The organism is Haladaptatus sp. CMSO5 (assembly GCF_036689885.1).
Lineage (GTDB): Archaea > Halobacteriota > Halobacteria > Halobacteriales > Halococcaceae > QDMS2.
This window is the reverse complement of the sequence record NZ_JBAHVW010000002.1, coordinates 1-57,671: the sequence shown is the minus strand read 5'-3', so window position 1 is coordinate 57,671 and position 57,671 is coordinate 1. Positions and strand designations below refer to the sequence as shown.

The following is a 57,671-nucleotide window of genomic DNA, read 5'->3' as shown; positions in this document are numbered from 1 at the left end:
CCGTGTCATAATCGTCGGGAACCGACCCTTCGTAAACCGGGTCGTGACCCCACGAGCGAACCAGCCCCGCGAGCATGGGTGAATCGAGGTCGGGCTGTCGGCCTTCGTGGAACTCCGTCCCGGTCGCAAGGATGCCAACGGAAAACCTTGTGTGCACGGTCACCGACTCATGGCCAAGGTCGCGGAGCAACAGCGCGTCCTTCGGGGAGAGGCGCTCGCCCGCCTGAAAGAGCACCTCGCCCGCTCTGACGTTGCTGCCGCGTGCGTAGGTGTAGGTCCCCGGTGATATCTCCGTGCCGCTAAGCAGCCCGTCTTCGACGGTCGCCTCTTCGACTTTCAACACCGCGTTCGCCCCGTCAGGAAGCGGCGCGCCGGTCGAAATCCGCATTGCCTCGCCGGATTCGAGTGTCGGTGGGCTATCCTCCGGGAAGATGCCACCTTCGCGCAGGCGGAGGGGATAGGCGTCGGTCGCGTCGAACGCAAACCCGTCCATTGTCGCCCGCGACAGCGGCGGTCGGTCTGCATCTGCAACGAGGTCGCTTGCGAGGGTTCTGCCGCCGATTTCTGCGAGCGGGACACGCTCCGTCTCTCGTGAAGACAGCATGTCGCGTCGGAGCGAGCCCACCGTCTTCGCCGCGTCGTCCCGACGCCACATATCGTGGTGTGTCATGATGGGTGTTCTGTGATACCACGACATAATTGTTCGCTCCGCGGATGATTTTGAGAATCGGTAGCCAAAAAATCGCGCACTTCGTCGTGGTCAGGAGTACTTGAGCTTGAGTTCAAGCTCGTTTGCCGCCCCGAGCAAGAGGTCTGGAATTTCGCGTTCGTACCGGTCACCTTTCATGCGGTGGGTCGGTCCGGAGACGCTGAGTGCGCCAACGACAGTGCCTTCGGGTCCGAACACTGGCGTCCCGACCGAGCGCAGACCTTTGACGTTTCCTTCGCGGTTGTACGCGACGCCGGTTTCGCGGACGGTTTCGAGTTCCGCGAGCAGCTCACTCTTGGTCACGACGGTGTCCTCGGTGAGTTGTGGAAGCCCCCACTGGTCGAGCACTTCGTCTACGCGCGCCGCTGGCAGGTGAGCGAGAATCGCTTTCCCCACGGAGGTCGAGTGCAAGAAGAGCCGCGAGCCAATCCGAGAGTTCGTCTCGACTGCGTGTGGCCCCGTCGCGACGTGGACGTAGACGCCCTGCCCATGTTCTTCAACGACGTACTGACAGCGTTCGTTCGTCTCTTGGGCTAACTCCTCTACCTTCGGCTTTGCGAGACGGTAGGCTTCCTTTCGGTTTCTGACGTACTCACCAAAGTTCAGAAACGAGAGGCCGATGTGGTAGGTGTCACCCTCTTTGGTGACGTGCCCGGCTTCGTGTAGCGTGGTCAGGTGGCGATGAATCGTGCTGTTCGCATAGCCAGTGTGTTCGCCCAACTCAATGATTCGCGCACCGTCGAGTTCTTTCAGCGCCGCAAGGATAACGAACGTCCGCTCAACCGACTTAACCCGGCTTTGGTGTTCGTTCATGCGTGAGTACTAGCGCGAGACCCTATATAGTATTCTGCATCGTGGAATCGACATCGCGACAGAGGGGAGAGCGGCGCGCTGCCGCATCGTTCGCAATGGCGAACTCTCAAAGCAGGGGCAAAAACGGTGTTTGTTTATGCGAGGCCGAGGTCGGAGAGAAGTTTGTCGAGTTCGGCGCGCGCTCCCTCCTTGACGTTGAGGCCGTGGGTCGTAAGCGCCACGTCGAAGTCGTAGTCTGCAAGGATTTTGATGTTCTCGAGGGCGAGGTCGTTATCCGCGTTCAGTGACGGCTTGATGGGCGCGAACGCACCCGACCACTCACCGGGTGCGGCCGCGAAGCTGTTGTGGTGGACGAAGGTGTCGCCGACGAACAGCGTGCCCGTCTCCTCGTGGAGGAACGACATGTTTCCGGGCGTGTGGCCGGGGATGTGAATCGTCCGAACGCCCCAGCGAACCTCGTCGTGGCCGAGTTCGACGTCTACCTTGATGCCCTTCTCGCGCAGCACGTCGGCTTCCTGTTTTGGGACAGCGACGATGGCATCGTACTCTTCGAGCAGGCGCGGCAGTGCGCCGTAGTGGTCGGGGTCTGTGTGTTCTACGACGATGACGTCCGGGCCGCCAAAGCCGTCGAGGAAGTCGATGAGTCGGTCAACGTCCGCCTCGAACCCGGTGCCGAACAACACCGTCTGCTCGCCTTCTAAGACGTGGACGGACACGGGTTCGTTCGTCATCGGGCGCGGTGGCTCTGGGAACATCGGCCGAAGCGTCTCGAACGAGTGAATGCCTTCTGGTAACATTACTCAACGATTGGGAGAGCGCTTCAAAAAGGTTTCTGATGTGGGAACTCGATTAGTCGTCCGCTGGTTTGCTATCAGCGAGTTTTCCCTGTGCATTTTCGAGTGCGCAGTGAATCGACTCGTAGCCCGTACACCGACAGAGGTTCTCGGACATGTAGTGTTTGAGCGTGTCCTTTTCTGGTTCTGGATGCTCTTCGAGCATCGCCTTCGACATCATGATCATGCCGGAGGTGCAGTAGCCACACTGGAAGCCCTCTTCTTCTAAGAACGCCTCTTGGACGGGGTCGAGTTCGTCGCCCGTGCCAAGCCCTTCGATGGTCTCTACTTCCTTGCCATCGACGTTGACCGCGAGTTCGAGACAGGAGTTGATCGGTTCGCCATCGACGTAGACGGTACAACAGCCACAGACGCCAACGCCACAGCCTTCGGTCGTGCCGGTCAGTTCGAGTTTGTCTCTCAGCAGTTCAACGAGCGTGACGTTCGGGGTGATGGCGAGTGATTCGTCATCTCCGTTTACCGTCACGTCAATATCGACGGATTGGTAGGTTTCGGTCATTGGTCTTCTGCCTCCTGAACCGCGTCAAGGACGCGCTCTGGGGTGTACGGAATCGCCTTTACGTCCGCACCGGTCGCGTTGAGGATTGCGTTTCCGATGGCTGGCGAAACCGCGAACGACCCGGTTTCACCGACCCCTTTCGCGCCGTACGGCCCGTCGGGGTGGTCCACCTCGACGATGTGGTTGCCAACCTTCTCGGGCATGTCCCGGAACGACGGCACCTTGTAGTCGAGAAGTTGCTGATTCGTCTGCTGGCCGTAATCGAACACCATCTCCTCGTGAAGCGACTGCCCGAGGGCATGGGCCGCCCCGCCGAGAATCTGCCCGCGGACGCGGTCAGGGTCAATCGCCTGCCCCACGTCTGCGGCATTCTGGAGTTCTCTCACGTACACTTTCCCGGTTTCTGTGTCCACGTCGACAACCGCACCGGTCGCGCCGAAGAACCAGAACACGGTCACCTTGTCGGCTTGGCCGGTTTCTGGGTCGTGGTGGCCGCCTTCGGTCGTGAAGTAACCTCGGCCGAGGAGCGTGCCACCGGCTTTCCCGAACTCGGCTTTCACCGCGTCACCGAGTGACATCTCATTGCCGGAGTCTGCGTGGCTGACGACGCCGTCTTCGACCGTAATCTCGTTCGCGGCGACGCCCCACGTCCGCGCGGCAATTCCGCGCATCTGGTCTTTCGCGTCATCGACCGCGCGCATGACGGCGTTGCCCATGTGGAACGTCGTCCGACTGCCCGCGGTGATGGTGTCGAACGGCGACGTTGCCGTGTCTGGTTGGGCCACATCGACGTAATCGATGTCGATACCGAAGCCCTCACAGACGAGCTGGGCGAGTGTGGTTTTCACGCCCTGCCCGATTTCGACGCTGCTCGAATGCACCGTCACCGAGCCGTCACCGCTCACGATGACGAGCGCCCCCGACGAGGAGGGCGTGATGCAGGCTTTGTAGCCACACGCAATTGCCCGTCCGCGTTTCAGCGCCGGGTCGTCTGGCTGTTCGAGCGGTTTGTCCCACTCCATTGCCTCTTCGACGGCTTCGATACACTCGACGAGGCCCACGGATTTGACCGGGACGCTCGTTGGGTGGGTCGAGCCTTCCTTGTAGCCGAGGCGCTTGCGGTACTCGGTCGGGTCGAGGCCGAGTTCGACCGCGATGGTCTCCATCTGCGCTTCGTAGGCCGTCACGAGCTGTGGCACCCCGAACCCACGGAACGCGCCGGCGGGCGGTTTGTTGGTGTACACACAGTGTGAGTCGATGCTCACGTTCTCGATTTCGTAGGGGCCGGCGGCGGTGTAGCCCGACTTCTTGGTGATGCGTGGCCCGATTTCTGCGTACGCACCCGTGTCGTAGTACACGTCACACTTGCGGCCGAGAATCGTCCCGTCGTCTGCGACGCCCGTCTTTAGGACAATTTTCGTCCCGTGGCGGGTGATGGTCGAGAACGACTCTTCGATGTCCATCTTGAGCTTCACCGTCTCGTCTGTGAGGTACGCACAGAGCGCGATAATCGGCTCCGTCTTCGCGTACAGCTTCATCCCGTAGGAGCCACCGACTTGGGGCACGCGGACGCGAACCTTCGACTGTGGCATATTGAACATCGACGCGATCTCGTTGCGCACGAAGTGCGGACTCTGATTCGGCGTCCAAATCTCCATCGTGCCGTCCTGGTTCGCCCGCGCGGTGGCGACGAACGGCTCGAACGGCATGTGCTGGACGGGTGGCGACCGATAGGTGTTCTCGAAGACGTGCGCTGCTTCTTCCAAGGCAGCGTCTACGTCGCCGTAGCGAAGGTTGAACTGGAACGCTTCGTTCGTGTCTCGGCCCCCTTCGACCTGTTCTAAGTCGGGGAAGGTGTCCGCGGCTTCGAACTCTTCGTGGATGATGGGCGCGTCGTCTGCGAGCGCGTCGTCTACGTCCTCACAGAAGTCCATCTCGTCGTAGGTCACGTCGATGAGGTCGATGGCTTCCTCTGCAATGTCGCGTTCGTCTGCGATGACGGCCGCGACGGGGTCGCCAATGTAGTGAACCTTATCGAGTGCGAGGACGGGCTGGTCTTTGATTGCCGGTCCGTAGTAGGGGTTGTACCCGATTTCGTCTTGGAGTTCGTAGATGTCTTTGCGTGTGATGACCCGCCGGACGCCGGGCAATTCGAGTGCGGCGCTCGGGTCTACGTCCACGAGTTTGCCGTGCGGGATGGTTGCCCGACAGAGCTTCACGTGTTTGACGTCGGGGAACACGAGGTCGTCACCGTATTCGACGGTGCCGTCGACCTTCTCTTTCCCGTCGATACGCTCTACGTGCTTCGAGACGCTCGAATACGCCTTCTTTCGCTCGCTCTGCTTTTGTAGACTCTTAGACATCCGCTCTCACCTTCCGGAGCGCGCGCTTCGTGAACACGCCCGCCATCTGTTCTTTGTAGTTCGCAGAGCCACGCAGGTCGCTCGACGGACTCGACTGGTCGCGTGCGAGGTCGGCAACGGCGTCAATATGCTCATCAGAGAGGTCGCCGTCTACCACGTCGTTGACGCCATCGAGGCGCAAGACGGGGTTGTGGCTGACTGAGTTCAACAACACTTCAACGTCTTCGAACTGGTCGCCGTTTGGCGTTGCGAACGCCGCAACGCCCACACACGGCCAGTCAACTTCGGAGAAGTATCGGTGTTTCACGTACGTCCCTCGTCGCCCGGCTTCGGGTTTCGGCAGGACGATTTCCGTGACGATTTCGTTTTCTTCGAGTGCTGTCTCGTAATAGCCCTTGAGGAAGTCCGTGAGCAGGAGTTGTCTGCTGTCGTCACCCGAACTCACCACAATCTCTGCGTCGTAGCCAGCGAGCACAGGTGGTAAATCGAGGTGAACGTCCGCGTGCGAGAGATGCCCGCCGAGGGTTGCGCTGTTTCGAACGCGAACCCCCGCAATCTCTTGGAGACACTGGACGACCGTCGGGAACTTGTCTTCGATGATGGCAGACCGCTCTACGTCGCGGAGTGTCGAGAGTGCACCGATGCGCACGCTGTCGCCGTCGTCTTCGATGAAGCGGAGGTCGTCTTCTAAGCCACGGAGGTTGATGAGCAGTTCGGGCGTATAGACGCCTTCTTTCATCACGACCGTAATCGCCGTCCCACCGGCGATGACCCGACTTCCGGGATGTTCTTCCAATTGTGTACAGGCTTCCCCCACCGTCTGGGGGAACGCCATATTGAAGCGCTTCATTCTGCGAGGGCTTGATTCTCTTCGAGTTCGGTTTTCATATTATCGATGAACCGGTCGGTCATCTCTTCGCACTTGTGGCGGAATGCGCTTTCGCCAAGCGAGCCAAGGCGGCCGCGGATGGCGAACTCGATACCGATTTCACCCACCGTTTCGTCCCCGTCGGCTTCGAGCGAGAGGTCGCCATCGACAGTTGCAGACCCCGGCATCCGCCCCGACGGCTCTGCTTTCGCCTCGACTTTCGCCGAATTTGGCGGCTGTTTGTCTGTGAGTTCGATTCGTGTATCAAACGTGAGGCTCGTGTACGCCACTTTAACCTCGATTTTTGCGTTGAATACGTCCTCCTCTAACTCCTCTACATCGACACAGCCCGGAACGCAGGGTGCGACGGTTTCAGGGGTGATAAAGAAGTTCCACGTGTCTTCCACGGGTCGTGCAACCCGGAATTCTCTGGTCACTTCTGCCATAATCGGTTGTCACTGTGTAACATGTCCACGTTGTCTAAATACTTTTCGAACACGTAAACACATACCACGCGCTGGTCGTAGCTACTTTTCGGTTCCAATCACTGATACAACTGGGAGCTCAGCATTGAGCAGAATCGACTGGGTAGTGCTTCCGAAGAGTGCTTTCCCCGTCGGTGAGCGCTTTCTCCCACCGATGACGAGATACCTGGCATCGCGTTCGGTTGCTTCTTCGAGCAACTCACTGACCACGACGCCCACTCGACCGACGATTTCGACCTCCGTTTCGTCACTTACGACACCCTCTGTCGCGGTCCGCGCAACCGTGGCGGCGTCTTCGACGGCGTCGTCCCTGTAGTACTCGTCGAACGACTCGCGGCGTGATTCGACGATGTCCTCGGGCGTGACGTGTACCACGATAAGTTGGTCATCGTACGCGCGGGCGAGGTCTTCGCCCACGGTGAGGATTCGAGTCGCACGGTCGCTTTCGTCGACTGCAACGATAATTGCCATATTACTCGTTGGCGTGAGGGTTTGATATAGTCATCCCACTCCAGCAAAACTCGTCTCGCAGGAACACTGAAGGTGACAGTCGAAAATGCAAGCGTATGGAGCAGAGAGAAATCACCACCGTCTCAGGCGAGACTGTGGCGATACCCGTAGAAGACCGACTGTACATCGATGGCACCTTCGTCGCAGGCGAGACAACGATTCCAACCACCAATCCGACCACCGGCGACCACCTCGCAGAGCTTCCCGTTGCGTCCACCGAACAAGTCGCCAAAGCCATGACCGCGGCTTCGTGGGCCGCCGAGGAGTGGCAGGCACTTTCGTTTGCCACCCGCGCAGCGCGCCTCGAACTGTTTGCAACGATTCTCGAAGCGAACGCAGACGACATCGCCGCCATCGACGCCGCGGACAACGGCAGCAGTTTCTCGAAGATGCGCGACGACGTAGAGAAATCCGTCCGGGCAATTCGCTACTACGCTGGCCTCGCGGGTGAGTTGAAAGGCGAGACCATTCCAACGCCGGGAGAGACCTTCGATTTCACTCTCAGAGAGCCACACGGTGCGGTGGTGAGCATTCTCCCCTTTAACCACCCGACGATGTTTCTTGCCCGAGACCTCGCCCCCGCGCTCATCGCCGGGAACGCCATCACCATCAAGCCCTCCGAGTACACGTCGCTCTCTGCGCTGTACGTCGCCCACCTCATCGACAACGCTGACTGCTTCCCCGACGGCCTCGTGAACATCCTCGCCGGCGAAGGTGCCGTCGGGGCGGCGCTCGTCGACCACGAGGAGACGGCCTTCGTTTCCTTCCGTGGAAGCGTCAAGACCGGCCGGAAGGTAATGGCTGCTGCGGGCGCGAATCTGATTCCCTCGATTGTCGAACTCGGCGGGAAGAATCCCGCGATTGTCTTTCCGGATGCCGACGTAGAACAGGTCAAAGACGGCGTGGTCTCCGGGATGTCACTCGCTTGGCAGGGCCAATCGTGTGCGAGCGGCTCGCGCCTGCTCGTCCACGAGGATGTCTACGACGAAGTCGTATCGGGCGTGGTAGAACGTTTTGCAAACACTGCGGTTGGCGACCCCTTTGACGAGGACGTGACCATGGGCGCAATCGTCTCCGAGCCACAGTACGAACAGGTGCTCGACTACATCGAGACGACGAAGGCAGAAGGGGCAACCTGCCTCACGGGTGGCGGCCCCGTTCCTGACCTCCCCGGCTTTTTCGTCCAGCCAACAGTGTTCGAAGTCACCCCCGAGATGACGATTGCGAGCGAGGAAATCTTCGGGCCAGTTCTCTCAGTGATGAAGTGGAGCGATTACGACGACGTCATCGATCTCGCAAACGCGGTCGATTTCGGCCTCACCGCGAGCATTTGGACGACCGACCTCAACACGGCGCACAAGACGGCCCAATCCCTCGATGCGGGGTATGTCTGGGTGAACCGCCACGGTGGGATCTACCTCCAGACGCCGTTTGGCGGGTTCAAAGACAGCGGCGTGGGCAAACACGGCGGTCTCGGCGGCCTGTTCGTCTACACGCGCGAGAAGAACGTCAACCTCGACCTGTCGGGGCCGCTCGCCTACGAATAATCCTTCTTTTTCGAGAAACCAGGGCGAGGTCGTCCATATTGTTATAACCTTCCACCCGTAACTTCTGTTATTGTGACGAAGCGAGTAATCATCGGGATGACGGGTGCGACGGGCCAAATCTACGGTATCCGTGCGCTCGAACTCCTCAGTGAGACCGATTTCGAGACACACCTCATCTATTCGAGCGCGTCGTTGCTGACGACGAAACAGGAAACTGACTACGACAAAGACGCGCTCGAAGCGCTCGCAGACGAGGTTCACAGCGTCAAAAATATCGGCGCGCCAACGGCAAGTGGGTCGTTCCAAACGGAGGGGATGCTCGTCACGCCGTGTTCGATGAAGACGCTCTCGAACATCGCCCACGGCAACTCAGGCAACCTCATCACGCGGTCTGCGGACGTCATCTTGAAAGAACGGCGTCGCCTCGTCGTCATGCCACGCGAAAAGCCGTTCAACCGTATTCACCTCAAAAATATGCTCGAAGTCACCGATGCGGGTGGCATCATCATGCCGCCGCTCCCGTCGTTCTACAACCACCCAGAGAGCATCGACGAGATGGTGACGAACACCGTCGCTCGGGCGCTCTCGTTGCTCAACGTCGACGTGTCGGTCCAAGAGTGGACTGGCCTGTCGTTCGACTAACGTCTCTGTTGTTTTCTGGAAGCTTGTTTATCGTGAGCACCGACGTTCGAGTGTAACCGGCCGAAAAAAGCTGGGAGTTATGCCGCGTTCGAGTCTGAACGCAGTCGCAGCAAGATGGGTGACAGCAGGAACGTCACCGACAACAGAATCAACAGGATGTCGATTGGCGAGGCGAAGAAGATGCCGTAGTCGCCACTCGAGATGAGGAGTGCTCGCTGGAAACCCCGTTCTGCGATGGGTGCGAGGATGAACCCAAGGATGAACGAGATGAGCGAGTAGCCCCGACGGGCGAGCAGGAACCCGAACAGCCCGAAGAACAGGGCCATTCCCACGTCGAGGATATTGTTACGCACGGTGAAACTGCCGATCAGTGCGAACACCACGATGCTGGTAAGGATGACGTCGTTTGGCAGGGAGGTCACGCGCGCGATGTACTTCGCGCCGAACAGGCCGACGAACAGCATGACGATGTCACCGAGCAGGATGGCGATGAACACCACGTACGGGAGCGTCGTCTCAAACACGTTCGGGCCGGGCGTGATGCCGTAGGTGAGCATCACACCGATGAACACCGCGGCCGCCGCCCCACCCGGGATGGCGAGTGCCATCGCCGGGATGAGCGCGCCCATCGCGCTGCCGTTGTTCGCGGACTCCGCTGCGACCACGCCTTTCGGCTCGCCCGTCCCGAACGTCTCTGGGTGCGACGAGAGGTTGACTGCCGTCAGGTACGACAGGAAGTTCGCCGCAGAGATGCCGAGGCCGGGAATCGCCCCGACGACCGTCCCGATGACCCCACCGCGAATCAGTCCGAACCAGTCGCTGATTGCGAGTTTAACGCCATCCCAGACGTTGCCCTGCATCTGGCTGCTCGCATCAGTGGCGTCTTCGTTCGATTCGAGGGCGAGTTCGATCGATTGTGAGATGGCGAACAGGCCAACGAGCAAGACGATGAGGTTGATGCCGCCTTGCAGGTAGAAGGTGTCGAAGACGAATCGCGGCTGTGCGCGAATCGGATCGACGCCGATGGTCGCAAAGAAGATACCAAGGCTCATCGCGGCGAGTGCTTTGAGCAGCGAATCGCCGCTCACCGCAGACACCGTCGAGAGGCCGAGGATGGCGAGCCAGAAGAACTCAGGCGGGCCAAACAGCAGCGAGATGTCCGCGAGAACCGGCGCGAAAAACGCGAGGAGAATCAGCCCGACGACAGCCCCACCGAACGAGGCCATCGTCGAAATGCCGATGGCGACGGCTCCCTGTCCCGCGCGCGTCATGGGATAGCCATCGAGCAGTGTGGCCGCAGAGCCGGGCGTTCCGGGCACGTTCACCAGGATTGCGGAGATAGACCCGCCGTAGGTGGCAGAACCATAGATGACAGCCATGATGACGAGGCCGGTCACCGGGTCTAAGGCGAACGTGAACGGGAAAAACAACGCCATCGCGAGCGTTGGGCCAACCCCGGGGAGCGCCCCGAGGATGATTCCGAGAATGCTGATGCCGAAGATGACGAGCAACAGCTGTGGGTTGAGTACGAGTCCGAGAGCTTCGATGATTGCGCCTGTTGTAACCATGATTAGCCAAAGATGAGTTCCAGCAACACGCCGTCCTGGATTGGAACGTTCATGAGCTCACCGAACACGGCGTACACAGACACCATCAAGAAGGCAGAGACGATGGCCGCTCTGCGGTAGTTTTTGGTGCCAACGAAGTGGACGGTCGCGAGGACGAACACGGGAATCGCAAACAGGAAGCTAATCAGATACGCCGCGACGCCAAAGCCGAGCATCAGCCCCAGTGTAATTGCAATCTTTCTGTCCTCAGAGCCGTCTGTTTCCGGTTCCGCGGCGACGGGCTCGCGTGTTTCTTCTTCGTCCTCACCCGCAGTGGCTTTCAGTTCCTCGCCCATGTCTGCGGCGAGGCCGGTGGTCATGCGCCGAAGCGGAGCTGAGTACTGTTGGGGCAACACGATGATGCCGAGTTCGAAGAGCAGTGCGATGAAGCCCACAGCGAGAAACACGAGTGGAAACTGCCGTGCGCTTTGTTCGTAAGAGGTGGCCGTGTACGCCAGATAGGCGAAGGCGACGAGGAAGAGCACCACCTCTCCGTGGTCGATGAGGAACCGTTTGAGTGAGGACTCCTCCGGTCCATCCTGTGTCTGTGGATTAGTGCTCATAAGAGGAAATGAGGTTCCAGTAACGTAACTGTTTACTGGGTCAGTTCTTTGTAGCGCTGTGCGGCTTCTTCGAGTTGGTCGATTTGGTCGCGCAGCTCTTGGGAGCCTGCGCCAACCACGGAGAGACCTTGGTCTTCTGCCCACGACTTGTACTCATCCGTCTGCGCCGCAGCGGTGAGCGCCTCTTCGAGCTTCGAAACTTTCGCATCTTCGATGCCCGGTGGGCCGAACACACCGAGTTGCAGTGCGATGACAGGAATGTCAGAGCCGGTTGCCTCACTCATCTCGGAGACGGTTGGTGCGTCTGGGAACAGCGGACTCGCCTCTGGGCGGTCGATGAACATCACGTCGAGACGGCCGTCTTCGACGAGGCCGGTCACACCGGTTTCGCCCGCCGTCCCGAAGTCGACGTCGCCACGGGCAACCGCGGTACCGACTTCGGCACCGGAGTCGTACGGAACTGATTCGACGGTGTTTGCCACGTCTACATTCATCGCGTCAAGCGTTGCGAGTGCACCGAAGTGGTTCGAACTGCCCTGTCCGACGGTGCCGACTTTGACGGAATCGGAGTTCTGGAGGAAGTCAACGAACGCTTCGAGTGACTCGAATCGCCCACTCTCGCTCACCCACGCGAAGTACTGCGCGGATGGAATCCCGATGGTGGTGATGTCCGACATCTTGTACTGCGTGTCGTAAATGGCCGCACCGAGAACACCCGTTGGGACGGAGATACAGCCGAGTGTGTAGCCGTCTGCATCCTGCTGGTACATGTAGTTCATGCCCTGTCGCCCACTCGCGCCGGGGCGGTTGTCGACGACGGTCTGGACGCCGAGTTCGTCCTCGAAGTACTGTTTGATACCACGGTACTGCGTGTCTGTCCCGCCACCCGCACCGAACGGAACTACCATCGTCACTTCACTCGAGGGGTATTCTTCGCCGTCGCCACCTCCGCCGCCCGTGCAGCCTGCGATGGCCATCGTTGCGCCGACTGCGCCGGTTGCTTTCAGGAATGTTCGTCGGTTGTAGCCCGAACTACGTGGTTTGGTTTCATCTCTCATGGTCGTCTATGGTAAAAGACCAAGCAATAGGTTATATATTTTGCTATTTGCGTAGTGTTTCCAACTGACGGAGTTGCCTTCTTCGCCTGTTTCTGTGAGAATATATATCGACGGCTGGGCGGTGTTTCACTCCGTGTTTTTCACCGCAGCCCGGCTCGTACTCCGCGTGACGTACTTCATCCCGGAGATGACGCCAATCGCGCTACTCAGCAAGAACAGCGCGCCAATCGCCGCAAACGCGAGTTTCGCATCCCAGAAGTCGATGACGACACCGAGGACCACCGGACTCACCATCGCCCCAAGCGGGAGGCCGGTGTAGACGAATCCGAAGCTCTGCCCGGTGGTGCTGTCGGTCGAAAACGAGTTGATAAGACGGTCGCGCGATGGGAGGGCAAGCCCGTAGAATAGGCCAACGACGGCGAACAGCGCGACTGCAACCTCGGCGGTCATCGGGAGGACGCCCGCGACTGTAGCGAACGTCGAAAGCCCGGCCAACACGAGCACGGTCGCAATCACGGTGGTCGCTCGATACCGGTCTGCGAGCGCGCCACCGACGAGGACGCCAATCGCCGTGAGCGTAAAGTAACTCGTGAGTGCAGCGTTTCCGACGAACTCATCGAGGCTGAACTCGCTCAGTAAGAACACGCCAGTGAACGTGTGGACGCCCTTGTTCGCCATGGTGACGGTGATGAAAAAGGCAAACAGGAGGAGGATCGGGAGTTTCGTCACGGCCGCAAACCGTGACTCGGTCGGACCGCTCGACTCCTGCTCCGCTTTTGCGCCTGCCATTCGCAGGCGATAGAGCGGGCGCATCGACAGCTGTGAGACAAGCGCGTAGACGACACCGACGGCGCCGACAATGAGCAACGCCGGTTGCCACCCGAGGGTGACGCCAAGCCCCCCGACGACGAACGGTGCCACCGCGAAGCCCGTGTAGCCAGAGAAGGTGTGGAAAGCGAAACTCTTGCCCTCTGCCGCCCCGGATGTCGCCGCGTCGAGGAGCGCGAAGTCTGCTGGGTGGAACGCAGACTGACCGATGCCGACGACGAACACCGCCGCGAGCAAGTACAGGTACGACCCTGCCAGTCCCGCGAGCATTGTTCCGCCGCCCACAAGCACGAGCCCCACGATGAACACGCGCTTCGCGCCGACTCTGTCTACGAGTACGCCAACGGGAATCTGGAGGATGAACGTCGAAAGTGCCATCACCGACATCAACAGCCCGAGTTCGGTGTTCGAAAGCGCAAATTCGTCGATAAGCAGTGGAAACAGTGGTGGAAACGCGAGGGCGTAGAAGTGCGCAAGAAAGTGTCCACCGCTCACCAGCCCGATGACGAGGCGGTCTGGCCCGCCTTGCAGAGAGGAATCTTCACGTTGCACGTATCGAGCGATGCGAACAACAACGATAAAAGAATCGGCGCTTACAAATTCGGTAGGGTTGTCTGTCGAAGGTATCTCCTCTTTTGAGGAGGCAGTTCGTTACGAAGTCGGGTTTCGCCAACGTCGGGTGAACCTAAAAAATAGGTGTTCAGTGGCTCGCAGATTGTGAGTCCTCGGCCCACGGGAAGATGCGATTTTGCAGGCGTTGGAGCGTAATGCGCATCCCGTAGCCGAATATCATGATGGTCAAGATGAGCGCCAGGATGGGTGCCGTGTCTGCGGTGGCGAGTGAGTACTCATGAATCATGCCGCCGTAGCCAAAGGCGATGAACGTCTCTGCGAGGATGATGCCCCGCAGCGCGTGAATCAGCCCCATCCGCAGTCCCGTAAAGATATACGGGAGCGTCTCCGGAAGAACGATGTCTTTCATCACCTTCAGCCGCGAGGCGTTGAACGAGTTGCCTACGTCGATGAAGTCTAAGTTCACGCCCTTGGCGCCGTGGTAGGCGTTCAGGAGGATGAACCAGACCGACGAGATGAACACAATCGCTAAACGGAACGTGAGGTCGATGCCGAAGAAGATGATGAACAGCGGGAGCAACGACGCCGTCGCCGTGACGAACATTGCGCTGACCCACGGGTTCAACAACTGCTCTACGGTGCGTACTCGACCCATCACGAGGCCGACGGGGATGCCAACGGCAACCGCGAGGGCGTAGGCAATAAGCATCTCCTTGATGCTGTTTATCAGCGTTTGGAACATCTCGCCGTTCAGGGCAAGGTCGATGTACGCGACCACCACGTCAGAGAACGGCGCGAAGAAGATGTTTCCGAGAATCCGCCCAACTCCTTCCCAGACCAAGAGTACAACGACGAGCGAGATAATTCGGATAATCCACTTTTGTTGTCCCTCATCGAGGCTCGTAAACCGGTCACTGAGCGACTGTGAACTCGTCGCCATCTCAGGCACCCCGCTGTTCGCCGTGGGAGTCCCACGGCGCGACAAGTTTTCTCACTTCAGCCACGATCTGCTGGAGGAAGATTCCCAGGATTGCGATAGTGATGACGACGGCGAACTGTATCGAGGTGTTGAGCACGGCATTCGACGATTGGAGCAGTTGTCCGAGGTTGACCAGCCGCAGGAACAACTCTGCGACGATGACCCCGCGGACGGCCCGTCCAATCCCGAGGCGAAGGCCCGTGAAGATGAACGGAATCGAGGCGGGGAAAATCACTCGTGACTGGGTTTGCCACCAGGACGCGCCGAACGATTGCGCCGTGATCAGATGGTCGTCTTTGACCGTGGTGATACCTTGGTATGTGTTCAACAGAATCTCGAAAAACGAGAAGATGAACACGAAGAACACCCGTGCTTCGAAGCCCAGTCCGAACCAGACGACGACGAGCGGGAGATACACGATTGGTGGTGCCGTGTACACCGCGTCGATGTACGGGTCAAGCGCCCAGAGGACGTACTTAGATTGCGCGATGAGAAAGCCAAGCGGGATGGCGATGAACGCCGCAATCAAGTAACCCACCACGAGCGCCTGTAACGACCCGAAGATTGCCATCGGCAGGGCAAGTGAGACCATCAATTCGATAAACGATTCTGCGACGCTTGAGGGGGGTGCTAGGATAACGACACCGAACGCTCGTGCTGCGGCCTCCCATAGGATTACACCACCGATGATGGACAGGATGTTCAGAATCCTGCCCGAGCTAATCCGTGAGTTTCCAGCCAGCAATCCGCCGACCCGCTCTGACAAATCACTGAACAGTGTACTTGTTGACATTTATTGTTGCTATCTGCTCATGTTCGTTGCACTACCCACCACCGAAAAATCCGAAATCGAAGACCTGTCTCGCCATCGTTACAGATTCGCTATTGCGTTTGCGTAGATTTCTGTGTCGACGAGCGCGTCGATATCGACTTTCTCTCTGTCTTCTTTGCTCAAGACGCCCGCACCGACGAGCACGGTTAATTGTTTCTCGTAGTCCTCTTTCGTGAAGTCAGATTCCTTGTACGGCCACGCGTTGAGGACGTTCGCGTTCAGTTCCCACGTCTCCTTTGCGTCCTCTTCTGGAAGGGTCTCTGACTGGTATTTTTGGGTCTTCTCGTACAGCCAGCCGAAGTCCTCGGTCGCCCGTTTGTTCGCTTTCACGAACTCCGTCATGTACGCCTCGATGTGGGCACGCTTTGCTTCGTCTTCGAGGTACGCTCCGGGAACCGTAATCGTGTGGTTGATGAAGTTCGGGAAGTACTCGCGAACCTCGAACAAGCTCTTGCCTTCGAACCCTTCGTTTTGGATCTGTGCGAACTGGTCTAAGTGGATGATCGTCGCGTCGATTTTTCCGGATGCAACCGCCGCTGTCCGGGTGCTCGACCCGCCGAGTTGTTGGATGTTGACTTCGGTATCGGGGTCGTAGCCTTCTTCTAAGAAGATGCCAGCGACCTGCATATGGGACGCCCCGCCGAGCCCGGCAATACCGACCGACCGGCCTTCTTCGACGATTTGGTCGATGCTGTTGATGTCCGGCTGCACGGCAAAGACGTAGTCAGAGCCTTTTACCTTGGTCGCAATAACGCGCAGGTCGTTCCCGGCGAGCTGTGCTTGGACGACGTTACCCGGGCTCAGCGCGTAATAGTCGACCGACCCGGAGACCATCGCCTGAATCGCGAGGGTCGAACCCGAGAACGTTCTGACAGAGCCGGTAAATCGGTCGTCACTCGCGGCAGGGAGCATCTCGCGCATCGCGGTGACGCTTGGAATCTGGCTCATCTCCATCGCGACGATTGCCATGGTCGCGTCGAACGAGAGTTCTGATTCCATGCCTCCGCCTGACCCGCCTTCGGTGTTGGTCGAACCGCCACCGCTTTCCGTGGTGTCACCAGACCCATCGCCACCGCTACCGCCGGTACAGCCAGCGAGCGCGCCAGCGACACTTAATCCGCCAATCGTTTTCAGTACATTTCTTCGACTACCACTGGGTGCCTTGTGGGATGCCATCTATTGACATATACCCTATCCCCGTTATAATTGTATGGGTTTGTACGTCACGAATGTTCGTGCATTTTTATGGTTCGTGCTAAATTCTCCATCTTCTTGTCGGATGATATTCGGGATTAGCGGTTCTAAGACGGCCGAGGAGCGGTGTGGGCGGCGAAAGCATTTTATCAACAGCCTTTGTGTCTTTCTGCTATGCCGACCGAAATGCTAACAACACTCACTGGCAGGAGTATCTCCCTCGAAATCGAGCCCCGAATGTACGTAGATGGGGCGTTCGTCGAAGGCAACGAAACGTTTCGCACCGTCCATCCACCGACGGAAACCAAACTCGCAGACGTTCCCATTGCCACGAAGGTGCAGGTCGATGCGGCCGTCGCAGCCGCGAATCGGGCGAGCGACGAGTGGATGGCGCTCTCACAGGACGAACGTCGCCGCCGGGTCGAGGCGTTCGCTGATATTTGTGAGGAACACGAGACACAGATTACGAACCTCGATGTCGCAGACAACGGCAGTTCCATCTCGCGGCTCAGCCGCGATGCGAGTTCGGGAGCAAATTCTATCCGCTACTACGCCGGACTTGCCCCCGAACTCAAAGGCGAGACGATTCCGACCGACGACGACACGCTCGATTTCACGCGGCACGAACCGTACGGGGCCGTCGCCGCCATCTTACCCTTTAACCATCCCGTTCTCTTCTGTCTCCAACTCATCGCCACCGCCGTCGTCGCGGGCAACGGCATCGTCATCAAACCCTCTGAGTACACCTCGCTCTCGTCACTGTATGTGGCACGCCTCGTTGACGAATCAGACCTGTTCCCACCGGGGCTCATCAACATCGTGACCGGCGGCGGAGCCGTCGGCGCGCGCATGACCGAACACCCTGACGTTGGGATGGTGACGTTCATCGGCTCCGCAGAAACCGGCTCGAAGGTCATGCAGGGGGCCGCAACCCACATCGCTCCCGTGATGCTCGGTACCGGCGGGAAGAACCCCGTCATCGTCTTCCCCGACGTCGACCCCGAAGAGGCCGCAGAAGGAGCGGTTGGCGCGATGGCACTCGCGTGGCAAGGCCAGTCGTGTGGGAGTGGGTCGCGACTGCTCGTACACGAGGACGTCTACGACGAGGTCGTTTCGCGCGTCGTGGCCGGCTTCGAAGACGCCACCGTTGGCGACCCCTTCGACGAGGACGTGACTATGGGTTCGATTGTCTCAGAACAGCAGTACGAGCAGGTGCTCGAATTCATCGACATCGCAAAAGACGAAGGGGCGACCCTACTCACGGGCGGCAAGCCCGTCGATGAGTACGAAACGGGCTACTTCATCGAACCGACCGTGTTCGAAGTCACCCCCGACATGACCATCGCCCGAGAGGAAATCTTCGGACCCGTCCTCTCGGTCATGAAGTGGAGCGACTACGGCGATGTTATCGACCTCGCCAACTCGACGCGCTACGGCCTGTCTGCAAGCGTGTGGACGAACGACCTCGACACCGCGCTCACCACGGTCGAAGACCTCGAAGCCGGGTACGTCTGGGTGAACCAACACGGCCCGCACTTCGCTGGCGCGCCGTTTGGCGGGTTCAAACAGAGCGGTATCGGGAAAAAAGACAGCATCAAACTGCTCCGCGACCACACGCAGGTGAAAAACGTCGCCATCTCGCTGCGAGACCGCGACCCACTCGCCTGAGGGTCCGATTTTTTAACTCCCGATGTACGGGTCGACGTGCACATCGAGGAGCCCCGGCCCATCGACGGCGAGCAATCGTTCGACCGCAGCGTCAACATCGGAATCCGTTTCGACGGGCTCACCGAACATCCCGAACTCGCGAGCGATAGCGTCGAACGCCGGATTCGTGTACTTCGTCCCGACGTATCGGCCGCCGTAGTGTTCCTCTTGGCGAACCGCGTGGGACATGTAGGCGTCGTTGTTGAGGATGATGATTTTGAGGGGGATGTCTTCGCGGACGGCCGTCTCTAAGTCCTGCATCACCATTGCGAACCCGCCGTCGCCCTCGAAGGTGATGACCTGTCGGTCGAGCGCGAGCTGCGCGCCGAGGCCAAGCGGGAGGCCCTGACTCATGCCGGTGAAGTTGCGCGTCCCGAAATACCCACGGAGGTCGTCTACGGGTAACAGTCGCGGGAAGGTGTTGTGGACGCCGCCGCCGGTCGTGTACGCGAAGTCGTCTGCGTGTTTCTCGACTGCGGCAATCACGCGTCGTGGGTCAACCCGGTCGGGGAGTTCGGGACCGGGTTCGAGGAGGTCGCGTCTCGCTTCGTCGAACGCGACGCACGCTGCATTCGCCTCGCTTGCGAAGCGTACGTCGTCTTCTGCGACAGCATCGAGAACATCAGCGCAGAACGACCCGGGGTCTGCAAGGGTGGTCACGTCAGCGACGTAGTGGCGGTCGAGTTCTCGCGCCCGGAGGGTCGCGTGCACAATCACCGCGTCTGCTGCGATGAGCTGCCAGTCGTCAGTCGTGAGGTCTGAGAAGCGCGCCCCGATAGAGATGACGAGGTCTGCACTCTTCGCATACTCGTTGCCTGCGTCGATACTGCCGTGGGCAACCGGCCCGAGCGACAGTTCGTGGGACTCGGGGAACGCACCACGGGCGCTCTGGCTGGTGGCGACTGGAATCTGGAGGCGTTCTGCAAACTCCCTGAGTGCCGGTGCGCTCTCAGTCCACCGCACGTCCGTTCCGGCGATGATAAGCGGTCGCTCTGCGTCGATAAGGTGGTCTCGCACGGCGGCGACGGATGCGCTATCGGGTCGTGCACGGGTTGGGGTGGCGTGGAAGTCGCGTTCGCGCAACATCGTGCGGCTGCGTTCGTCGAGCGGCGACACCTCGGCGTCGGACACGTCCTTTGGGACGTCGATGTGCACGGGGCCGGGCATTCCGGAGACCGCTTGGAGCAGCGCCATTCGCGCCTGCCGGCCGAACTGGGCTTCGGTGAGTTGGACGCCGTGTTTGGTGAACTCCTCGAACACACCCATCACGTCCCACTCGTGGTTGTAGTCCGTGCCGAGTACGGTACTCGGTTCGTTCCCGGTGATGCTGACGACGGGTATTTCGTCGCGGAAGGCTGCGGCGACGCCAATCACTTGGTTTGCCGCGCCGGGACCGACGTGAGAAATGGAGACCGTCGGTTCCCGCGTCGCCATCGCATAGGCCGCCGCCATCCCCGCAGCCGTTTGTTCGTGTCGTGTCGAGACGTAGGAGACCTCGCTGTCCGCCATTTTATCGAGAATGCTGAGAACTGTGGTGCCCACCACGCCAAATGCCTGGGATACGCCTGCACGTTCCAGCGTCTCTACGAGTACGCTTGCTCCGTCCATGCAACGGGTTATCGTGACCCACACATAAAATGGTCGGTTCGCGGAAATCAGGAGAAGACCGCGCTGTACTGCCGGTTTAGAGTTTCGCGGTCGCTTCCTGCGTCTCGAAGAGGTTGTCCCAAATCTCGTTGTGGAGGCGATTGAATTCGGGATTCTCACGGACGTTGCGTTCGTAGCGTGGGCGCTCGAACGGCACGTCGATGATGGTTTTGATGCGGCCGGGGCGCGCACTCAAGACGATGACCCGGTCTGAGAGGTAGACGGCTTCGTCGATGTCATGGGTGATGAACACACACGTCTTCTGGTCTTGTGACCAAATCTTGAGGAGTTCGGTCTGCATCAACTCACGCGTCTGGGCGTCGAGTGCGCCGAACGGTTCGTCCATCAGGAGAATGTCCGGGTCGATTGCGAGCGCCCGGGCAAGCCCGACACGCTGTTGCATCCCGCCGGAGAGTTCGTACGGGTAGGAGTCTTCGAAGCCTTTGAGACCGACGCGCTCTACGTACTTTTCTGCGATGCCTCGGCGCTCTCCTTTCGGCGTCCCCCCACATTCGAGACCGAACTCAACGTTTTCGACCACAGACCGCCACGGAAAGAGGTTGAACGACTGGAACACCATGCCGCGGTCTTGCCCGGAGCCGCTCACGGGGTTGCCGTTAATCGTAATCTCTCCTTCGGTCGGTTCGATGAGTCCGTCGAGAATTCGAAGGAACGTCGTCTTCCCGCAGCCTGAGGGTCCGACGATGGTCGTAAACTCGCTGTCGCCAACGTCGATAGAGAGGTTGTCGAGTGCCTTTACCGCCTTCTCCCCGGTTCCGTAGATCTTGGTGATATTCTTCGCTTCCAGTGTGGCCATGCTGTGTAGGAGTGCGGGCTTCTCGTATATAAGTTTGCCACATGTTCACATATTACGTCCGTCATGAGCGCCAGCGCGGGCGTCTCTCGGGACACGTGGGCAGGACCGGTGGAACAAAGATTTTTATATTGGTTCAATCTACTGGTAGTCGCCCTTGGCAACTCATGTGGTAGCACACTGCCTTCACAGCACGGGTACGTGTTGATACACCAGATGAATTATTGTCAGGCACCCTGTCAAGAGGCACCGCTGTATCATGTGACTCGCATCCGGTTGGGGCCACGATGGTGAGCTCGTCGCGGCTCCGCTCGATGCGTTCTTCCGGACCGGTTGTTTCAAGACAAATGCTTATGGTCGCTATTAGCTATCTTCTCGCATGGCTCGAGATTTACGAACCTTCCTCGACGAAGTAGACGGCGAAGGTGAACTGGCGGAGGTAACGGGCGCACATTGGGACGGCGAAATCGGGGCGATTACCGAACTCGTCGCAGAGAAAGGCGGCGGCCTCGGTGGCAAGGCGCTTCTGTTCGACGAAATCGGGGACTATCCCAAAGGCTCACGCATCGTCACGAACCTCTTTGGCTCGATTAACCGCTCGCGACTGGCGCTCAACCTAGAAGAAGGAATCACACCGCTCGGCATCGTCGACCGGTGGCGAAGCGAGTACAACAACTACGAAGGCATCGCGCCAACGGAGGTCGACCCTTCGACGGCCCCCATTCTCGACAACACCGTCACCGGCGACGACGTTGACGTATCGATGTTCCCGGTTCCGCACTGGCACAAGTCCGACGGCGGCCGCTACATCGGCACGGGCTGTACGGTCGTGACGCGCGACCCGGAGACCGGGTGGATAAACCTCGGCGTCTACCGCAGCATGATCGTGGACGACTCGACCGTCTCGCTCTGGGTCGCCCCCGGCAAAGACGCCCGTATCCAGATGCAAAAGTACCACGAGCGTGGCGAGAACTGTCCGGTCGCCCTCATCATCGGCCTCGACCCGTACACCTGGATTGCCTCTACGTGTACCGCTCGTCGTCAAGAGAGCGAGTACGATATTGCCGGCTGGCTCATGGACGAAGCCGTCGAAATCGTCGAGATGCCGAAGACTGGGCTTCCCGTTCCCGCGAACGCAGAAATCGTCCTCGAAGGCGAGATTCCGCCACTCGACGAGAAAAGTTGCGTCGACGGCCCATTCGGTGAATGGCCGGGCTACTCGACGCCCGCCCACGACAACACGCCGGTCATCGACGTGACGTCAATCTCTCACCGCGACGACCCGATTATCCTCGGCCAACCGCCGCTCAAGCCGCCGTCGGTGTACACCCTCGGCGTCCCGATTCGAACGGCTGGTGGCGTCTGGAACCAGCTCGAAAACGCGGGCATCCCCGGCGTGACCGGCGTCTGGTCGCACATCATCGAGCGTCCACAGTTCCTCGTCGTCTCCATCGACAAGCAGTATGTCGGCCACGGAAAGCAAGCGGGCCTCGCAGCCGCCGTGGTCGCAAACGGGGCCTACGGCGGGCGGTACGTCGTGGTCGTGGACGATGACATCGACATCACGAATCTCGAAGACGTGATTTGGGCGATGACGACGCGCTGTCCGGCAGACGAGATTGAAATCGTCGATGGCGTCTATACGAGTCCGCTCGACCCAACAATCACTGACCGCTCGCAGAACAAAGCGTCACGCGCCATCATCGACGCGACCATCCCGTACAACGGTGACTATCCGTCGGTGAACAAGTTCGATGACGACTACCGCGAAGAAATCGCGGAAAAGTGGAACATCGACGACCTCTAAAGCCGCCTCTCTTTTCTTCTGTTGCAAAAACCGCCACGTCGAAACTGGTGTCGAGCGGTTATTCCTCGTCGAAATCGTCGTGGTTGAACACGTTCGAGTTCGGTTCCACGTCGTCAGATGACACCTGCTGGTCTTTCAGTTTCTCGCCCGTCTCGAAGTACCGGCCTTCGACGGCGAGTTTGGCCTCCTCACGGAGTTCGTCGTTCCACTCACCGAGCGAGTAGCCGTACCACGGCATCTCTGGGTTGAGTTCGGGCAGTCCGAGTTCGTCCCAAATCTCCTTTGCGTGCTCCATGTACTCCTTTGCAGGGAGCGAAATCGGTGGCATTGGGTGTTTGAGCGTTGCGTCCCAGAGGATGGCAGAGTCGCTTGCCTCGCCGCGATCGTCGCGTCGTGGCGCGTGGCCGACGCTGCGTCCTTTGATGATTTGGGTGTCTTCGTGGGGCTTCGAGCGGTAGCCAATCGCCCAGAAGACGGCGTCTAAGTTGTCCGGGTCGATGTCCTCGTCTACGGCGACGACGAACTTCCCGTGGGACGACCGGAACGACGCACACGCTGTGAGCGCCCGCCAGACGAGCGAGCGCTTCGTCCCGCGTTCCATCTGGATGATGATGAGTTTCCGCAGGTTCGTGAGTGGTTCGTGGAGCGTCACGTCTTTTACGCAGGTCAGTTTGCACTCCTCGCGCAGATGCTTCAGGAACAGTGGTTCGAGCGCTGTCTTCTTGATGACGCTGCTCTCACTCGGCGTCACCTGGCTGATGATAGAGGTGTACACCGCATCTTCGCGTTTCGTGATGCCGGTCACGTCCATCACCATGTTGTACTCCTTGTTGTTGATGAAGCCGTGTGATTCCCCGAACGGTGCTTCGGGTTCGAGCACGTCGGTTCGAATCTCGCCTTCGATGATGAGGTCTGCACGCGCTGGCACCATCACAGGTTGGGTTTTCCCTTCGACTTCGTGGATGGGTTCACCGACGAGGCCACCGGAGACGGCCATCTCGTCTACGCCGAAGCCAAGCGACTGCGCCGAGGTGTAGGCAACGGCGGGTGGTGCGCTGACCGCGATGGCCGCCGGAAGCGTCTCTCCGCGCTCTTTTGCAACTTTCCAGTGTTCGTAGACGCCCTTGCCCCACTCGACAGAGGGGTTCATCCCCGTTCGTTTGCGCCCTTTGAGCTGTGCCCGGTAGATGCCGACGTTGCGAACACCCGTTTCAGGGTCGTGGGTGATGAACGCCGACATCGTCGTGTACGGCGCGTTGTCGAAGCCCGGTGTGGAGATGGGAACCGGAATCCCGTCGAGTGCCTTGCCCGGCTCGTCTAAATCGCTCCCCGAGTAGACGATGTCGTGGACAGGAGCGTCCGCGCTGTCGACTTCGACGGGGTCGATTGGATTACTGAGTGCGTTGTCCCACTTCTGGTTCACCTCTGAAACGTCGGCGCCAAGCCCGACACCGTAGATGCTCGGATTGCCTGCGAGTGCGCCCACGGTCACCGGCATGTCGAACTTTTCGCCGTTCGAATCGACGACGTTGGTAAAGAGGAACGCTTTCCGGTCTTTTTCGGGGATGCCACCCCGGTACTGCCACCGTACCAACGGATGGAGTTCTGTGTCCTTGTTGATTTCCCGGTCGACCCGGATTAAGAGGTCGCGCTCTGCGAGCGCCTCAAGATGTTCATTCATGTCATGGTATGACGAGCCAGCCATGCTAACTCCTCTATAGGGGCGTTTATAAATATTACTGCACTGGCAGGGAGCTCCCGTCTGACAGCTTCCGGCGCTCCTCGGAGAAAGCGACCCGGTTTCGCCCACGCTCCGAAATTCTACAATGCGGAATAGAATTTTCACGAATTTTCCTCTAAAACCAGGGACACAGCTATTACGGAGAACCCATACTGTCGGGTATGCGTTCGAATACGAGCCGGTCTAGCGTGCAGGCTGTAGAGCGTACATTCAGTCTTCTCACCGCGCTCAAAGAGCTAGATGGCGCTGGCATTGCAGATCTAGCAGACCACACGGGCTATGCGAACAGCACGATTCACCGGCATCTCACCACGCTCCATGACATCGGCTACGTCACGAAAGAGGGAACAACCTACAACCTCTCGCTTGGCTTCCTCGACTTCGGTGAGTACGCGCGGACGCGAAAAGAGATTCATCGCGTCGCAAAGCCAAAAATCGAAGAGCTCGCTGCGGAGACAAACGAACGCTGTCAGTTTGTGGTCGAAGAACACGGCTACGGCGTCTATGTCCACGTTGCAACCGGGCAACACGCGGTCGAAACCGACTCTCGCGTGGGGACGCGCCTCTACCTGCACGCTACCTCGGTTGGCAAGGCGATATTGGCCCATCTTCCTGCCCATCGGGTCGACGAAATCATCGACCAGCGCGGACTTCCCCAAATTACGCAGAACACGGTCACAGACCGCGATGCCTTGTTCGCAGAACTCGAACAGATACGCGCAGACGGCATCGCGTGGAATCGCGAGGGGAACGTCGATGGGCTTCTCTCGGTTGGGTCGCCAATCATCGGGCCTGACGGGGATGTCGTCGGCTCGGTGAGCGTCTCTGGCCCTCGCTACCGGATGGATAGAGAGCAGTTCGGGCGCGAGGTTGGCGAGTTGCTGCTTGGGGCGGCAAACGAAATCGAACTCAAACTGAAATATCAGTGACCGCCGAACCGTCACATTCTACAATGCGGAATGATGGTTGGTGAAAAATTGGAAATCCGTTTGCTCGTACTCATGAAATTCGGTGTTATGGGTGCTCTGGAGGGCGTTTCCACGATATGGAATTGCCATTCCAGCATGGGGAACGACTCTTCGTGCTTTGGTTTCGACTCGCTTATTCAGGTGCTGGGCGCGAAATTTCGAGGATATAGCCGTCTGGGTCCGCGACGATGAACATCTCACGACCCCACGGGACGACCTGTGGCTCACAGCGAAGGTCGGCATCGACCGCGTCCAGCCCCTCGTAGGCTTCTTCCACCTCTTCGACCTCGATGACGATGATTGCTCCGCTTCCCTTGGGTTCTTCGGGTGGCACCAGGCCGAAGCCATCGAGAGTTTGTGCGTCGAACTGTTTTTGCACCATGAGCTCGCACGACCCGGTCTCGAAGGTTGCATTCTGTTCGCCTCGATGGGTGACGGTCAGTCCCAACCCAGTTTCGTAGAACGCAACTGATTGAGAAACGTCTGCCACCTGCAAGAACACCTGTGCGAGGTTTTTCGTCATCTCGTACGTGAACGGTTCCCACCCACGAATATCTTCTGGAGCGACAACCTCACCGCTAATTCCACAATGTGGAATTCAACCGACTCCGGAGTGAATGAGGCTCTGGTCGATTCCTTTCGTGTCGAATCGGAGCCCTACATAACGATGGTACTATTGTTATGTTAAGGTGTGTCGGCTGCTGTGAGATGTACGAGGCATGTGAGCATAGCGCTCATATTGCAGCACTCGCAACAGGTGTTCGGCAGAGCTGAACAGACGACTTCTGCAGTGGCCGGTTGGTGATTGGGGCGAATTCAAACATATGTCGGATAAATTTTTATTATAAAAATATTAGCAATTGCGACTACATTGCTATGCAGTGTGTGGGTTCTCACATTCCTGTGTGAGGGCTAACTGACCGGACGGGGGGCAATTAACGAATTGACCATCTCTACCGCTAATATTTTTAATTACTCTAATTAACTACTGATTTTATTATGCAAACGCTCATTAATACTAAATACTCCATATAAAAACTGATTATTTACTATTTTTGCGCGATGTGCGGTTTATACTTGTCTTAGATTGAGTTCAATAACTCTCTAAGCTATAGAACTACAATCTGTTTCGTGGAGCATTGTGGAGCGTTTTTCGACTCTTTCGTTATGGCGCTAGTCTACCATATTCTATGTCCACTCTTTTCTCTGACATAGTTCAGTCTAGAGATATTGTGTCGCGAGCGTGTAGAGCAGTCGCTCAACGCCTGCGCTCTGTGTGCAGAAGGTGGCCTGAAAAAGGTGTGTTCGTCGCGTGCTGTGTGGTTACTCGACTTCGATCTCCATGAGTGGGTCGCCCGCTTCGATTTCAGATTCGTTGTCGACGAGAATCTTCGAGACGGTACCGTCGCTTTCGGCCGTCACTTCGTAGAAGTTCTTCATGACGCCAACGAGGCAAACCACGTCACCTGCGCTGACGGTGTCGCCTTCCTCTACGAACGCTGGGGTGTCTGGGTCTGATCTGCGGTAGAATACGCCTGGCATCGGAGCACTGATTGTTTCTTTCATTATTGGTGTGTCGTTGGTTGGTTAGATAATTGTTGTGAAGACTATCCAGTTCGTGACGCTGTTAGGACGGTGTCACCGCCGCCTTGATGTCGGCTAGCAGCGCCTCTTGTTCTGCGCGCGCAGCCAGCGCATCATCGACGGAGACGTTGTTGAAGTACACCGACTGGTGGGTGCGCCGCTGTGAGAGTTTGCCGCGGTCGGCGCTGATGACGGTCGCCACTGTGGCGTAGCCCCCGCCCGTGACGGCATCGCGCATCACGACGATGGGCTGTTGTGGAATTTGAATCGACCCGACCGGGTAGCCGAGGTCGACCACGTTCGTCGGGTCCGTCCCCGCACCGAACGGCTGTTCGCGCTCTACGAACTCGAGTTCCGGGCCGGTGAGTCGGTAGCCAACGCGGTCTGCGTCAGCCGCGACTTTCCACTCCTCTGTGGTGAGGCGTTCTTTGCTTTCTTCCGTGAGTCGGTAGTCACAGAGGCCGATGACGATACGAATGTTCGCATCATCATCGTCGTAGGTGGGAATGTACTCAGCTGGCACCCGCGTGCCAACGAAGGCGTCTGCGTTCGCGGCTGGCTCTCCAACGGCGAGCACGTCGCCTTCTTCGAGCGCGCGCCCCTCGTGTCCGCCAATGCCGATGAGCGCGTAGGTAGAGCGACTGTCCATCACCGGTTCGACGTCGATGCCTCCCGCGACGGCGAGATAGGTTCGCGCGCCTGCGGTGGCGAACTGGAGCGCTAACTCGTCGCCTGCGTCGACGGCGACTGCCTCCCACATCGGAATCGCTTCGCCGTCGAGCGTCGCGGCCATCTCCGCGCCTGCAAGCGCGATGACGGTGTCTTCTTCGAAGCGCACCTCACAGCCCTTGTACGTCATTTCGAGCGTCGCGTGCTCTTCGTCGTTGCCAACGAGGTAGTTTGCGACGCTGTGGGCGAACTGGTCCATCGCGCCTGAGGGTGGGACGCCGATGTGATACTGACCGTAGCGGCCGTTGTCTTGAACGGTGGTCGAGAGGCCACCATCTAACACTTCAATCATTCGTACAGCACCTCCATGAGCCGCTCGTTGTACGCATCTGGGTCGTTGAAGAACTCCTCTGGGGAGAACTCGACTGGTTCCATTTTGAATTCGAACGTTCCCGCTTCGACTTCCTCACGAATCTCGTCGTACTCCTCGCGGTCGATTTGGCGGAACTTGAAGATGTCACCCGGCGATGGGAACACCATCGACTCTTCGAAGTCCGCGAGTTCCTGGTCCACGTCGAGCACTTCGACGGGTGTTCGCCCGAACAGTTGGTAGCCGCCTGCACCTTGGACGGGATAGACGGCGGTGAACGCGCCACCGAACCCGACGGCGCGCGAAGGGGTGTCCGTCCGCGGCGAGACGTACTTTGGGACCTCAATCTGTCGGTCGCGGGGCACCATTTGGAAACACCACGGCAAGCCGGGGACGAACCCGACCATCGTCACCATGTGTGGCGCGCCCGTGTGCGCGTCGATGAAGTCTTGGACGGTGTCATAGCCGTTGATTTTCGCGGAGTATTCGATGTCGGTCGCGTTCGCGTCTTGGTGGTTATCCCGAAACCGCATCAGCGTCTCGTGAGTCCACTCGTCTTCGTAGAGCACGGGGAAGTCGATAACACGCGTCTCCCACTGATAGTCCGAGAGGTCGGTGTCTGCGGCGACGTCTTTTAGCTTCGCGACGAGTGCGTCTGGAGCAATTTCGTCGGGGTCGAAGTGAATCATGTACGACGCATTCGCCGGGCAGATCTCGATGATGCCCGGAAGCTCCAACTCGCGGAGCTGCTGGGTAATCGCCACGGCCCGGAAGTTGGCGTCGAAACTCATCTCCTCGTCTAACTCGACGAAGATGTAATCGTCACTTCCATGTTCGTATCGCGGTTCTGGAAGGGTCTTGGGTGTGATGCTATTCGCAACCATCTCAGTGAGTGCATTGTTCACAACAGCCTTATGTATAGTTGCTGTATATCGACGAACAAACATGTGTGCTGAGCACAGTTTGCCCACGCAATTTATAGTGGAGTCCTGAAACCTATGAGTAGATGTTCAGCAGTGTACTCGTAGTCAATCGAGGAGAGATAGCCGTCCGGGTGATTCAGGCGTGCAAGGAACTCGGCGTCAAAGCCGTTTCAATCTACAGCGACACGGATGAGTCGGCAAAACACGTCCGACTCGCGGACGAGGCGTACCACGTCGGGCCGTCGTCAGCGGCGAAAAGCTACCTCGACCAAGACGCCATCTTCGAGGTTGCGAACGAAGCGGGCGTCGATGCCATCCATCCAGGCTACGGCTTTTTCGCGGAGAACGCAGCGTTCGCCCGCCGCGTCCAAGACGAGGGGTTCACGTGGGTTGGTCCACGGCCCGAATCGATGGAGCAACTCGGTGAGAAGACCAAAGCGCGCACGGTGATGCAAGAAGCGGGGGTGCCAATCGTCCCGGGAACCACCGACCCCGTCACCAGCGCAGACGATATCAAAGCATTCGCCGCGGAGTACGAGTATCCAATCGCCATCAAGGCAGACGGTGGGGGCGGCGGTCACGGGCTCGTCATCGTCGAAAGCGAAGATGAGGTCGAAGACGCGCTCGTAAACGCCCAACGCGAGGGTGAAGCCTACTTCGACAACTCGACGGTGTACGTCGAAAAGTACCTCGAAAGCCCGCGTCACATCGAGGTGCAGATTATTGCAGACACCCACGGCAACGTTCGTCATCTTGGTGAACGCGATTGCTCGGTGCAACGCCGCCAACAGAAGCTCATCGAGGAGACACCGTCGCCGGTGCTCACAGAAGCGGTGCGAGAGGAGCTGTGCGAATCGGCCCGCCGTGGGATGAAAGAGGCTGGCTACGAGAATGCTGGCACCGTTGAGTTCCTCTACGAGGACGGCGAGTTCTACTTCCTCGAAGTGAACACGCGCGTGCAGGTGGAACATCCAGTAACGGAGTCGGTCACAGGCATCGATATCGTCCAGTGGCAACTCAGAATCGCGGCAGGTGAAGAACTCGACTTCCCACAGGACGCCGTCGAGCCACGCGGTGCAGCGATGGAGTTCCGACTCAACGCGGAAGACCCCACCCAAGAGTTCCGCCCGCACCCCGGCACACTGACCCGGTATGCGCCGTCGCGCGGGATGGGCGTGCGCGTCGATGATGGTATCGATCAAGATGATTCGGTGTCACCGTTTTACGACTCGATGTTTGCGAAAATCATCGTCACGGGCCAGACGCGCGAGGAACTGATTCGCCGCGCACGCCGGGCGCTCAACGAAGCCCGCATTGAGGGGATTCCAACGACGATTCCGTTCCACCTCGCGGTGCTCGAAGACGATACGTTCCTCGACAGCGAGCACACCACAAAATACGTAGACGAGGATTTCGACGGTCTCGACTAACTTACGGGACGATTTCGTCTAAGTTCGCGAGTTCGATTCCATACTCGTCTTTTTCTGCGTGAATCGCTTCGAGAATCTCGACGGCGTTCGCGCCGTCGCCGTGGATGCAGATGGTGTCCGCGGGCATTTCAATCACTTCGCCAGACGGCGTCTCGATCTCGTCTTCGAGCGCCATGCTCACGAACCGTTCGACCATCAAATCGGTGTCGCGCGGGCCGACTTTCCGCTCGACGATGAGGCTCCCATCCGGGCGGTAGTCGATGTCGATGAAGCCTTCGAACACCGACCGCAGCTCGTCGTACTCTTGGGCGACGTTGTAGATGTTCATGTCGGTGGCGACGAACACGAGACTCGGGTCTACTTTGAGTAAGCCTTCGATGACCGCTCGGGTGTGGTCTGCACTCTGTGAGAGCATCGTGTACATCGCGCCGTGGGGTTTGACGTGTTGCATCGACAGGTCGTAGTAGTCAGCGAACACGCGAATCCCACCCAGCTGGTGGATGACGAAGTCGCGGAGTTCCTCGGGGGAGGCGTCCATCGTGCGCCGCCCAAAGCCCATTCTGTCCGGCAGCCCCGGGTGGACGCCGATGCCGACGTCGTGTTCTGCGGCGAGGGCAACCGTCTCGCGCATGACGTGCGGGTCGCCCGCGTGGTAGTCTGCGGCGATGTTCGCAGAGGTGATGTAGGGCATCACCCCTTCGTCATTGCCCATCTCCCAGTTTCCATAGCTCTCTCCCATGTCGCAGTTGATGTCCACTGAAACCATGCCAGTATCTCGCACGACATCCCAATTATAGCTTCCGCCTTCCCGTCCCAGTCTACAATCTGCGAATCAGTCGGGTGCGTGTCGAAACCATGTCACGAAGTGACAACCTATATGGTGACGCCCTGTGACTCTTAGATGATGAGCGCAGGGCCTCCCATCGACGAATTACATCTAGCAGACGCACCGCACCTCGAAACCTCGATTCCCGGACCCGAGTCGAATCAACTCATCGAGCGACAAAAGCGAATCGAGAGCAACGCCGTTGCCTATCCACGAAGCGTTCCAATCGCCCTCGACGCGGCGAAAGGCTCGACGGTTCGGGACGTTGATGGAAACATCTTCCTCGACTTCTTCGCTGGCATCGGCGTACTGAACGTCGGCCACTCGAACCCGTACGTCCTTGAAGGCGTCCACGAGCAAACGGAGAAAATCACCCACACGATTGATTTCCCCACCGAGACACGCCTCGACTTCATCGAGGCACTCGACGGGATTGCACCGGGCGGGCTCAAAGGAAACAACAAAGTTGTCTTCGGCGGCCCGAGCGGTAGCGACGCCATCGAAGGCTCCATCAAACTCGCAAAGCACAACACGGGCCGGACCGGACTGCTCGCCTTCGAGGGAGCTTATCACGGCTCGACTGGCGGGGCGCTCAGCCTCACCGCCGGAAAGAAGTACAAGAAAGGCTACGAGCCACTCCTGCCGGGGGTCGTCCACGCACCGTACCCCTCGACCGACGAAGAATGCGCACACGCGCTCGACCACATCCAGACGGTTCTCGAAGACCCCTACAGCGGGAAGGAGAATCCAGCAGGTATCTGGGTCGAGCCGATTCAAGGCGAAGGCGGCGTCGTCGTGCCACCCCAGGAGTTCCTGCCCGGCCTGCGCGACCTCGCAGACGACAACGACGTGATGCTCATCTTCGATGAAATTCAATCCGGCTTCGGGCGTTCGGGCAAGTGGTTCGCCTCCGAGTGGTCGGGCGTGACTCCTGACGCAATGACGATGGCGAAAGGCATCGGCGGTGCGGGCCTGCCGCTCGGCGCGGTCATGTATCACGAGAAGTTCGATACGTGGGGGCCAGGCGGTCACATCGGCACGTTCCGCGGCAACGTTCCCGCCATGCGCGGGGGCATCCGCGCCATCGAATACATCGAGGAACACGACCTGCTCGCACACGCACGCGACCTCGGCACCTACCTCAGAGACCGCCTCGCTGAAGCCACCGACCCCGCGACAACGGAGGTACGCGGCGAAGGGCTGTTCATCGGCGTCGAAATGTGGGACGAAGACGGAAACCCACTCTCAGACACGGTCAAGGCCATCCAGAAGTACTGCTACGAACACGGCGTGCTCGTCTGGTCTGCCGGTCGCTACGGCAACGTGCTCCGCCTGCTTCCGGCACTCGTGATGACCAAGGCGCAAGCCGAAGCGGGCATGGACATCATCACCGCAGGAATCGAGGCGCACACGTAGGATAGTTCTCGATTTTCAGACCGCCACAAACCCACCGAAATTGTCTGCGACGGCGGATTTAAGAGACTCCCCGGAGAGGTGAGGGTATGACGAGACAGCGACTGCGCCGGGCGTCCCGTTGGAGGAGCGTACGATGAGCGAACCAGACCTCGCGCTCATGCGCGAGCAAGCAGCCAGATTCGCCTTCGACCTTCCAGATTCGGTTCTCGAAGAACTGGTTTCGGCCGCGCTCGATGAAGCGGACGTTGACGAAACGCCGCCACCGACTGGCGAGAATCGCGGCCAGCAGAGTACGGACAACGAAAACGCCCTACTCGCCGTTTACGACGAACCGCGAATCGAGACGCCGGACGGGCCGCTTGCAGGCCAGACAATTGCGGTGAAAGACAACATCGCGGTCGCAAACCTCGAGATGACGTGTGGGTCTGCCCACTACTCGCTCGTCCCGACGTTCGACGCGCCCGTCATCGAGCGCCTGCTCGCGGCGGGCGGTGCACTCGTCGGCAAAGCGAACATGGAGCCGTTCGCGATGGGTCCGACCGGCGAGTTCAGCGACCTCGGGCACGTAACGAATCCGACCGCCCCAGACTTCGTCGCAGGCGGGTCGTCGAGTGGGAGCGGTGCGGCTGTCGCCGCAGGAACCGTCGATATCGCGCTCGGAAGTGACACCGGCGGGAGCATCCGCATCCCCGCCGCGTGCTGTGGCGTCGTCGGCGCGAAACCGTCGCACCGACTCGTCCCGCGCTACGGTTTCGTCGATTTCGCCCCGTCGCTCGACACGATTGGGCCGCTCACCCGCGAGGTAGACACGGCGGCGCGCGCCCTCGCGGCAATGGCTGGGCCCGACCCACGCGACCCAACTGTCGCTGGCACCGATCTCGATGGTATTGAAGGCAGCCTCACCGACTTTACAGACCTCACCGTCGGAATTCCGGATACGGCTTTCGACCGGGCCGAGAGCGCCGTCGATTCGACGGTTCGGGCGACCGCAGACCGGCTCGCGGACGTTGGCATCGAGACGAAACCCGTTTCCCTCGACTTGAACCTCGAACACGCCTATCTGAACATTGGGTCGGCCGAGTTCTGCTGGCTGCTCGCGGGCAACGGGGTCGTGCGCGGGTTTGGCTCAGGGTACAGCGAAGAACTCCGTGCCGCGTTCGAACGGGCGAGAGAACAGGGCCTTGGCGACCACGTCGCCCGTCGCATCCTTCCGCCAGCGTTCTTGGACGCGAAAACGGGAGGGAAAGCCTACGCCCGTGCCCGCAGAGACGGCATCGACTTCGCCGAACGACTCGCTGCGACCTTCGAAGACGTTGACGCACTCGTGATGCCGACCCTCCGGACGCTCCCGCCCGCCATCGGTGAGACGACGACGCGTGAAGATTTCCTCCCGCTCATTGGCAACACCGCGCCGTTCAACATCACCGGGTCGCCCGCCGTCTCGGTTCCAGTTGGGACGGTCGATGGACTGCCGGTCAGCGCGCAAGCCGTCGCACCGCAGTTCGATGACGCGACGGCGCTCCGGGTGGCAGCGGCGCTCGAAGTGGTTGGCGAATAGTCTCCAACAGTGGACAGTCGCCGTTTTGCCACTTCCCCACAGTGAACCTTTTTGTAGTGTCACGAGGTGACATACATATGCCTGTAGACACAGTCATCAGTGGGGGCACGCTTGTCACCTCGACCGACATGTTCGACGCGAGTCTCGCCATCGACGGTGGGAAAATCGTCGCCGTCGGCACCGACGAATCGATGCCGGACGCGGACGAAGTCGTCGATGCAAGCGGGATGCTCGTCATGCCGGGAATCATCGACCCGCACGTTCACATCGAAGACCACTTTTCGGTTGATACGTACGAAACGGGAACTGGGGCAGCCGCCCTCGGGGGCGTCACGACGTACATCGACTTCGCGTGGCAGGCGTGGGTTGGTGAGTTGAGCAACTACGAAGAAGAGGGCACCCTCATGGAGGGCATCGAGGAAAAGAAAGAGAAAGGCAAGAAGGCAATCATCGATTACAGCGTTCACGGCGCGCTCACGCGCCAAGACTCCGCCGTGCTCGATGAACTCGAAGACGCGGTGGAAGCGGGCGTTACCTCGTTCAAGATGTTCACGGCCTACGAAATCGGCCTCGACAACGGGTTCATGAACACCGTCCTCCAACGCATCGCGGAACTCGATGCCGTTGGCGTGTTCCACACCGAAGACCCCGACGTATGCGACGAACTGACCGCGCAGTTCCAAGAAGAGGGCAAGGGCGACCCGACGTGGTACCCACAGTCGCGCCCCGACTACGCAGAGGCCATGGCTGCAGAGGACGCTGTGCGGATGGCGACCGAAGCCGGTGCGAAGTACTACGGCATCCACACGAGCTGTCGGAAGTCCGCGGACGTCCTCGAACAGTTCCAGGTCGATGGCTCGCTCGTCCGCGGCGAGACGTGTACCCACTATCTCGCGCTCGACGACTCGATTTACGGCGAACTCGGCAATCAGGCGATGATTGCGCCGCCAATCCGCAAGCCAGACGACAACGAAGCGATGTTCGAACACCTCCAGAAGGGCACGCTCGGCGTGGTCTCAACTGACCACTGTGGCTACAAACTGGAAGGCAAGAACGTCGATAACTGGTGGGAGAGCACCTTCGGCGCGAACGGCCTGCAAGCGAGCCTTCCGGTGGTTCACGACGAAGCGGTGAACAACCGTGGCTTCTCCTATCCGTTCCTCGTGCGCGTGATGAGCACGTATCCAGCCCAGACGTTCGGCCTCACGGAGAAAGGGTCGCTCGACCCCGGCTCTGATGCCGACATCGTCCTGTTCGACCCGAACGAGACGTACACCATCAAAGCAGAAGACAATGCCTCTGCGGCGGACTTCTCCATCTACGAAGGCAAAGAGGTCACCGGCCGCGTCAAGCAGACGTACGTCCGCGGTGAGTGCGTCGCGAAAGACGGCGAGGTCGTTGGGTCGCCGGGCCACGGCGAGTTCGTCGTGCGCGACATTCCAGACTGGAGCGTCTGAACCGCCGACACCTGTCAATTTTTGGGCGAACGCACCCCGTAAATCACCCGCAGAGGGGACACTCTTTTATTGGTACGGAGTAACATGATGGTAGATGAGTAGCGTACACAAGCGGCCCGAAGCCGAGGAACCTGCGGAGGAACCGGTTCCGCAGTTTCCCCACGCGAACTGCGTCGCAGTCCGCGTGATGGCGAACGTCCTTGAATCGACGTTTGGCCCCCGGTCACGCGACAAACTGGTCGTCAACCAAGTCGCCACGCAACACGAACCCGAAAACGAAGGACTCCCGAAAATGGACGACTTTACCGTGGCGAACGACGGTGCGACCCTCTTGAACGCCCTTCCACTCGAACACCCCGTTGCGCCCATCGTCACGCGGATTCTCGGCCCGGAACGCCCGGGAGAAACGTCTGTCGAAGGCCAAGACATTCCCGACGGCGTCTCTGGAGGCGTTATTCTGACTGGGGCCTTACTGTCGAACGCCGAAGACCTGCTTGAACTGGGGCTGCACTCCTACGACATTCGACAGGGCTACGCCATCGCCCTCGAACAGGCGCTTTCTACCCTCTCTGCACACTCGAAGCCGCTCTCAGCGTTCGACGACCCGGCGGCAACCGCCCACGCTATCGCGCGCACGGCGATGACGGGCAACGACATCGGCGGCCTCGCAGACGAGTGGGCGTCGCTCGCGGTGGCGGCAGTGGACGAAATCGGACGACCAACCGAGGAGACGTTCAGCGTTCGGTGTCTCGGAGAAGGGGCGCTTTCCGACTCTCGACTCGTCCACGGAGCGATTCTCGACCGCAACACGCGCGCGAGCGACGAGATGCCGCGCCACGTAGAAGAGGCGACGGTGCTCCTCCTCGACGGCCACAACTCGGGCGGGCTTCAAGACCCGAAATGGGACGAGAATATGGTCATGCAACTCGAATCGCGGAGCCAACTCGACGACTTAGACGCCCACCACGCCGCCCGCCGGAAGGCGGTGGTTGACCACTACGTCTCGCTCGGCGTCGATGTCGTCATCACGCGGCTCGGCATTAGTCAGGAGTATCAACGTCTGCTCGCGGATGCAGGCATCATGGGGATTCGGGGCGTGAGCGTCCTCGAAATGAAGCAGTGTGCGCGAGCCACGGGTGCGAGGCTTGTGCGTCACCCCGGCGACGTGTCTGCAGACGACCTCGGGTACGCGGGGAGCGTCTCTGAGGTGCGCATCGAACCGCGACGCGGCCGCCGGAAGAACCGCTACATGACCGTCATCGACGGGTGTGAGGGGGCAAACGGTGTCGCTGCCGAAATTCACGGCGTCTCCGGCCAACCCGCAGACCAAGCCGCGACTGAACTCAGAAAGGCCGCCGCCGCGCTCGCTACGGCTCGCGGTGAGGGAGGCGCAAAACCGGGCGTCGTTCCGGGCGCAGGTGCAATCGAACTCACGCTTGCATCTGCCGTTCGTGGGCACGCACCGCAGGTTTCGAGCCGCGCACAGCTCGCCGTCGAGGCGTTCGCAGACGCGCTCGAACGTACGATCGCGGCGCTCATCGATAACGGCGGCCACGACCGCCTCTCGGTGCTCGCAAACCTCCACGCTGCCCGTGCTGGTGGCGACACCGAAATCGGCTTCGTCTACCCGGACGGTGAGATATCGAACGCTGTCGACGCTGGCGTTCTCGACCCGACTGACTACAAACAACGCCTGCTCGTGACCGCTACCGAGGTCGCAGACCTCATCCTCCGCGTCGACGACGCGATTGACGCCACCTTCTCTGAGGAACCGGCCGGGCCGGGCGACGTCATCTACGAAGACCGCGCGGAGAACCACCTCGACTACTTAGAGGAAAACCCCGGCACGCGCTGGGACCGGTAACAACCGTTTGCGTTTTGCGGCGATTTCGGTGCGAACTTCCCCGTTTTACTCCGTTTCATGCACCATACTGCCGGTTTTCTCTGACTGAAAATGGCAAGTAATGTGACAACTCGGTAAAGACTTAACCAGTTTCACTGGGAATTACAGCCTGACGCATGACAAAAGCTACCGTCTGCCTATCGTACGATTTCGACGCCGTATCGACCTGGCTGTGGTCCTACGATTCGTGGGACGAACCAACCCGACACTCCCGCGGTGTGTTCGGTGCCGAGGTTGGCGCGCCACGACTGCTCGACCTGCACGACAAATACGACATTCCTGCGACGTGGTTCATTCCTGGCCACACCATCGACAGTTTCCCTGAGATTAGTGGAGAGGTTTGGGACCGTGGCTACGACATCCAACACCACGGGTGGAGTCACACTGGCCCAGCAACGTTCGAATCAGAAGAAGCAGAACGCGCAGACGTCGAACGCGCCGTCGACTGCATCGTTGATCTCACCGGCCGCAAGCCAACCGGCTATCGCTCGCCGGCATGGGACTTTTCTTCACACACCCTCGACATCTTAGAAGATATCGGCATCGAGTGGGATTCGAGCAAGATGGCTTCTGACTTCAAACCGCACTACACCTACGGCGGGTGGAGCGCCCCAGAAGACGGCCCATACGACCGCGGCGAACCAACCGACATTGTCGAACTCCCCGTCTCGTGGCAGCGCGACGACTGGCCGCCGTTCACGTTCACGTGGGCTCGCCCACACCGCATGGGCTACGTCAGTGAAGATTCCATCTTCCAGCGCTGGTACGACCAATTCGACTGGATGTACGACAACGTCGATGATGGCGTGTTCATCCTCACGATGCACCCACAGGTTATCGGTCAGGGCCACCGGCTCATGCGCTTAGAGAAGCTCATCCAGCACATGCAGACCAAGCCCGGCGTCGAGTTCAAAGAGATGGACACCGTCGCCACAGAGTTCAGAGAAGCGAACTAAACCCACGTCGAATTTTTTTAAACCGGGTTCCTCAGAGCGGTGCGACGATGTCACGAACACTCGGCTGGTCGCGCAGCGCGAGCAGTTTGTCGACCGTCTCTTCTGCGACCGATTCGGACACGGCTCTCGTCGCACAATCGATGAACTTCGCCCGCAAGTCGGCGTCTGAAAGCGGGTTGTTCGGCGTTCCCGGCGGCTCGGTGAGCGTCGCTTCGTAAGTGTCACCGTTCGTTGTCGTCAGTTCGACGAGCACATCGTTCGATTTGTAGGGCAGGCTCTCATCGACCTCGAAAATCGCTCGTTCGCGCACGCGCTGTACCATCTCTTCCCCGATAGCGTCGTCTTCGAAGGCGTCGAGTGAGACCGTATCGAGCGCCACCGCACACGCGAGGGCGTACTCCATCGAGAACTTTGCTTCGAGACCCGTTTGCGGGTCGGGATGGGAGAGCGCGTCGCCCGCCCCGCCGGAAGCCGTCGATTTGATTCGCTTGACGTCTGCTGGTGCGATATTGTGGGTCGACACGAGGTCTTGGGCAGCGGCGATGCTCGTGTGGGTGAAGTAACAACACGGGTAGGCCTTGATGCTAATGCCCGTCTCAACCAGTCGCCACGGGTCACCGGGTGGTTTCGCCACCCGCTCTGCACCCGTTCCGTACCGGTCCCAGAACCCACGTGACCCGCTTACTGCGGCCTCGTCTGCGGTGAAGCCTTCTGCGGCGAGTTGCGCGGCGGTGACGCCGGAGCGCCCGGACAATCCCGCGTGCAACGGCTTCGTCATCGACCCGAAGTTTCGCTTGAGCCCAGAGGGCATCGAAGCGGCGATGTTGAGCGCGCGTTTGGTTTCCTCAGCAGACAGCCCGAGGAGCTGCGAGGCTGCCGCCGCCGCCCCGAACGTCCCGAACGTGGCCGTCGGATGCCAGCCGAGTTCGTAGTGGGTGGGGCTGATTGGCTCTGCGACGTAGCACTCGGCTTCGAAGCCTGCGGCGAACGCCGTGATGAGGGCTTTGCCACTCGCGTCAAGTTGCTCTGCGAGGGCGAGTGCGGGGGCGACCATCGGAACGCTCGGATGGCCGTCCATGGCCCACGAGAGGTCGTCGAAGTCGAGGGCGTGGCCGGCGGTGCCGTTTGCGAGCACGGCGTCTGAAAGGGCGGCGTGGGTTCCGGTTCCAAGAATTTTCACCCCGCCGTTTTCGGGTGCGGTCGGTGTGGCGATGGCGCTCGCGCGTTTGCCCGCGTCAGCGACGACGCCAGCGAGCGTGACGCCAACGGTATCTGCGAACGCTCGTTCGATGGTTTCGATGGTACTCTCGGGGACGTCCTCGTAGGACAACCCGGCGACGAACGTTGCGAGCACGTCTTCGGGAGTTTGGGTAGTCTCCGCTGACGACTGGGTCATGATAGTGGGTGTTTGGGCGAGGGTGGCTAAAAGATTGTGTCACCGAGCCACACAGCCCGCCGATTCAGGCGCGCAGTTCGGTGGTCGCAGCCATGTCGAGTTCGCCGTCTTCGATGACGACGCCGTAGTTCTCGCGGGCGTCTTCGACCGAGACGAGCCCATCGAGATAGTCCTCATAGACCTGTGCAGCGGGGCGCTCGTGTGGGTCGCCGTAACCGCCACCGCTCGCGGTCTTGATGAGAACGCGGTCGTTCGCCTCGAACTTGTAGCCCGATTCCTTCGAGTTCAAGTCGATGACTTCGCCGTCTGCTTTGATGTGTTTGAGGTCACCGTGAGTCCCTTCGCCGCCGCCGAACAGCCCGTGTGGGCGGTAGGTGTTCCCGTCGCCCTCCATCGTCATCACGGCGTTCGTGAGGAAGCGCGACTCGCGGACGATACCGTGGCCGCCGCGGTGCTTGCCCGCACCGTGGCCGTCTTCGCGGAGGTGGTAGCGTTCGACGCGCATCGGGTGGGAGAGTTCGATGTCCTCGACCGGCCGATTTTTCGTGTTGTGAACGAGCGCGTCAACCGCGTCGAGGCCGTCTGCGGCCGGGCGGCCCCCGTAGGAACCTTCGTTGACTTCGAGGTACACCCAGTATTCGCCCTTGTCGTCGGTGCCGCCGTAGCTGACGAAGTACACCTGTCCGCAGGTGCCGGCGCACACTTTGTCTGGCAGTGCATCGGAGAGCGCCTTGATGATGAGGTCGCTCATCTTGTCCACCTGGTTGATGCGGGCGAACGCCGAGGTCGGCGGCGTCGGATTGAACATACAGCCCGGACGAGCCTTCGGATGGACGGGCTTGAACGTCCCCGAGTTCTGTGGCAGGTACTCGTCGCGCACGAAGGTGTCCATCAACAGCGACCGGATGGTGAAGTAGATACACACGTCCGTCGAGCCGTGGAATGGGATGTTGTACCCCGTCGGCGTCTGGTCTGCGGACTCACTCATGTCCACCGTGATGTCGCTGCCGTCAACGGTGACTTCGACGGCGATTTTCAGGCGCTTGCCGCGATTGCGCCCGTCGTCGTCTAAGTAGTCTTCTGCGTAGTAGGAGCCGTCTGGAATCTTGCGAATCTCGTTTCGAAGCAGGGCTTCTGCGTAGTCCATGAGCGCCTCACCGGCGTTCTGGATTTCTTCTAAGCCGTACTTTTCGACGAGCGCGAGATAGCGGTCTTTGCCCACGTTACACGAGGAAATCTGGGCTTGCAGGTCACCGATGACTTCGCGCGGGGTGCGCACGTTGTCCTCGATGAAGTTCCAGATTTCATCGACGCGTTCGCCCTCGTCGAACACTTTGGTCGCCCGAAAGAGGCTGCCTTCCGCGTACATGTCCTCTAAGTCAATGGCGAGGCCGGGCGTCGCAGAGCCGATGTCCAAGTGGTGAGCCGTGTTCGCAGACCATGCGATGTGTTCGCCCTCGTAGAAGATGGGGACGGCGACCGCAATGTCCGGCGAGTGGCTCGCGCCGTAGTGAGGGTGGTTGTGGATGAACACGTCGCCTTCGTTGATGATGTCCTCGCGTTCGACGCCGCGCTCTTCGAAGGTATCGTACATCCCCTGTAAGTAGCCAATGAGCGAGCCGACGTGCATCGGCGTCGAGTCGCTTTCACACAGCTCTCTGCAGTCGGTCGTGAAGATGCCTGCGCCCATGTCCTCGCTCTCCCTGATAATCGAGGAGTACGACGAGCGGATGAGCTTGTAGCCCATCTCTTGGGCAATCGTATCGAGTTCGCCGCCGATGACTTGCATCGTGACGGGGTCGATATCGCGGTCTTTCAGGATGTCTATCGCGCTGGTCTGTACCGTCTCGTCCTCTGGTCTGTCTGAACTCATGGTTCCCTCCGCAGTTGAATCGCACCGTTCTGTAACACCGTCGCCGTCCAGCCCGGATTGATGACGACTGTGCTGTCGAACTCGTCAACGATGGCTGGGCCGTCTATGACGTTCCCCGCGGTCAATTCTTCGCGGTCGAAGCGCGGGACGGTCAGTTCATCGGGTGCCGCAGAATCACCGAAGAACACCGTCGTTTCAGTAGTCTGTGCGTCGCTTGGGTCTTCGCCGCCTTCATCGACTGGCTTTGGTTCATAGGAGTGAATATCCCCGATGGCGGTCACGCGCATATTGAGCAGGACCACCGGGTCGGCCTCGAAGTAGTGACCGTACTCGGCTTCGTGTTTCTGCTCGAACTTCTCGCGCATGCGCTCGTGCCAGTCGCCGTCGGTCGAATCGAACTCGATACTTAACTCGTAGCCCTGCCCTTCGTACAGACAGTCGATTGTCCGCTCAAACTGCCAGTGGGACTCGTCGATTTCGTCGCGTTCGAGTTGCTCGCGGCCGTTCGCTTCGAGTCGGTCGAACGCCTCGTCGATGTACTCTGTGGCCACGGTTTCGAGTCGCTGACTCACGGTTTGCTGGAAGTCGTATTTGACGTTCCCCGTGAGCAGGCCACGCGCGGATGCGATGCCGGGTGACGGTGGAATGAGGACAGTCGAAACTTCGAGTTCCTCTGCGATGCTCGCCGCGTGCATTGGCCCTGCGCCGCCGAAGGCGACAATCGTGTACTCGCGTGGGTCGTATCCGCGCTGGACGGTCTGTTCGCGAATTGCCCGGTACATGTTCGTGTTCGCCACTTCGAGCGTGGCGAGGGCGGCGTGTTCTGGCGTCTCGAAGCGCGACTGGTCGACGCGTTCACACAGCTGTGTCTGGATGGCGTTCACCGCGAGCTTCTTGTCGATGTCGAGGTTGCCGCCGAGGAAGGCGTCGGGGTCGATGCGGCCGAGTGTGAGTTGTGCGTCGGTCGTCGTTGGCTGGTCGTTGCCCAGTCCGTAACACACCGGCCCGGGGTCTGCACCCGCGCTTTTCGGGCCGACGTTGAAGCCCATCGCGCCGTCGAACCAGGCGATTGACCCACCACCCGCCCCAATTGTAGCGATATCGAGCATCGGGACGATGGCCGGATAGCCACCGACCATGCTGTCGCGGGGGTCACGCTCGAGGACGCGACCCGGAACCACGGAGATGTCCGCGCTCGTCCCGCCCATGTCGAGCATGATGAGATTTGGCTGGTCGACGGACTTCCCTTCGAACTCAGCCGAAAGCACCCCGGCGGCCGGGCCGGAGACGAGTGTCGTCACTGGCTGTTCGGCCACGTTCTGGAGGCTCGCCATCCCGCCGTTCGACTGCATGATGAGGATTTCTGCGTCGAAGCCTTCCTCAGTGAGTCGGTCTTGGAGGCGTGAGAGATACGTGGACATCACGGGTGCGAGGCGAGCGTTAATCGCCGTGGTCGTAAAGCGCTCAAACTCACGGAACTGCGAGATGACTTCGTGAGACGTCGAGACGAACAGGTCTGGATAGTGTTCCTCGATGAGTTCCTTCGTCCGCGCCTCGTGGGCAGAATTCAGGTATGAATGGAGGTAGCAGACGGCGACCGATTCGACGCCATCGGCCACGAGTTCTTCGACTGCGGTCAACACGTCATCTTCGTCAAGCGGGGTGACCACGTCACCGGGTGGATGGATTCGCTCTGTGACTTCCTTTCGGTGGCGTCGTTCGACGATGGGTTGTTCTTGCCACTGAATCGTTTGCTGCAGCGAGAAGCTGTGTGGCTTGCGGTGACGTCCGATGTGGAGGATGTCTCTGAACCCACGCGTCGTGAGCATTCCGGTCGTCGCACCTTCGTGTTCCAAAAGCGCGTTCGTTGCGACGGTCGTTCCGTGAAGAATCTGGTCGACTTCGCCCGGTTCGATGCCCGCGAGCTTGCAGATTTCAACGATTCCGGTCACCGTCGATTTCGACGGGTCGGTTGTAGACGGTGTTTTATAGATAAATTCGTCCTCGTCCGTGACAAGGATGACGTCAGTGTTCGTCCCACCAACGTCCACCCCGATGCGTACACTGGCGAGGCTACTACTGGTACTGCTTGACATACACATACCCACCTTATCGGTCATCCACATAATCGTTTCTCCCCGGGTGATGACACGTCTACCCGCTCCGCACGGGTTTTTCGTGGAGAACTGGCTCCGCCCGGAACCCCAGACGACCCTTTATGTCGTGGTGTCGTGTCAGTACTATCGTGAGCCACCATGCCAGAGACGACTGTAGCTGAACTCACGACGGAAGTGGAGTGGCGCGCCGCCTACCCCGTCATGGCCGAACTCAGACCGATACCCGAAGAACAGTACATGACCTACCTGCGAACGATGGCCGACGAGGGGTATCGCCTGTTCGGATTGTTCGAAGGCGACGACCTGCTCGCGGTCGGTGGTGTACGGATTTCGACGACGTTCTATCACGGTTCGCACATCTGGGTGTACGACCTCGTGACCCGCGAAGACCGTCGGTCTGAGGGTCACGGCGAGACATTGTTGGCGCACTTAGAGCAATGGGGCGCAGACCGTGGCTGTGCAGTCATCGAGTTGGCATCCGGTCTCTGGCGCGACGACGCCCACCGATTTTACGAAGACAGGATGGACTACGAGCGCTACTGCTACACCTTCAAAAAAGACTTACACGAATAACTCCACGCTGCGATAGTTGGTAGCGTTTCCCGTGGGCACCTTTATCATGTAGTTCTGCCAACTTGGTGGCAGACAGATGATTGAGCGAATTCTCATCGCCGTCGGTGAAGAGCGCATGAATATCGAGGAACTGACCGAGCGCGCGGTCGAAATTGCGGCCGCGTTCAACGCGCACGTCACGCTGTTGCGGGTGTATTCAGAGTCCGAGTTCAAACACCTCCTCTCCGACTTTAAGTACGACTCGGCAGACCCCTCCGATATGGCAAAACGAAACACCGTGGTCAGCCAAGCCGCGCGCATTGTGAGTGACGCCGGGCTAGAGCGAACCGTCGTCGGCCTCGTTGGCAACCCGGCCCACGAAGTCGTCGACTACGTCGATACCCACGACATCGACCATGTGTTCATCGGTGGCCGGAAACGGAGCCCGACCGGCAAGGCGCTGCTTGGGAGTACGAGCCAAGACATTATTCTCGGCCTTTCCGTTCCGTGTACCGTGTTCCAACTCGGCTAATCGCGCGTCTGCAGGCGGATTGGTCCCAGTTGTCCCACTCACATTCTTCAGATAATTGTCTGAAATTTGTCCCAAAACATTAAAGCCACTGTTGGCGATTCACCAATCATGAGTGCGCTTAGCAAAGGCGAGGATATCATTTCCATCTCCTCACTCGAAAAGTCCTTTGCAAACGAACAAGTACTACGGGGAATCGATTTCACCGTCAAACCCGGCGAGTTCTGTGTCGTCGTTGGACCGAGTGGCAGTGGAAAATCGACCCTGCTCAAAACGATTGCAGGCGTCGTTTCGTTCGACAACGGCTCGATTCGTCTCGACGGCGAGAACGTCGACGACGTGCCCGTCGAAGACCGAAATCTGGGCTACGTGTTCCAAGACTTCGAAGAACGGCTCTTTCCGCACATGACCGTCGGGGAGAACGTCGCGTTCGGGCTTCACCAATCGGACGAGTCGTTTTCCGAGGCCGAGATTGACGAAAAGATAGACGAGGTCCTCGACATGCTCGCCATCGGTGAAACCAAAAACAGCAAACCGTCAGAGCTGAGTGGTGGCCAACAACAGCGCGTCGAACTCGCCCGTCAGCTCGTCCGTGAATGTGACGTGATGCTCTTAGACGACCCACTTGCAGACCTTGACTACAAGCTGCAAAAGCGCATGGAGTTGGAGATGCGCCGCATCCACAACTCCATGGGGAGTACGTTCGTCTACGTGACCCACAACCAGGACCAGGCGCTCAAGCTCGCGGACAAACTCGTGGTGATGAACCACGGGATGATAGAGCAAGTCGGGACGCCGGACGAAGTGTACCGCCGCCCCGAAACCGCCTTCGTTGGCCGGTTTATCGGTGACTCGAACCCGCTGCTCGGAACCGTCCGTGAGACAACCGCAACACACACCGTTGTTGACACGCCACAGGGCGACGTCGTCGCTGAGGCACACAACGGCCCGTTCCCCGATGGCACCGAGACGATGGTGCTCATCCGCCCGGAGAATATCACCATCGGCAACGAAGCCGCAACGAAGGAGAACACGTTCGCCGCAACTGTTGTCGGCAGAACCTACACGGGCGAGGAGACGGAGTTCAGCGTCTCAATTGGCGAGGATACAGAAGAGTTCCAGATTGTCGTGACCGGCAACGTCCCGCTCGAAGCGATTGGCGACCAGACGACGATTGGCTGGGACGCCACAGACGCCATCGCCTACGATACGCTGAGCGTAGTCGATACCGTGACCGTCGATGACCTGATGGAGGTGTAATCGTGTCCAACACAAATCTCGAAAATCAACCGCACGCAAGTACCGCCGAAGACCGGTCTGACGTACTCCGAGTCGAAGACCTGACGAAAATTTACCCCGATGGGACGCTCGCTGTCGACAGCATCTCCTTTAGCATCAAAGAGGGCGACTTCTGTGTCGTCATCGGCCCCTCTGGCTGTGGGAAATCGACCACGCTCCACTCGCTTGTCGGGAAGATCAAGCCAACCGAAGGCAGCGTCATCTTAGACGGCAAGGACATCACGAACACGCCAACGTACCACCGCGACATCGGGCTCGTGTTCCAGGATTTCCAGCTGTTCCCCCACCTCACGGTGGCCGAGAACGTCGTCTACGGCTTAAAACGGATGAAGCTCACAGAGGACGTCATCGACGAACGGCTCGAAAACGTCCTTGAGATGATGCAGCTCCACGAACTACGCGACCGACAGCCCCGCGAACTCTCCGCTGGGCAGAAACAGCGCGTTGCCCTCGCCCGCAGTCTGGTGCTCGAACCGAAGCTGCTCCTGCTCGACGAGCCGCTTGGCGACATGGACTACAAACTCCAAAAGAAAATGGAGCGCGAACTGCTGCGCATCCACCGCGAACTCGACACCACCTTCGTCTACGTGACCCACGACCAGACCCAAGCGATGCGGCTCGCAGACCAAATCGTGGTCATGAACGGCGGGAAAATCGAGCACTCCGGGCCGGTCGATGAAGTGTACAACAGACCGAACACCGCGTTCGTCGCGGCGTTCGTCGGGGACTCGAACCTGTTCGATGGCGAACTTGTCGCGCTCTCAGACGACGAATCCCGTGCGACCATCAAGACCAAACTTGGTGAGTTCACGGTGAGCACCGACAACCTCGAATCCGAACCGAGTTCGCTCGTCGGCAAGCGTGTTCCGTTCGCCGTGCGTCCACAGTACCTCTCGCTCGACGATACGGCCGAGAACACCATCGAGTGTGCGGTCAAAGACGTACTCTACCAGTCGGGTTCCGGTACGCAGATGATTCTCACTGCGACAACCGAGGAGGGCGAAACCGAGGAGATTCAGTTAAAATCCGAGGAGAAGCTCACCGTTGACAGCGACCGGGTGACGGTGGGTTGGGACGCAGCAAACACCATCATCTTAGAACGGACGAGCGTGTTAGAAGACATCGACCTCGAAACCGACATCCTCGGCAAGTAACTGGCAGCCTGCGGACGGTTTTTCGACTGATTTTTATCAATCGCGTTTCAGGTGAGACACGACGTGCGTGCTAACCGTACACAAATACTTATTGCGCACTTCTGAGAGTGTCTACTATGCCAGTAACACTGGACCGCGAGCGATTTGTTGCGACGATGAAAGAGCAAGCACAAATCGGGGGGACCGAGGGCGGTGGACTTCACCGGCTAGCGCTTTCTGATGAGGACAAGGAGATTCGTGACTGGTTTGCAGCACAGATGGACGCAGAGGGACTCGAAACGCGGGTAGACGAGTTCGGGAATATGTTCGGTCGCCGCAAAGGAACCGACCCCGATGCAAAGCCTGTGCTTGTCGGCTCGCACCTCGACTCCCAGCCCTATGGCGGGATTTACGACGGTGCAATGGGCGTGATTGCCGCGCTCGAACTCGTCCGAACGTTGAACGAACACGACATCGAGACCGAACACCCCATCGAAATCGTGAACTGGACCAACGAGGAAGGCTCTCGCTTCCAGCCCGCGATGCAGGGCAGCGGCGTCTGGGCGGGGGCACACTCACTCGAAGAGGAGTACGCGAAAACCGATGCAGACGGTGCGGTGTTCGAAGAAGAACTCGAACGGATTGGCTACAAAGGCGACGAGCCAGTCGAACCCCGCGAGGAGTACGAAGCCTACCTCGAACTCCACATCGAGCAAGGGCCGTACCTCGAAGAGAACGACAAAGACGTGGGCGTGGTCACTGGCATCGTCGGCTTCACGTGGGGCGGGCTGACCTTCCATGGCGACGCAGACCACTCCGGGCCGACGCCGATGCACTACCGCAAAGACGCGCTCGTCGCGGCCGCAGACGTCATCACACAAATTCGCCGGATTCCGGGTACGCTTGGCGACCGAACAGTTGGGACGGTCGGTTACGTCGATGTCAAGCCCAACTCCATCAACATCATCCCGGACGAAGTCACCATCACGTGGGGCTTCAGAGACCCCGACGACGAAATCGTCGAAAAGGCGTTCCAGCGCGTCCTGCAGGAAGCAGAGTGGGCCGCAGAGCGCGAGGGCGTCGAGTGGGAGTGGAACGAGCGAATGCGCGCCCCGAGCGTCACGTTCTCGGACAAGTGCGTCGATGCCGTCCAAGAAGCCGCAGACGACCTCGAACTCGATAGCATGCGCATCTTCAGCGGGGCGGGCCACGACGCGACCCACCTCCACAGCGTGTGTGACACGGCGATGGTGTTCTCGGTGAGCGAAAACGGCAAGAGCCACAACGAGAGCGAGTACACGAGTTGGGACGACTGCTACTCTGCGGCCTCGACGATTGTGAACGCGGCGGTCAAACTCGCCGGAGGTGAGTGATATGAGCGACCCATCCTTCGACCGCCTCGCCATCTGGAACTGGGAGCGCCCGGACATCAAAGACGAAATCAAGTACGCGATGTACGCAGAGGACAAGGGGTTCGACACCGTTTGGCAGGGCGAATCTCGCCTCGTCCGCGACGCGATGACCGTCATGGGGGCGTACACCCAGATGACAGACACCATCAAGTTCGCGCCGGGCGTGACCAACTGCTATACGCGTAACGTCGCGCTCATGGCCCAGACGTTTTCGACGCTGGATGAACTCTCCGGCGGCCGCGCGATGCTCGGCATCGGCGCGTGGTGGGACCCCCTTGCGAGCAAGGTGGGCATCGACCGCAAGAACCCGCTTCGCTACATGTGGGAGTACTGCACCGTCTTGCGCAAGCTGCTGGACTTGGAGAACGTCACCTACGACGGGCAGTTCATCGACGTAGACGACATCGAACTCGACCTCGTCCGGGCGAACGCAGACAAGCGCAACGTGCCCATCTACATCGGTGCGACCGGGCTGACGATGAACAAGATGTCCGGCGAACTCACCGGCCTCGGCGTCGTCGATGGGGTGTTCATGAACTACCTCATCCCGCCGTCACACAACGAGTTGGCGTTAGAGCAGCTGAAAATCGGCGTCGAAAAACAGGGCGGCACCCTTGATGACGTGGATTGTCCACAGCTCATCGCCGTCTCGATGGACGAAGACCGCGACGTGGCCATCGACAACGCCCGCGGCCTCGTGACCCAGTACATCGGTCAACAGCCACACATCCGCAAGGCGTGTGGCATAGACCCCGAGCTCGGCGATCAGGTCTCAGAGGAACTCGGTGGCTGGCCCGCAAACGCCGAAGACATCGAGCGCGCGAGTCGCCTCGTCTCGGACGACGTGGTGACGAACATCGTCGCCGCCGGGACGCCAGAAGACTGCATCGAAAAGGTCGGCGAGTACTGCGACGCAGGCTGTACCGAACCCGCACTCTACTCACTCGGACCGAACGTAGAGGAGGTCATCGACGTGTTCGCAGAGTTCAAAGCGAACTAACGACTCACGCTTTTTCGAGGTACGAAACGACTTCTTCGACCGGCCGGACATCCGCGTACTTTGCGTTCATGTCGAACAGGTTGGCGTCGTGTTGTGGCGTAGACCGGTCACCGACTGCTTCTGCCGGGACGATTGTGCGGTAGCCGTGGGCGCAGGCATCGACCACGGAGGCCCGGATACACCCGCTCGTCGTACACCCGGTCACAATGAGCGTATCGACACCCCACGCGACGAGCATCGAGGCGAGTTCGGTTTCGTGAAAGCCGCTCGCTTGCCGCTTTTCGAGGACGTGGTCTGTCTCTGCAACGTCGAGGCGGTCGTCGAGTTCGATCCACTCACTGCCCGCCATGAGGGTATCGAGGCGGGGGATTTTCTCCTGCCAGATGCCCATGTCCGCACACGACGGGTGTGAACTCACGATTCGAGTGTACACCACGGGTACGTCGCGGGCGTGGCCCGCTTCGAGGAGCGTGTTCGTGCGTTCGACGACTGCGGTGAGGTCGTCTCCGAGGGGGTTCTCCTCGTCGGTGAAGCCTTTCTGTAAATCGACCACGAGCAGGGCGGGCGTCTCGCCGTAGCCGACGCTCGTATCCATACTGGCCCGTTCGTACACTGCTTGCTCGTCCATATGTGCTGTGTTCACGTACACCGTGATAGTTCTTTCAGGGGGCAGAGAGAACACTTTTGCCCCGACCGTGTGAGTTTCCCGCATGGAGCGATTAGCAGACACGACAGCGCTCGTGACCGGCGCGAGCACCGGAATCGGCAAAGGAATTGCGATTGGGTTGGCCGAAGCAGGGGCGACAGTCGCGGTCAACCATCCGCCGACGGACAAGGAAGCAGAACGCGCAAAGGGAGTCGTAGCCGAAATCGAAGCCGCGGGGGGTACGGCAATCACCCTTTCCGGCGACGTGAGCGACGAGGAGAGTGTGAAGGCGATGCTCGACACATTTGACGCAGAACTCGGGCAGATGGACGTTCTCGTGAACAATGCGGGCATCGTCCGACAGTCTCGCCTCGCGGAGATGCCCGTCGAGATGTGGGACGACGTGATGTCCGTTGACCTCCGTGGTGTGTTCCTCGTCACGCGCTTTGCCCTGCCGAGAATGCTCGAAGCGGGCCACGGTCGCATCATCAACATGGCCTCGCAACTCGGCTTCAAGGGCGCACCCGAACTCGTCCACTACTCGGCGGCGAAAGGCGGCGTCATCGCGTTCACTCGGGCGCTCGCGAGAGAAGTCGCCCCCGACGTAACGGTGAACGCCATCGCCCCCGGGCCAATCGAGACGGAGTTGCTCTCCGATATTTCAGAGGAGTGGCGCACGAACAAAGAGGCTGAGTTGCCGATGGGCCGTCTCGGACGGGTCGAAGACGTAGTGCCGACGGCCGTGTTCTTGGCCTCGGACGACAGCAGCTACTACACCGGACAGACGCTCAGTCCGGACGGTGGCGACGCGATGCACTGAGCCGATTCGCGAACAGTCTTCTTGAGTATCACGATGCGAGCGGTGTCCTGAGAATTTATATAGATGGGGGAGAACTGGTGTGATAGATGTCAACACAAACCGGCCGCTCGGGCGAGCAACGCAATCAGTCGGCCCTTGCTTCGTTCGTCGAACGCATCAGTATGAAACACATTCTCGCGGTGTACACCGCGCTCATCGCGCTGTACATCTACCTCCCGATACTGTCTGTCATCGGGTTCTCGTTTAACTCGGGCGGGTTGACCTTCCCGTTCCTCGAGTTCACGACGAGCTGGTACAGCGAGCTGTTGGCGACCCAGTCGATGGTGTCCGCGGTGTACCGGTCGCTCCAGCTCGCGATTGTGGTCATGATAATCACCACGGTGCTCGCAACGATGGCGGCGCTTGCCTACCGCTATGACTTCTGGGGCCAGCGCGGCCTGTTATTCCTGTTCATCCTCGGTATCATCACGCCGGGCATCACCTACGGAGTGGGTGCAACGCTCTTCTTGAACGAACTGCTCGGACTCGAAAAGGGCCTGTGGCTCGCGACGCCGGTCCACGTCGTCTGGACGCTTCCCTTCGCGGTGATTGTCTTGCTCGCGGGGTTCCCGCCGAATCTCGCGGAGAACGAAGAAGCCGCTCGCGTCATGGGCGCGGACAACATCACCGTGTTCCGCGAAATCATCCTCCCGCAGATTGCCCCGACCGTTCTCGGCGCGGCCGTGTTCGCGTTCACCCTCTCGTACAACGAGGCAACGCGCAGCCTCCTGCTCCTCGGGGGCAGCAACACGATGCCCCTCGAAGTGTTCTCGATCGCATCTGCAACCCGCGCAACCCCGGTGTTGTTCGCCCTCGGAAGCGTGACGACGATTGCCTCGACCATCTTGCTCGCGTTCGCTGGCTTCCTCGTCTTCTCTGCGCGCAATTAACAAAAAATTCGAGTTTTTCCGCGTTTACCGTTCGCGAATCGTTATTGGCTGTGACCCATCTTTCAGAAGCGACACTTCGAGCGCCGCAAGCTCTTCGCGAGTCGCGTCGAGGATGGCGACGTGATTACCCGCGAGTTCACCGGCCGGACTCTTGAAACACGTCGGGCCACACGGAATCAGAATCTCTTGGTCGTTCTTGTAGCCCGGATACAACAGCACGTCACCGCGAGAAGGGTAGACAGTATGGTTCTCTCGCGGTAAATCAGGCAGGTCGACTTCGTCGATGTTCACCCAGCCTGCAAACCCGCTCCAGCGGACGTGTTGTATCTCAGAGTCGAGCGGTAGGAACTCACGTATGGCCGCGATGGATTCGGGTGCTTCATCTTCTAACAGGGTCGCGGTGAACGTCTGGTCGCCAACGATAAATTCGAGTTCGCCCATCGAATCACCTCGCCGTCCAGCCGCCATCAACGCTCAGGACGGTGCCGGTCACGAAGTCGCTCTCGTCGCTTGCGAGAAACAGCGCGGCGTTCGCCACGTCTTCTGGTTCGCCAAAGCGTGGCCATGGCGTGGCCGCCTGCCAGTCTGCGAGCAACTCTGGGTCTGTCTCACGCCACTCGGCGTTCTGGGCAGTTTTGATGATACCGGGGGCGAGCGCGTTTACGTTGATTTCGTCTGCAGCGTAGTCGAGCGCCATCTGGCGGGTGAGGTTCGATACCGCGCCTTTCGAGGCGCAGTAGGCCCCACTGCCTTTCCCGCCGACCAACCCGTAGATCGAAGAGAGATTGATGATTTTCGCGTGTTCCGAGCGTTCGAGTTCGGGGAGGGCGGCTTTACAGCACAGAAACAGCCCTCTGAGGTTTACGTCCATGATTTGGTCCCAGTCTTCGAGCGGCGTTTCATCCACCGCGTACTGGTAGTAGATACCCGCGTTGTTTACGAGAATGTCGAGGCCGCCGAACTCACTGACAGCCGCTTCGACTGCCTTCTCGACCGATTCGGGAGTCGTCACGTCCGTTTCCACATAGGTGTAGGTCGCATCGAGTTCGTCCAGTTTGTCGAACACCGAGCGTTCGTCTTCGAGCTTTGGCTCTTTGCGGACGTCTGCGAGCACAACCTTCGCGCCTTCTCTGCCGAAGGTGGTTGCGATTGCATTGCCGATACCTGAACTTGCCCCCGTGACGAGTGCAACTCGGTCTTGTAGCCGTGTCATACGAAACCATTCATCTAGGGTCGAATAGAGTTATCGGCGCAACATGGTGTCCGAATGGTCGTCGCCAGGTGCGGCCGGAAAATGTAGCACATTTCCCGATTTTTCAACTTTCAGTAGCTGGTGAATGTTTGGTACAGCGTGTAATTCATGGATATATGTAAATCTATAAGTAGTCTGACTCACCTCTTTCACACAATGCCAAATGGTATCAATAGGCGCAACTTCATGGTTCGCGCTGGCGCAGTCTCGGGAGCACTCGCATTAGCCGGGTGTACCGGAGGCGGAGGAGACGGCGATGGTAACGGCGGCGGCGACGGAAACGGCGGCGGTGGCGGCGGTTCCACCGACGACGGCTCTCGCCCGATTAAATGGATGGGGCCGGCCTGGGCAGTCCGGGACGGCCAAGCGGAAAAATACAAGGAGATGACGGGAACCGATATCGAAACCACGAATGCTGACATTCCGACGACCCAACAGAAACTGCTGAGCGGTGACCGGGCAAACTTCGACGCCTTTTCGATTGACTCCGCCGGTGCAGGAGCACTCACGAAAGACAACGACGCGAGCCTGTCCGTTCCCAAAGACGCACTCGACAAATGGGATGAAAGCACAATCACCGAACTGTTCACCAACCCCGGCGAGCGTGTGAGTTACCTCGGCGCACAGACCGACACGATGCTCGATGAGTTGTGGGCAGACGAGGACAAGACCGAACTCCGGTTCCCACCACACGTCTACAACTTCGACGCCATCGGCCTGAACCCGAAATTCGTCGAGGAGAGTTCGGTTTCGAAGTGGAGTGTGCTGTTCGACGAACAGTACAAAGGCAAAGTTGCGATGGGCGCCGTCTCCTCAATCACCATCCCTGAGGCGCTGATGCACCTCATGGACAACAGCATGATTGAGGGCGAAGTGGGCGACCTGAACAACCCATCCGAAGACCAACTTGACGCGGCAGTTGACTTCCTCATCAAGCAAAAACAGGGCGGCCAGTTCCGCTCGACGTGGGTTGCCTACGGCAACTCCGTGAACCTGATGGCCAGCGAAGAAGCCGTAATCGGTGACATCTGGCAACCCGCCTGCCTCGACGTTCGGCGCGCCGGGACGCCGTGTACCTACGCGACGATGGAAGACGGTATCCAAGGCTACCGCTACTGGTTCGGCGGCATTGCCCCACTCAACCCCGGGGCAAAAGACCGGAACAACGTCGACGAAGTGCACCAACTCATCAACGACGTGCACTACGGCGCATGGTTCCCTGGCTTCATTCAGGGCTGGGGCTACTCGGTGCCACACTACCCGAACAAGGAACTCGTCCGCGACGGCGAAGACGATTCCGGACAGGGCATGGGTCCAGAGTACTACGACTGGGCGTACGAAGGAAAGGCGACCTACGAGTCCGTGGACGAACCCGGCCTGTTCGACCCACAGAAGTACGAATGGTCGATGGAAGAAGGCTCGCCAGCCTCGGACGGACAGACCCGCAACAGTGGTCCCGTCGAAGAGCGGATCGACCGCATTGGCTTCTTCCAAATTTGGCCAAGCAACGCAGACTACATGCTCGAACGCTGGAAAGAGTTTACGAGCGCGTAGACACAAAACACCTGAAATTTTTTAGCACCAACCGAAACCTACATTCATGCGAAGCGTTATCAACATACAATGAGTTCGGAAACGACAGACCAAGTTGTCAAACAAGAGCAAAGCCTCCCAGAGAGAATTCGTCGGAACGGCATTGGCGAAGTCCAACTACTGGTTGGCCCGACAATCCTCTGGTTTACGCTGTTCTTGCTCGCCCCACTCGTCGTCATTCTCTACTACAGCTTCCTCACCTATTCGAGTTTCAGCGTGGAACACACGTTCACGCTCGCGGCGTGGGAAGCCGTGTTCCAACCAACGATTTACAGCGTGTTCGCGAGTTCGCTCGTGATTGGCGTCCTCGTGACGGCGCTCACGCTCATCGTCGGCTACCCGCTTGCCTACTACATGCGGTTCTACATGAGTCAGAACGGCGGCATCCTACTGCTGTTGTTCCTCGTGATTCCGTTCTGGACCTCCGCGGTCATCCGCACGATTGGCTGGTACCCGATTCTGGGTCGGACTGGTGTCGTGAACAAGCTCCTCATCTCGTGGGGCCTCATCGACGCACCGCTCGGCTTCCTGCTGTTCTCGCCGTTCTCACAAACGATGGGTTACGTCGCAGCGTTCGTCGTGTTCATGGCCTCCCCAATCTACATCTCGCTCGCGCAGATTGACGAAGACCTCCTCGACGCCTCGGAGACGCTCCGTGGCCACCCGCTCGACACGTTCAGGCACATCACCCTCCCACTGAGCATGCCCGGTGTCATCATCGGCGTCATCTTCGTGTTCGTCCTCTCCATCGGTGACTTCACCGTGCCCCAGTTCCTCTCGGGCGGGACGGGCACCATCACGACGCTCATCTACCTCTCGGTGAACAACGGGCTCAACTACCCGGACGCAGCGGCGCTCTCAATCACGCTGTTGCTCATCATCTTCTCCATCGTCTACCTGCTAACGCGCTACGTAGACATCACGGACATCGCGCAGAACTAATCTCGCCTTCTTTTTCGCAGTCGCAAAAAAATGCCGAGCGCAGCTTACTCGGCTCTCGTGAGTTCGTACACGCCAGCGGCGTCTAAGCGTGCCGTCCACTCTGGGTTGACCACGATGGTCGTCGTTGGCTCTTCGATGATGGCCGGACCGGAGAGCGTGCCATCGACGGGGATTACCTCGCCGTCGTAGACGGGCACTGGCGCGGCGTCGGTCTCGCCTTCGAAGATGGCGTCGCGCGTCGCGACCTGTGCGTCTTCGAGCGGCGTTCCCTCGGGGATATCCCCCGTGATGTCGGGCGGCGTGATGTGCCCGTGGGCGATGGACTCGATGTTGATGAGGTCGACCGGCGTCTCCGGCTCTGCGTAGGTGTACAGCTCCTCGTGGCGACGGTCGAAGGCGTCTCTGAGCGAGGCGAGCCACTCGTCTGTAATCTGTTCGGCTGGCATCGACACCTCACACTCTTTGATTTGGTTCTGATAGCGCATCTCGAAGACACGCTCCAGACGAATGTCGTCATCGTCGATGCCCTCAGACTGGAGCTGTGCGGTTGCGTCTGCTTCGAGTTGCGTAAACTGTGCTTCGAGGTTGGCTGGGTCGATGTCACCGATGGCCGAGGGGTAGGACGCGAGGTGGTTGTGCCGGTAGTTCGAGACGACCTCACCGTAGGCACAGAGCACGCTCGCCGTCTTCGGGACGAGCACGCGCTTGATGCCGAGTTCGTCAGCGAGTCCGGTCGCGTGGGCGGGGCCTGCGCCGCCGCCACACACCATCGTGAAGTCCCGTGGGTCGTGGCCCTTCTCGATGCTCACCTGCCGGATGCCCGCGACCATGCGCTTGTTGACGATTTCGAGGATGCCTGCGGCGGCCGTTTCCACGTCTAACTGCGAATCGTCTGCGATGTGGTCTGCGATGGCCTTCCGAGAGGCGTCGGCGTCGATCTGCATTCGCCCGCCGAGCAATTCGGTTTGGTTGAGATAGCCAAGGACGACGAGCGCGTCGGTGACGGCGGGCTTCGTGCCACCCCGGTCGTAACACGCCGGGCCGGGTTCTGCGCCCGCACTCTCCGGACCGACTTCGAGGACGCCGCGATTCAGCGCCGCAATCGAGCCGCCGCCCGCACCGATAGTCTCGACTTGGAGCATCGGGAGCCCCATCCGATAGCGCATGAGGTCGAAGTCCTTGCGAATCTCCGTTGCGCCATCTTTGGTCAGGCTCACGTCGAAACTCGTCCCGCCCATGTCGATGGTGATGACGTCAGAGGAGCCAAACTGCTTGCCGAGGTGAAGCCCCGCCGCAGGCCCGCCCGCTGGCCCGGAGTTGATGGCGTAGGCCGGACGTTCGCGCAGCAGTTCGCTGCTCGCGATGCCGCCGTTCGCCTGGATGTAGCGAATCTGGCCGGTGAAGCCGTGGTCCTCAAGGTACTCGTCGACGCGTGCGACGTACTGGTCGAGCGTTGGCTTCACGTAGGCGTTGACGAC

At 59.5% G+C, this 57,671-nt stretch carries 51 protein-coding genes (1 of these 51 running past the window's edge); 21 read left to right on the top strand and 30 right to left on the bottom strand.

The features are described from left to right. The 8 genes from V5N12_RS15650 to V5N12_RS15615 form a co-directional block, all read right to left on the bottom strand. A protein-coding gene (locus tag V5N12_RS15650) for a molybdopterin molybdotransferase MoeA (protein ID WP_332900162.1) crosses the window boundary here: on the bottom strand, positions 1-670 show its 5' portion. The gene continues 539 nt to the left of window position 1, outside the view; only the first 670 of its 1,209 coding nucleotides appear in the window; the start codon lies at positions 668-670; the stop codon falls past the left edge of the window. Between the two features lie 90 nt (positions 671-760). Next, positions 761-1,522, bottom strand: coding sequence for an IclR family transcriptional regulator (locus tag V5N12_RS15645; protein WP_332900161.1), 762 nt, complete (start codon positions 1,520-1,522; stop codon positions 761-763). Between the two features lie 134 nt (positions 1,523-1,656). Further along, positions 1,657-2,319 (bottom strand): MBL fold metallo-hydrolase, encoded by a 663-nt coding sequence (locus V5N12_RS15640; RefSeq protein ID WP_332900160.1) that lies wholly within the window; start codon positions 2,317-2,319, stop codon positions 1,657-1,659. Between the two features lie 52 nt (positions 2,320-2,371). Further along, a complete protein-coding gene (locus V5N12_RS15635; RefSeq protein ID WP_332900159.1) occupies positions 2,372-2,875 on the bottom strand; it encodes a (2Fe-2S)-binding protein in 504 nt (167 codons plus the stop codon). Next, a complete protein-coding gene (locus tag V5N12_RS15630; RefSeq protein ID WP_332900158.1) occupies positions 2,872-5,238 on the bottom strand; it encodes a xanthine dehydrogenase family protein molybdopterin-binding subunit in 2,367 nt (788 codons plus the stop codon). Before V5N12_RS15630 ends, V5N12_RS15635 begins: the two co-directional genes overlap by 4 nt. Next, on the bottom strand, positions 5,231-6,088 hold the full coding sequence (locus V5N12_RS15625) for an FAD binding domain-containing protein (RefSeq protein WP_332900157.1): 858 nt from the start codon (positions 6,086-6,088) through the stop codon (positions 5,231-5,233). Before V5N12_RS15625 ends, V5N12_RS15630 begins: the two co-directional genes overlap by 8 nt. Next, positions 6,085-6,552 carry a CoxG family protein gene (locus V5N12_RS15620; protein ID WP_332900156.1) on the bottom strand — a complete coding sequence of 156 codons (468 nt, stop codon included), beginning with the start codon at positions 6,550-6,552 and terminating at the stop codon, positions 6,085-6,087. The genes V5N12_RS15625 and V5N12_RS15620 overlap by 4 nt, the downstream gene beginning before the upstream one ends. Before the next feature lie 81 nt (positions 6,553-6,633). Continuing rightward, a complete protein-coding gene (locus V5N12_RS15615; RefSeq protein ID WP_332900155.1) occupies positions 6,634-7,062 on the bottom strand; it encodes a universal stress protein in 429 nt (142 codons plus the stop codon). A gap of 95 nt (positions 7,063-7,157) precedes the next feature. On the opposite strand from V5N12_RS15615, the gene V5N12_RS15610 reads away from it, so the two are divergent. Then, positions 7,158-8,648, top strand: a complete 1,491-nt coding sequence (locus V5N12_RS15610) for an aldehyde dehydrogenase family protein (RefSeq protein ID WP_332900154.1) — start codon at positions 7,158-7,160, stop codon at positions 8,646-8,648. A 72-nt stretch (positions 8,649-8,720) separates the two neighbouring features. After that, positions 8,721-9,290, top strand: a complete 570-nt coding sequence (locus tag V5N12_RS15605) for a UbiX family flavin prenyltransferase (protein ID WP_332900153.1) — start codon at positions 8,721-8,723, stop codon at positions 9,288-9,290. A gap of 77 nt (positions 9,291-9,367) precedes the next feature. On the opposite strand, the gene V5N12_RS15600 is transcribed toward V5N12_RS15605, so the two are convergent. The 7 genes from V5N12_RS15600 to V5N12_RS15570 all read right to left on the bottom strand — a co-directional run bounded on the left by V5N12_RS15600 (position 9,368) and on the right by V5N12_RS15570 (position 16,906). Further along, positions 9,368-10,858, bottom strand: a complete 1,491-nt coding sequence (locus tag V5N12_RS15600; protein ID WP_332900152.1) for a tripartite tricarboxylate transporter permease — start codon at positions 10,856-10,858, stop codon at positions 9,368-9,370. 2 nt (positions 10,859-10,860) lie between these two features. Next, positions 10,861-11,460: a tripartite tricarboxylate transporter TctB family protein gene (locus V5N12_RS15595; protein WP_332900151.1), complete on the bottom strand. Its 600-nt coding sequence runs from the start codon at positions 11,458-11,460 to the stop codon at positions 10,861-10,863. 32 nt (positions 11,461-11,492) lie between these two features. Then, the gene (locus V5N12_RS15590) at positions 11,493-12,518 is read right to left on the bottom strand and encodes a Bug family tripartite tricarboxylate transporter substrate binding protein (protein ID WP_332900150.1); all 1,026 of its coding nucleotides are present in this window, start codon (positions 12,516-12,518) and stop codon (positions 11,493-11,495) included. A 126-nt stretch (positions 12,519-12,644) separates the two neighbouring features. Then, a complete protein-coding gene (locus V5N12_RS15585) occupies positions 12,645-13,898 on the bottom strand; it encodes an MFS transporter (protein ID WP_332900149.1) in 1,254 nt (417 codons plus the stop codon). A 148-nt stretch (positions 13,899-14,046) separates the two neighbouring features. After that, positions 14,047-14,859: an ABC transporter permease gene (locus V5N12_RS15580; RefSeq protein ID WP_332900148.1), complete on the bottom strand. Its 813-nt coding sequence runs from the start codon at positions 14,857-14,859 to the stop codon at positions 14,047-14,049. Position 14,860: 1 nt separating this feature from the next. Beyond that, positions 14,861-15,691 carry an ABC transporter permease gene (locus V5N12_RS15575; RefSeq protein WP_332900147.1) on the bottom strand — a complete coding sequence of 277 codons (831 nt, stop codon included), beginning with the start codon at positions 15,689-15,691 and terminating at the stop codon, positions 14,861-14,863. A gap of 78 nt (positions 15,692-15,769) precedes the next feature. Next, positions 15,770-16,906, bottom strand: coding sequence for an ABC transporter substrate-binding protein (locus tag V5N12_RS15570; protein ID WP_332900146.1), 1,137 nt, complete (start codon positions 16,904-16,906; stop codon positions 15,770-15,772). A gap of 192 nt (positions 16,907-17,098) precedes the next feature. Here V5N12_RS15570 and V5N12_RS15565 point away from each other — a divergent pair, with 192 nt between their 5' ends. Continuing rightward, on the top strand, positions 17,099-18,592 hold the full coding sequence (locus tag V5N12_RS15565) for an aldehyde dehydrogenase family protein (RefSeq protein WP_332900145.1): 1,494 nt from the start codon (positions 17,099-17,101) through the stop codon (positions 18,590-18,592). A gap of 12 nt (positions 18,593-18,604) precedes the next feature. Here V5N12_RS15565 and V5N12_RS15560 read toward each other — a convergent pair whose 3' ends face one another. Both V5N12_RS15560 and V5N12_RS15555 read right to left on the bottom strand, forming a co-directional pair. Then, on the bottom strand, positions 18,605-20,239 hold the full coding sequence (locus tag V5N12_RS15560) for a thiamine pyrophosphate-binding protein (protein ID WP_332900144.1): 1,635 nt from the start codon (positions 20,237-20,239) through the stop codon (positions 18,605-18,607). 76 nt (positions 20,240-20,315) lie between these two features. Then, on the bottom strand, positions 20,316-21,095 hold the full coding sequence (locus tag V5N12_RS15555) for an ABC transporter ATP-binding protein (protein WP_332900143.1): 780 nt from the start codon (positions 21,093-21,095) through the stop codon (positions 20,316-20,318). Between the two features lie 376 nt (positions 21,096-21,471). Between V5N12_RS15555 and V5N12_RS15550 the strand changes: the two genes are divergently transcribed. Then, positions 21,472-22,899 carry a UbiD family decarboxylase gene (locus tag V5N12_RS15550; RefSeq protein ID WP_332900142.1) on the top strand — a complete coding sequence of 476 codons (1,428 nt, stop codon included), beginning with the start codon at positions 21,472-21,474 and terminating at the stop codon, positions 22,897-22,899. A 58-nt stretch (positions 22,900-22,957) separates the two neighbouring features. Here the strand turns inward: V5N12_RS15550 and V5N12_RS15545 are convergent, their stop codons facing one another. Continuing rightward, entirely contained in the window at positions 22,958-24,580 is a 1,623-nt protein-coding gene (locus tag V5N12_RS15545) for a UbiD family decarboxylase (RefSeq protein ID WP_332900141.1), read from the bottom strand. A 221-nt stretch (positions 24,581-24,801) separates the two neighbouring features. Here V5N12_RS15545 and V5N12_RS15540 point away from each other — a divergent pair, with 221 nt between their 5' ends. Next, a complete protein-coding gene (locus tag V5N12_RS15540) occupies positions 24,802-25,569 on the top strand; it encodes an IclR family transcriptional regulator (RefSeq protein ID WP_332900140.1) in 768 nt (255 codons plus the stop codon). Positions 25,570-25,741: 172 nt separating this feature from the next. Here V5N12_RS15540 and V5N12_RS15535 read toward each other — a convergent pair whose 3' ends face one another. The 4 genes from V5N12_RS15535 to V5N12_RS15520 all read right to left on the bottom strand — a co-directional run bounded on the left by V5N12_RS15535 (position 25,742) and on the right by V5N12_RS15520 (position 29,115). Further along, the gene (locus V5N12_RS15535; protein WP_332900139.1) at positions 25,742-26,131 is read right to left on the bottom strand and encodes a VOC family protein; all 390 of its coding nucleotides are present in this window, start codon (positions 26,129-26,131) and stop codon (positions 25,742-25,744) included. A gap of 800 nt (positions 26,132-26,931) precedes the next feature. Continuing rightward, positions 26,932-27,174, bottom strand: coding sequence for an acetyl-CoA carboxylase (locus tag V5N12_RS15530; protein ID WP_332900138.1), 243 nt, complete (start codon positions 27,172-27,174; stop codon positions 26,932-26,934). Between the two features lie 61 nt (positions 27,175-27,235). Further along, positions 27,236-28,213 carry a biotin-dependent carboxyltransferase family protein gene (locus tag V5N12_RS15525; protein ID WP_332900137.1) on the bottom strand — a complete coding sequence of 326 codons (978 nt, stop codon included), beginning with the start codon at positions 28,211-28,213 and terminating at the stop codon, positions 27,236-27,238. After that, positions 28,210-29,115 (bottom strand): 5-oxoprolinase subunit B family protein, encoded by a 906-nt coding sequence (locus V5N12_RS15520; protein ID WP_332900136.1) that lies wholly within the window; start codon positions 29,113-29,115, stop codon positions 28,210-28,212. The genes V5N12_RS15525 and V5N12_RS15520 overlap by 4 nt, the downstream gene beginning before the upstream one ends. A gap of 122 nt (positions 29,116-29,237) precedes the next feature. Between V5N12_RS15520 and V5N12_RS15515 the strand changes: the two genes are divergently transcribed. Further along, positions 29,238-30,584: an acetyl-CoA carboxylase biotin carboxylase subunit gene (locus tag V5N12_RS15515; protein ID WP_442904986.1), complete on the top strand. Its 1,347-nt coding sequence runs from the start codon at positions 29,238-29,240 to the stop codon at positions 30,582-30,584. 1 nt (position 30,585) lies between these two features. On the opposite strand, the gene V5N12_RS15510 is transcribed toward V5N12_RS15515, so the two are convergent. Continuing rightward, complete coding sequence (locus V5N12_RS15510; RefSeq protein ID WP_332900135.1) at positions 30,586-31,350, bottom strand: LamB/YcsF family protein; 765 nt, start codon at positions 31,348-31,350, stop codon at positions 30,586-30,588. Between the two features lie 138 nt (positions 31,351-31,488). On the opposite strand from V5N12_RS15510, the gene V5N12_RS15505 reads away from it, so the two are divergent. The 5 genes from V5N12_RS15505 to V5N12_RS15485 all read left to right on the top strand — a co-directional run bounded on the left by V5N12_RS15505 (position 31,489) and on the right by V5N12_RS15485 (position 38,700). Beyond that, positions 31,489-32,826 (top strand): aspartate aminotransferase family protein, encoded by a 1,338-nt coding sequence (locus V5N12_RS15505; protein WP_332900134.1) that lies wholly within the window; start codon positions 31,489-31,491, stop codon positions 32,824-32,826. A gap of 133 nt (positions 32,827-32,959) precedes the next feature. After that, positions 32,960-34,384: an amidase gene (locus tag V5N12_RS15500; protein ID WP_332900133.1), complete on the top strand. Its 1,425-nt coding sequence runs from the start codon at positions 32,960-32,962 to the stop codon at positions 34,382-34,384. 77 nt (positions 34,385-34,461) lie between these two features. Beyond that, positions 34,462-35,841 carry a dihydroorotase gene (locus V5N12_RS15495; RefSeq protein WP_332900132.1) on the top strand — a complete coding sequence of 460 codons (1,380 nt, stop codon included), beginning with the start codon at positions 34,462-34,464 and terminating at the stop codon, positions 35,839-35,841. 94 nt (positions 35,842-35,935) lie between these two features. Then, positions 35,936-37,705: a TCP-1/cpn60 chaperonin family protein gene (locus V5N12_RS15490; RefSeq protein ID WP_332900131.1), complete on the top strand. Its 1,770-nt coding sequence runs from the start codon at positions 35,936-35,938 to the stop codon at positions 37,703-37,705. 155 nt (positions 37,706-37,860) lie between these two features. Then, complete coding sequence (locus V5N12_RS15485; RefSeq protein WP_332900130.1) at positions 37,861-38,700, top strand: polysaccharide deacetylase family protein; 840 nt, start codon at positions 37,861-37,863, stop codon at positions 38,698-38,700. Between the two features lie 31 nt (positions 38,701-38,731). On the opposite strand, the gene V5N12_RS15480 is transcribed toward V5N12_RS15485, so the two are convergent. The 3 genes from V5N12_RS15480 to V5N12_RS15470 form a co-directional block, all read right to left on the bottom strand. Continuing rightward, complete coding sequence (locus V5N12_RS15480) at positions 38,732-40,096, bottom strand: MmgE/PrpD family protein (protein ID WP_332900129.1); 1,365 nt, start codon at positions 40,094-40,096, stop codon at positions 38,732-38,734. 64 nt (positions 40,097-40,160) lie between these two features. Beyond that, positions 40,161-41,969 (bottom strand): hydantoinase B/oxoprolinase family protein, encoded by a 1,809-nt coding sequence (locus V5N12_RS15475; protein ID WP_332900128.1) that lies wholly within the window; start codon positions 41,967-41,969, stop codon positions 40,161-40,163. Then, complete coding sequence (locus V5N12_RS15470) at positions 41,966-44,065, bottom strand: hydantoinase/oxoprolinase family protein (protein ID WP_332900127.1); 2,100 nt, start codon at positions 44,063-44,065, stop codon at positions 41,966-41,968. Before V5N12_RS15470 ends, V5N12_RS15475 begins: the two co-directional genes overlap by 4 nt. A gap of 159 nt (positions 44,066-44,224) precedes the next feature. Between V5N12_RS15470 and V5N12_RS15465 the strand changes: the two genes are divergently transcribed. The 6 genes from V5N12_RS15465 to V5N12_RS15440 all read left to right on the top strand — a co-directional run bounded on the left by V5N12_RS15465 (position 44,225) and on the right by V5N12_RS15440 (position 50,011). Next, positions 44,225-44,659, top strand: a complete 435-nt coding sequence (locus V5N12_RS15465) for a GNAT family N-acetyltransferase (RefSeq protein ID WP_332900126.1) — start codon at positions 44,225-44,227, stop codon at positions 44,657-44,659. Between the two features lie 76 nt (positions 44,660-44,735). Continuing rightward, positions 44,736-45,170: a universal stress protein gene (locus V5N12_RS15460; protein ID WP_332900125.1), complete on the top strand. Its 435-nt coding sequence runs from the start codon at positions 44,736-44,738 to the stop codon at positions 45,168-45,170. Between the two features lie 108 nt (positions 45,171-45,278). Continuing rightward, positions 45,279-46,427: an ABC transporter ATP-binding protein gene (locus V5N12_RS15455; protein WP_332900124.1), complete on the top strand. Its 1,149-nt coding sequence runs from the start codon at positions 45,279-45,281 to the stop codon at positions 46,425-46,427. A gap of 2 nt (positions 46,428-46,429) precedes the next feature. After that, complete coding sequence (locus tag V5N12_RS15450; RefSeq protein ID WP_332900123.1) at positions 46,430-47,620, top strand: ABC transporter ATP-binding protein; 1,191 nt, start codon at positions 46,430-46,432, stop codon at positions 47,618-47,620. A gap of 116 nt (positions 47,621-47,736) precedes the next feature. Then, the gene (locus tag V5N12_RS15445) at positions 47,737-48,972 is read left to right on the top strand and encodes a Zn-dependent hydrolase (RefSeq protein WP_332900122.1); all 1,236 of its coding nucleotides are present in this window, start codon (positions 47,737-47,739) and stop codon (positions 48,970-48,972) included. A 1-nt stretch (position 48,973) separates the two neighbouring features. Further along, positions 48,974-50,011: an LLM class flavin-dependent oxidoreductase gene (locus V5N12_RS15440; protein ID WP_332900121.1), complete on the top strand. Its 1,038-nt coding sequence runs from the start codon at positions 48,974-48,976 to the stop codon at positions 50,009-50,011. Positions 50,012-50,015: 4 nt separating this feature from the next. On the opposite strand, the gene V5N12_RS15435 is transcribed toward V5N12_RS15440, so the two are convergent. Next, entirely contained in the window at positions 50,016-50,639 is a 624-nt protein-coding gene (locus V5N12_RS15435; protein WP_332900120.1) for an isochorismatase family protein, read from the bottom strand. Positions 50,640-50,721: 82 nt separating this feature from the next. Here V5N12_RS15435 and V5N12_RS15430 point away from each other — a divergent pair, with 82 nt between their 5' ends. Beyond that, on the top strand, positions 50,722-51,477 hold the full coding sequence (locus tag V5N12_RS15430) for an SDR family NAD(P)-dependent oxidoreductase (RefSeq protein ID WP_332900119.1): 756 nt from the start codon (positions 50,722-50,724) through the stop codon (positions 51,475-51,477). An 86-nt stretch (positions 51,478-51,563) separates the two neighbouring features. Continuing rightward, positions 51,564-52,406 (top strand): ABC transporter permease, encoded by an 843-nt coding sequence (locus V5N12_RS15425; RefSeq protein WP_332900118.1) that lies wholly within the window; start codon positions 51,564-51,566, stop codon positions 52,404-52,406. Between the two features lie 24 nt (positions 52,407-52,430). Here the strand turns inward: V5N12_RS15425 and V5N12_RS15420 are convergent, their stop codons facing one another. Beyond that, a complete protein-coding gene (locus tag V5N12_RS15420) occupies positions 52,431-52,847 on the bottom strand; it encodes a DUF3830 family protein (RefSeq protein WP_332900117.1) in 417 nt (138 codons plus the stop codon). 4 nt (positions 52,848-52,851) lie between these two features. Then, positions 52,852-53,619 (bottom strand): SDR family NAD(P)-dependent oxidoreductase, encoded by a 768-nt coding sequence (locus V5N12_RS15415; RefSeq protein ID WP_332900116.1) that lies wholly within the window; start codon positions 53,617-53,619, stop codon positions 52,852-52,854. A gap of 195 nt (positions 53,620-53,814) precedes the next feature. Here V5N12_RS15415 and V5N12_RS15410 point away from each other — a divergent pair, with 195 nt between their 5' ends. Together V5N12_RS15410 and V5N12_RS15405 are read left to right on the top strand one after the other, a co-directional pair. Then, positions 53,815-55,212 (top strand): substrate-binding domain-containing protein, encoded by a 1,398-nt coding sequence (locus V5N12_RS15410; RefSeq protein ID WP_332900115.1) that lies wholly within the window; start codon positions 53,815-53,817, stop codon positions 55,210-55,212. 69 nt (positions 55,213-55,281) lie between these two features. After that, the gene (locus V5N12_RS15405) at positions 55,282-56,193 is read left to right on the top strand and encodes an ABC transporter permease (protein ID WP_332900114.1); all 912 of its coding nucleotides are present in this window, start codon (positions 55,282-55,284) and stop codon (positions 56,191-56,193) included. A 44-nt stretch (positions 56,194-56,237) separates the two neighbouring features. On the opposite strand, the gene V5N12_RS15400 is transcribed toward V5N12_RS15405, so the two are convergent. Further along, positions 56,238-57,671, bottom strand: a 1,434-nt coding sequence (locus V5N12_RS15400; protein ID WP_332900113.1) for a hydantoinase/oxoprolinase family protein, incomplete at its 5' end; no start/stop codon positions are given.

Bases quoted from the DNA above. Each gene is read 5' to 3' on its own strand.
- V5N12_RS15515 (WP_442904986.1), top strand. From the start codon at position 29,238: ATGTTCAGCAGTGTACTCGTAGTCAATCGAGGAGAGATAGCCGTCCGG.
- V5N12_RS15460 (WP_332900125.1), top strand. From the start codon at position 44,736: ATGATTGAGCGAATTCTCATCGCCGTCGGTGAAGAGCGCATGAATATC.
- V5N12_RS15590 (WP_332900150.1), bottom strand. From the start codon at position 12,518: ATGAGAGATGAAACCAAACCACGTAGTTCGGGCTACAACCGACGAACA.
- V5N12_RS15465 (WP_332900126.1), top strand. From the start codon at position 44,225: ATGCCAGAGACGACTGTAGCTGAACTCACGACGGAAGTGGAGTGGCGC.
- V5N12_RS15445 (WP_332900122.1), top strand. From the start codon at position 47,737: ATGCCAGTAACACTGGACCGCGAGCGATTTGTTGCGACGATGAAAGAG.
- V5N12_RS15550 (WP_332900142.1), top strand. From the start codon at position 21,472: ATGGCTCGAGATTTACGAACCTTCCTCGACGAAGTAGACGGCGAAGGT.
- V5N12_RS15525 (WP_332900137.1), bottom strand. From the start codon at position 28,213: ATGATTGAAGTGTTAGATGGTGGCCTCTCGACCACCGTTCAAGACAAC.
- V5N12_RS15405 (WP_332900114.1), top strand. From the start codon at position 55,282: ATGAGTTCGGAAACGACAGACCAAGTTGTCAAACAAGAGCAAAGCCTC.
- V5N12_RS15485 (WP_332900130.1), top strand. From the start codon at position 37,861: ATGACAAAAGCTACCGTCTGCCTATCGTACGATTTCGACGCCGTATCG.
- V5N12_RS15410 (WP_332900115.1), top strand. From the start codon at position 53,815: ATGCCAAATGGTATCAATAGGCGCAACTTCATGGTTCGCGCTGGCGCA.
- V5N12_RS15620 (WP_332900156.1), bottom strand. From the start codon at position 6,552: ATGGCAGAAGTGACCAGAGAATTCCGGGTTGCACGACCCGTGGAAGAC.
- V5N12_RS15510 (WP_332900135.1), bottom strand. From the start codon at position 31,350: ATGGTTTCAGTGGACATCAACTGCGACATGGGAGAGAGCTATGGAAAC.
- V5N12_RS15505 (WP_332900134.1), top strand. From the start codon at position 31,489: ATGAGCGCAGGGCCTCCCATCGACGAATTACATCTAGCAGACGCACCG.
- V5N12_RS15500 (WP_332900133.1), top strand. From the start codon at position 32,960: ATGAGCGAACCAGACCTCGCGCTCATGCGCGAGCAAGCAGCCAGATTC.
- V5N12_RS15610 (WP_332900154.1), top strand. From the start codon at position 7,158: ATGGAGCAGAGAGAAATCACCACCGTCTCAGGCGAGACTGTGGCGATA.
- V5N12_RS15435 (WP_332900120.1), bottom strand. From the start codon at position 50,639: ATGGACGAGCAAGCAGTGTACGAACGGGCCAGTATGGATACGAGCGTC.
- V5N12_RS15475 (WP_332900128.1), bottom strand. From the start codon at position 41,969: ATGAGTTCAGACAGACCAGAGGACGAGACGGTACAGACCAGCGCGATA.
- V5N12_RS15415 (WP_332900116.1), bottom strand. From the start codon at position 53,619: ATGACACGGCTACAAGACCGAGTTGCACTCGTCACGGGGGCAAGTTCA.
- V5N12_RS15595 (WP_332900151.1), bottom strand. From the start codon at position 11,460: ATGAGCACTAATCCACAGACACAGGATGGACCGGAGGAGTCCTCACTC.
- V5N12_RS15480 (WP_332900129.1), bottom strand. From the start codon at position 40,096: ATGACCCAGTCGTCAGCGGAGACTACCCAAACTCCCGAAGACGTGCTC.
- V5N12_RS15630 (WP_332900158.1), bottom strand. From the start codon at position 5,238: ATGTCTAAGAGTCTACAAAAGCAGAGCGAGCGAAAGAAGGCGTATTCG.
- V5N12_RS15520 (WP_332900136.1), bottom strand. From the start codon at position 29,115: ATGGTTGCGAATAGCATCACACCCAAGACCCTTCCAGAACCGCGATAC.
- V5N12_RS15470 (WP_332900127.1), bottom strand. From the start codon at position 44,065: ATGTCAAGCAGTACCAGTAGTAGCCTCGCCAGTGTACGCATCGGGGTG.
- V5N12_RS15455 (WP_332900124.1), top strand. From the start codon at position 45,279: ATGAGTGCGCTTAGCAAAGGCGAGGATATCATTTCCATCTCCTCACTC.
- V5N12_RS15490 (WP_332900131.1), top strand. From the start codon at position 35,936: ATGAGTAGCGTACACAAGCGGCCCGAAGCCGAGGAACCTGCGGAGGAA.
- V5N12_RS15420 (WP_332900117.1), bottom strand. From the start codon at position 52,847: ATGGGCGAACTCGAATTTATCGTTGGCGACCAGACGTTCACCGCGACC.
- V5N12_RS15640 (WP_332900160.1), bottom strand. From the start codon at position 2,319: ATGTTACCAGAAGGCATTCACTCGTTCGAGACGCTTCGGCCGATGTTC.
- V5N12_RS15430 (WP_332900119.1), top strand. From the start codon at position 50,722: ATGGAGCGATTAGCAGACACGACAGCGCTCGTGACCGGCGCGAGCACC.
- V5N12_RS15555 (WP_332900143.1), bottom strand. From the start codon at position 21,095: ATGGCCACACTGGAAGCGAAGAATATCACCAAGATCTACGGAACCGGG.
- V5N12_RS15575 (WP_332900147.1), bottom strand. From the start codon at position 15,691: ATGTCAACAAGTACACTGTTCAGTGATTTGTCAGAGCGGGTCGGCGGA.
- V5N12_RS15635 (WP_332900159.1), bottom strand. From the start codon at position 2,875: ATGACCGAAACCTACCAATCCGTCGATATTGACGTGACGGTAAACGGA.
- V5N12_RS15565 (WP_332900145.1), top strand. From the start codon at position 17,099: ATGCCGACCGAAATGCTAACAACACTCACTGGCAGGAGTATCTCCCTC.
- V5N12_RS15540 (WP_332900140.1), top strand. From the start codon at position 24,802: ATGCGTTCGAATACGAGCCGGTCTAGCGTGCAGGCTGTAGAGCGTACA.
- V5N12_RS15645 (WP_332900161.1), bottom strand. From the start codon at position 1,522: ATGAACGAACACCAAAGCCGGGTTAAGTCGGTTGAGCGGACGTTCGTT.
- V5N12_RS15570 (WP_332900146.1), bottom strand. From the start codon at position 16,906: ATGGCATCCCACAAGGCACCCAGTGGTAGTCGAAGAAATGTACTGAAA.
- V5N12_RS15560 (WP_332900144.1), bottom strand. From the start codon at position 20,239: ATGGACGGAGCAAGCGTACTCGTAGAGACGCTGGAACGTGCAGGCGTA.
- V5N12_RS15625 (WP_332900157.1), bottom strand. From the start codon at position 6,088: ATGAAGCGCTTCAATATGGCGTTCCCCCAGACGGTGGGGGAAGCCTGT.
- V5N12_RS15535 (WP_332900139.1), bottom strand. From the start codon at position 26,131: ATGACGAAAAACCTCGCACAGGTGTTCTTGCAGGTGGCAGACGTTTCT.
- V5N12_RS15615 (WP_332900155.1), bottom strand. From the start codon at position 7,062: ATGGCAATTATCGTTGCAGTCGACGAAAGCGACCGTGCGACTCGAATC.
- V5N12_RS15580 (WP_332900148.1), bottom strand. From the start codon at position 14,859: ATGGCGACGAGTTCACAGTCGCTCAGTGACCGGTTTACGAGCCTCGAT.
- V5N12_RS15545 (WP_332900141.1), bottom strand. From the start codon at position 24,580: ATGAATGAACATCTTGAGGCGCTCGCAGAGCGCGACCTCTTAATCCGG.
- V5N12_RS15600 (WP_332900152.1), bottom strand. From the start codon at position 10,858: ATGGTTACAACAGGCGCAATCATCGAAGCTCTCGGACTCGTACTCAAC.
- V5N12_RS15495 (WP_332900132.1), top strand. From the start codon at position 34,462: ATGCCTGTAGACACAGTCATCAGTGGGGGCACGCTTGTCACCTCGACC.
- V5N12_RS15440 (WP_332900121.1), top strand. From the start codon at position 48,974: ATGAGCGACCCATCCTTCGACCGCCTCGCCATCTGGAACTGGGAGCGC.
- V5N12_RS15425 (WP_332900118.1), top strand. From the start codon at position 51,564: ATGTCAACACAAACCGGCCGCTCGGGCGAGCAACGCAATCAGTCGGCC.
- V5N12_RS15530 (WP_332900138.1), bottom strand. From the start codon at position 27,174: ATGAAAGAAACAATCAGTGCTCCGATGCCAGGCGTATTCTACCGCAGA.